The organism is Prevotella scopos JCM 17725, from assembly GCF_018127785.1.
Lineage (GTDB): Bacteria > Bacteroidota > Bacteroidia > Bacteroidales > Bacteroidaceae > Prevotella > Prevotella scopos.
In genome coordinates this window covers 865,072-922,742 of record NZ_CP072389.1, presented here as the reverse complement: position 1 = coordinate 922,742, position 57,671 = coordinate 865,072, and the positions used below count along the sequence as shown (strand labels likewise).

Sequence of the window (57,671 nt, the reverse complement as noted above, 5' to 3'; positions counted from 1 at the left end):
CCTTTACAGCAATTTGAATCGCGACCGCAGTTGGAGCGCGATTTGCAGATTGGCAAGATACAATGGATTGTCAATCAGGTTATGACAAAGCGCATTTATCATAGTCGATATGAGGAAGCTGTGGAGAATTATATGAAGAAGAATCCTAAGACCTCGTATGAGGAACTGCTTCGTATGGCAGACTTTTCTAAGTTTAAGGTTCTTGAGAATTAGTTTTTATAGCTTCAGATATTATAAGCACCATACACTCCCCTCTTGAAATCAGCGGGTATTTTCCGCAAGAATGGTTTTCAAGAGGGGTTTATTGTGTTTGTTAGGTTGTAGTGCCTAGTTCGGTGTTGAGTGTTAGGGGATAATGGTTACTTGTGGTGGGTGATAGGCGTCCAGTGATAATTTGAATCCTCCGCTCTTATTATATATTATCTCCCTTTGTATGTAGCAACCAGATATTTTGTACTAAAACTATATTGTAATGTGATAGGTCATCTATGGCAATGGTGCGGGGCATGAACACCAATGGTGCGGAGCGTTTGCACCAATGGTGCGGAGCGTCCGCACAACATGTGCGGGACATGAGCACGATGATTACTTATCAAAGCTTAGAAGTGTACATGGTCTTGACTTCGTTCAATTATGAGAAGAACAAATTCTATGACGTGAAATCCAACTTAAATGTTCGTTCTTATAGCGGCGACAGATATTTTATGTGGGATGCCAAGAAACAATATTGGACTGGTTGGGAATGGAAAAATAATCTCCCTGATGGTCAGCCTACAACATCAACCCAGGCAAATAGTCCAAATTATGCTAAATCCGCATCAGATAATCGCTGGTATAATGTAATCATAGGTAATTATGCTGTTAACAAAGCGAGTGTTACTTGCAAGGATATGCCCAATGTTAACGAGATGGTGTGGTACGCAGAAAAGGGCGATCCTCATTCAGATACACAGGAACTTTGGACAGTAATGGGCCATTTGTACAAGGGTGGTATGTGGATAAAGAAAAAAGCAAATATCTCGGGTTTTAATGCGAACAAGACACCGGATAATAAGGATTTGCGTAAGATACAGGAGAGCACGGATAGAGTTTATTCTAGTATCTTATCTACGCCTCTTTCTGCAGCAGAAGCCTCTCAGTATTTTTACTTACCTGCTATGGGTAACTATCTTGAGGGTCGATTGAATGGTATAGGTTATGTTGGGTCTTATTGGTCATCAAGTATTTATCCAGATACTGGAGAGCATAAGTTCTTTTCTTATATGTTCTGGTTTACCCCTAGTAGAATTAAAATAGTAGGAACAAGCCGTGGTTATGGCTTTTGGACACGTCCTTTCGAATAATAATACGTTTCTCCCCCTCTCCATTCGGTGCGGGGGAGATTTTTTTCTAGTTGTGCATGTTTGAAAGGTGGTTCGATGTAGCTGTTGACAATTAACTGCCCTATTTCACTAACAGAGAGCCCAAGAACGTCATAAAGAGCAGTAACCAATCTCTCTATCCACTTCAGTACACGATGCCATAGTGTAAGTGCCATGACGTCTTCTTCCATGTCGGCAAACAATTCACTCATGGTCTCATACGCTGAGTAGATGACCAAGACCCAATTTTGAGAAAAGTGAGAGAATATCGCTACTCATCTTTTTTTAAGCTCAAAAGCTTGGATATCTCGTTTAAATTATCTAAATTAGCATCCATAATCGTTACTCTTAAATTCTTTGATAATCAATGATGTATAGCACTACAAGGTTACCAATGATTATGGAGGAACTTTATTTGAGTCAACTTTTTGAGGGTGGGAGACTTAAGTTAAATAATAATTTATGGCAAAAGGGAAGAGTACTTGTAAGCTACTAAAGGATATTCGGCAGCAGATAGCGGATGCGAATGGTATCAGCTATCAGCCTAAAGAGTGTCATTACAAGGGGGATTGTGCAGGTACTTGTCCTGCTTGTGAGGAAGAAATACGCTATCTTGAACGTGAGTTAAAAGCACGTAAGGGTAATGGCTTCGGTATGAAGGTGGCTGGTATTGCTGCAGGTATCTGTGCTACGGTAATGCCGATGACTGCTGCTGCGCAAGGTGTTAAGCCCGATAGTACTTCTAATCTTCCTGTGCGTACAGCTAAGAAAGGCGATATAAAGGTAGTAGACCTTTCTGAAGGTTGTGCATCACCTGTAGTTGTACGTGGAATGGTAATAGGCGGTGATGATAAAGAACCTTTGATAGGTGCTTCTATTGTAATAGACGGAACAAAGAAGGGTGATGTAACAAATATTGATGGACAGTTTGCCTTGAAAGTACCATCAGACACTTCGTTGGTTATTTCATATATCGGGTACAAGACAAAGAAGGTTCATGTAAGTTCTCTTTTGCATTCTGATGATAATGTTATTGTGCTGGAAGCCTATGCCATAGTAGGAGAAGTTGTAATCGTTACGCCAAACTACGATGATGTGTATGGTCATAGGACTTATAAACCGAAATCGCATAAGGAGAAGAATAAAAAGAAGTGTAAGTAAGGATAAGGATTATGATAAAAGGAAAGAGTACTTGTAAGTTGCTGAAGGATATTCGGCAGCAGATAGCGGATGCGAATGGTATCAGCTATCAGCCTAAGGAGTGTCAACACAAGGGGGATTGTGCGGGTACTTGTCCTGCTTGTGAGGAGGAGATACGTTATCTTGAACGTGAGTTAAGAGCACGTAAGGGTAATGGCTTCGGTATGAAGGTGGCTGGTATTGCTGCTGGTATCTGTGCTACGGTAATGCCGATGACTGTTGCTGCGCAAGGTGTTAAGCCTGATAGTACGGCTAACCCTCCTGTACATACAGCTAAGAAAGGCGATGTAAAGGTAGTAGACCTTTCTGATGGTTGTGCATCACCTGTGGTTGTACGTGGAATGGTCATTGGTAGTGATGATAAAGAACCTGTAATAGGTGCTTCTGTTTTTATAGACGGAACAAACAAAGGTGATGTAACAAATATTGATGGACAGTTTGCCTTGCAAGTACCACCAGACACTTCTTTGGTTATTTCATATATCGGATACAAGACAAAGAAGGTTCATGTAAGCTCTCTTTTGCATTCTGATAATAATGTTATTGTGCTTGAAGAAGATAGAGATGTAATGTTAGATGGCATTGTAACAATAGCTACACGACCTACCTGTAAAGGTGAAAATAAAGGTAATAAAGATGACGTGAGTGGTCGTAGAGCTGATAAGCCGAAGTCGCATAAGGAGAAGAATAAAAAGAAGTGTAAGTAAGGATAAGGATTATGGCAAAAGGAAAGAGTACTTGTAAGTTGCTGAAGGATATTCGGCAGCAGATAGCGGATGCGAATGGTATCAGTTATCAGCCTAAGGAGTGTCATCACAGGGGGGATTGTGCAGGTACTTGCCCTGCTTGTGAGGAAGAAATACGTTATCTTGAACGTGAGTTAAGAACACGTAAGGGTAATGGCTTCGGAATGAAGGTAGCTGGTATTGCTGCTGGTATCTGCGCTACGGTAATTCCGATGACGGCTGCTGCGCAAGGTGTTAAGCCCGATAGTACTTCTAATCTTCCTGTGCGTACAGCTAAGAAAGGCGATGTAAAGGTAGTAGACCTTTCTGATGGTTGTGCATCACCTGTGGTTATACGTGGAATGGTCATAGACAGTGAAGATAAAGAACCTTTGATAGGTGCTTCTATCTTAATAGACGGAACAACCAAGGAAACGGTTACAAATGTAGATGGACAGTTTGCTCTGAAAGTACCGTCAGACACGTCGTTGGTTGTATCATCTATAGGATACAATAATAAGAAGGTTAGTGTAAGTTCTCTTTTACGTTCTGACAATAATGTTATTATGCTTAAAAAGCTGGTGTTGAAAGGTCTTTTTGCAGTAGTAACCGTTTCGCCAAACTACGATGATGTGTATGGGCATAGGACTTATAAACCGAAGTCGCATAAGGAGAAGAATAAAAAGAAGTGTAAGTAAAGATTAGTATTATGGTAAAAGGGAAGAGTACTTGTAAGTTGCTGAAGGATATTCGGCAGCAGATAGCGGATGCCAATGGTATCAGTTATCAGCCTAAAGAGTGTCATCACAAGGGGGATTGTGCAGGTACCTGCCCTGCTTGTGAAGAGGAGATACGTTATCTTGAACGTGAGTTAAAGGCACGTAAGGGTAATGGCTTCGGTATGAAGGTAGCTGGTATTGCTGCTGGTATCTGCGCTACGGTAATGCCGATGACTGCTACTGCGCAAACTGTTAAGTCTGATAGTACGGCTCATCGTCCTATACATACAGCTAAGAAAGGCGATGTAAAGGTAGTAGACCTTTCTGATGGTTGTGCATCACCTGTGGTTGTACGTGGAATGGTCATAGACGAAGAAAATAAAGAACCAGTGATAGGGGCAGCTGTTTTTATAGACGGAACAAACAAGGGCGTTGCAACAAATATTGATGGACTTTTTGCATTGAAGTTACCATCAGACACTTCGTTGGTTATTTCATATATAGGTTGTAAGGATAAGAAGGTTCGTGTAAGTTCTCTTTTGCATTCTGATGATAATGTTATTGTACTGGAAGTTTCTGAATTATCGAGTTTATCGTGCATAGCAGGAGGGCTTGTAACCGTTGTGAACTACGATGACGTGTATGGTCATAGGACTTATAAGCCGAAGACGCATAAGGAAAAGAATAAAAAGAAGTGTAAGTAAGGATTAGTATTATGACGAAAGGAAAGAGTACTTGTAAGCTATTAAAGGATATTCGACAGCAGATAGCAGATGCGAATGGTATCAGCTATCAGCCTAAGGAGTGTCATTACGAAGGGGATTGTGCAGGCACTTGCCCTGCTTGTGAAGCGGAGATACGCTATTTAGAGACGCAATTAAGAGAACGGAAACGCAAGGGATGGGGCATGAAAGTGGCTGGTTTGGCTGCTGGTCTTTGTGTTGCTACGGTTCCGCTTACATCATGTCAGAACACTCCCAAAGCTTGCAACGTTGAGAATAAAGCTCAGGATTCTACTGATATGCCAGTTATGGGTGATACAGTAGTGATACCAAAAGCACTCACTGCAGATTTGAAGAATGCTATTGTTATTATTGGACGAGTGCTCGACTCTTCTACTGGTAAGGCTGCTCCGGAAGTTAATGTTATGCTATTAGGAGGTAAGAAGAGGCTGTCTTTGGGCGAAGATGGAAGATTTGTATTGCAGGTTAATCGTAATGATACCCTCGTGTTTTCATCTTATGGATTTGAGGATAAGGTGATAGTAGTGAAGTCTATTCGTAATCCTGATGAGATGGTTGTCCGTTTAGAACCTTCTCTTGATGTAGTAGGGGAGATAGATAGGGAGTATTTAGAGAAAGAATTAGCCGACAGCACTGCACCTCAATCACATAAAGAGAAATGCAATCAGAAATAACTGCACCATTTATTGCCATTAATCGGCACAGACTCACCACGGATGGCGAAGGCGTAACAACATTGGTAGGCTTTCATGGTTGTCCGCTTCATTGCGAGTACTGCTTAAATGCTCAGTGCTTGCAGGCTGATGGTGTATGGTGCAGGCTGACCCCTGGTGAGTTGTATAGTGAGGTAGAGATAGACGACCTTTACTTTGTGGCAACGGGTGGCGGTATCTGCTTTGGCGGTGGTGAGCCCCTTTTACGTTCAGACTTCATCAAGGCCTTTGCCGAGATAATGAACCCCGAATGGAAGTTGACAATAGAGACATCGCTCAACGTTCCACTTGAGCATGTCAAAGCTATTGCCTCGTTGGTGCAGATGTGGTATGTAGATATTAAGGATATGAACCCTGATATCTATAAGGCTTATGGATGTAAAGAGAACAGACTGGTAGTCAGTAATCTTCAATGGTTAGCAGCGAACGGATATGCTGATAAGGTCATTATTCGCTTACCTTTGATACCTGAATATAATATAGATGAAGACCGCCAGCGGAGCCAACATCAGTTGGAAGAGATGGGCTTTACAAACTTTGATAAGTTTAATTATATTGTGCGGTAGTAGATTAATCCTATACAATATACATAGCTCATCTTTCGTTATTTCCTTGAAAAGCATTATCTTTGCAATTAACAAACGAAAGATTATGAAGAAGTTATTTATCATTTTATCAATCATATTTTTGTTGTTACCTATAACGATGACAGCACAGAGTTTTGACGCCTTATGGCAACAAGTAAATCAAGCTGAGCAAAAGGACTTGCCAAAGACACAAATCAGTTTATTAAAGAAGATTGAACAGAAGGGGCAGAAAGAGAAAGCCTATGGGCAAATCTTGGCTGCCAGTCTGTTAGCATCAAGGTTACAGACAGAGATTGCACCAGACTCTGCTGAGGTGGAGTTGAAGCGATTGAAGGCAAAGGCAAAGATGGTAGAAGGAAAGGATGAAGTATTGTCGGCTATCTACAACTGTATCTTGGGTGTGATAAGTCGGAATGATGATGATGGAAACGCTGACGATTACTTCAAGAAAGCATTGGCTAACCCTTCTCTGTTGGCAAGTCAGAAGGCAGCTGACTTTAAGCCTTTGATAGTTGTAGGTAAAGATGATAATATCTTCAAGGGTGACTTGCTGCATGTTATTGGTATGCAGGTAGGTAACTATGACAAACTATATAGCTATTATAAAAGCGTTGGAAACCGTGAAGCTGCTTGCTACACAGCCTTGATGGGGATAAAGAATGAGAAGGAGAGTATTCCAAAGCTTGACTCACTCATGCAAGAGTATAGTGACTTACCGATATGTGGAGAAGTTGCGTTGAAGCGTTATGCCTGTATGGGAGAAGATACTCCGGTTGAGGAGAAGATAGCATATATTGATAATGCACTTGTTCGTTGGGCATCATGGAATAGAATAGTAGCGTTACGTAATGCTCGTGAAGAATTGACAAGACCGATGTTTGACGTGAGTTTTGATAAGCGTAATGTTAGTTCGTCGGAGAAGAATAATTGGGTTAAGTTGAATACGCGCAATGTGTCAGATGTAGTCATAACGGTTACGCGTACGAAACTATCAGGAAATCATTCTCTCAGTCTTGGGGATAAAGACGACATGGTTAAGGTGATGGCAAGTCTGTTGCCTGCAACGAAGCAGACGATAAAGCGTACCTACACAGGTCATAAGGATTATGAAGAGGTGAAAGACTCTTTCTTAATGCCTACATTACCTTTGGGCGTTTACCTTATTAAGATAGAAAGCCCTGAAAAGAATATTACACCAGAATATGCTTTCTATTATGTTAGTGACCTCTATGTCATGAGTGAACTACAACCAAAGAAGAAAGCACGATATGTTGTTGTCAATGTTGTGGATGGACAACCAGTAGCAGATGTAAAGGTTCAAGCTACTTATCCAAATTATTATGATAAACCCTCTATCGTCAAGAAGCTTGTCACGAACACGAAGGGAGAGGTAGTGTTTGACTCTGAAAGAACTACTCCGTACATCTATGTCTCTACGAATAAGGACAAAGCTTTTAGAGAGACTAAACTGGAAGGTTCGTATGACTACGACAAGGAGAACTATGATAGAATGGTAACTCAGGTCTTCACGGATAGAGGTATCTATCGTCCTGGGCAGACGGTGCACGCATCTGTCATTGCTTATCAGAACACCAAGCAAGACTATAAGACTAAGGCTGCAGGCGGACAAACCTTCGATATGGTTTTGCAGGATGCTAATTATAAGGAGATAGGACGTAAGTCAGTAACCACCGACCGTTTCGGTACTGCTGCAGCAGACTTTAATCTTCCAACAAGTGGACTGACAGGTAGTTTCTCTATTTATGCTGATTTTGGAACAAAAGGATCTAAGCGTTTCCAAGTAGATGAGTACAAGCGTCCAACGTTTGATGTAAACTTTGACGAGTATAAGGAGAAGTATGCTGTCGGTGATTCTATCAAGTTGATTGGTCGTGCTAAGAGTTTTGCTGGTGTACCAGTACAAGGTGCAAAGGTGCATTATGTCGTTACACGTAATATAAGCTATTGGAGTCGCTTCTATGAAGATAGTGAGGAAGTGAACGAGCAAGATGTTGTCACAGACGACAAGGGAGAGTTTGTTGTTACCGTACCTTTTGTTCTGTCTGATAAAGCCAAGAAGGAACTGAAGTCTGGTAAGGGTTATCGTTCACTTTTCTATAACTTTAGAGTTGAGGCTTCGGTGACCGATGCCGCAGGTGAGACACATGACGGTTTTGCTTCATTACCATTAGGAACAAAGGAGGCAAGTCTTTCTTGCAATATTGCTGAGAAGAACCTGCGTGACAGTCTTAAAACGATTAAGTTTAATTATCTGAATGCTGCAGGCTCTCCTGTTGATGGTACTGTGAAGTATGTTATTGTACCACAGCAGAAGGATAAGAATAAATATGTTTATAGCAATTACAAGACGGTGAAGGCAAATGAGAATGTTGCTATAAAGGGTTTGTCTTCTGGTGCTTATCGCCTACATGCTATTTGCGGAACAGATACGATAGATGAGGATTTTGTCGTCTTCTCTTTTGATGATAAGCGTCCAGCTATTGAGACACATGACTGGTTCTATCTGAGTGGAAACCAATTCCCACGCGATGGTGGTCCTATCTATATGCAGGTGGGTTCAAGTGATGAGAATCAATATGTTGTTTATTCTATCTTCTCAGATAATAAAGTGATTGAAACAGGTTCTTTCAATCAAAGCAATAGTATACAGACACGCAAGTTTGTTTATAAGGAAGAATATGGTGATGAGATCTTTCTTAATTATGCTTGGGTAAAGAATGGTATTATGTATTCTCATTCAGAGAGGATTACGCGTCCGTTACCAGATAAGAGTTTGATAGTAAAATGGAAGACATTCCGTAATAAACTTATTCCAGGACAGCAAGAGGAATGGACAGTAACCATTAATCGTCCTGATGGCAAGGCTGCCAATGCTCAACTGATGGCAACACTTTATGATAAGAGTCTTGATCAGTTCTTGTCTAATTCATGGTACTTGGGCAACTTCTTCTCGCTTAACTATACATCTGTTAATTGGGAGAGTTCTGATTATTCAGGTTTGGGTCTTTCATGGGAAGCTAATATCAAACCTTTTGATGTAGAACTGTTGTCTTTTTCGAGATTTGATAGTCGCTTCTTAGAAGATTATGATACGCCAGATGCTTATATTTATTCAGCAAGAGAAGACCGAATGGTAAGCATGACACGTGTCGTTAAGTCAATGGCTTTGGCAAAGGAGTCTTCTATGAATGAGGTCGTTAAGGTTGGATTTGGACCTACTAAGGAAATGAAAGTGAAATTTACTGCTCCTGTTGTCAAGAAAGATGAGGAGATAAAACAAGAGAAGGACGAACCGAAGAATATAAAGCCTTCTATGCGTGAGAATCTCAATGAGACAGCCTTCTTTTATCCACAGTTGCAGACGGATGGAAAGGGTAATGTAAGTATTAAGTTTACGCTTCCAGAGAGCCTTACTACTTGGCGTTTCATGGGATTGGCACATGATGAGGATATGAACAATGGCTTCCTTTCCGATGATATCGTTGCTCAGAAGACATTGATGGTGCAGCCTAATATGCCTCGCTTTGTCCGTATGGGTGACGAAGCAATGGTTTCTGCTCGTTTGTTCAATCAGTCTGACAAGGCTATCAATGCAAAAGCAAAGATTGAAATCCTTGATCCAGCAACTGAGAAGGTGCTCTTTACAGACAGTAAAGCTGTTGTCTTGAAAGCGCAGGGGAGTGGTTCAGCAACTTATAGCTTAGCTTCATTGTTGGCGAAGAATGCCAATCAGCTTACAGCTGACCAGTCTTTACTCATTGTTCGCTTTACGGTTGAAGGCGATGGTTTCTCTGATGGTGAGCAACATTACCTGTCAGTACTTCAGAATAAGGAGTATGTAACAAACACCTATCCATTCACACAGAATGAAGCAGGGGTGAAGACGATTAATGTTGGTAAGCTTTTCCCAAAGAAGAGTACGGACCAAAAGCTGACAGTAGAATATACCAATAACCCTAATTGGCTGATGATTCAAGCCTTGCCTTATGTTGCAGATGCGAGTGAAAAGAATGCTATCAGTCTTGTTTCGGCTTATTATGCAAATCGTTTGGGTAAGCAGATTATGAGTACTTCCCCATCGATTAAGCAGACAATCGAGCAATGGAAGAAGGAGACAGGTAAGGAAACGTCAATGATGTCGGCTTTGGAGAAGAATCAAGAACTCAAAACCTTGACACTTGATGAGACTCCTTGGGTAATGGATGCTAAGAATGAAAGCGAACAAAAACAGCAACTCGTGCGCTTCCTCGATGAGAATCAATTGCAGAATAAATTGTCATCAACATTCTCAAGTCTAAAGAAACTGCAAAACTCTGATGGTTCGTTCTCTTGGTGGCCAGGAATGAAGGGAAGTCTTTATATGACTGTTGCGGTGACGAAGACACTTGCTCGTTTGCAAAATCTTACAAGTCCAAGCCCAGAGGTAACAAATATGATCAAAGCTTCTTTCCGATTTATGGATAGGATGGTGGCAAAGTGTGTGGCTGAAATGAAGCGTGATGAGAAGAAGTATAACACAACATTGTTCCCTTCTGACGCACTCTGTGATTATCTTTACACCAATGCTTTGTTCTATCATGACCGAGCTACAAATGACATAAAGTACCTCATCGACCGCTTGACCAAGAAGCCTACGGACTTAACTATCTACGGTAAAGCGAATACAGCTGTAATCCTTCAGCAGTATGGTAAGGTTGAGAAGGCGCGTGAATACCTGCAGAGTATCAAGGAATATACAGTTTATACGGAGGAAAAGGGACGTTACTTCGATTCTAAAAACGCTTATTACAGCTGGCGTGATTATAAGATTCCAACAGAGGTGGCTGCTATTGAGGCGATAAAGACAATTACTCCAACTGATGGTAAGACGCTTGTTGAGATGCAGCGTTGGCTCTTGCAGGAGAAGCGTACGCAGGCTTGGGATACACCATTGAACTCAGTGAATGCTATTTGGGCATTTATGAACAATGGCAATTGGTTGATGCAGAATGGAGAGCATGCTACGTTGATGCTTGATAACAAACCATTGCAGACAACACAGCCTACAGCAGGGTTGGGTTATGTGAAGGCTACACAGCCAGTTGATTTCCAATCGTCTGAAAGTCATGATTTGGTTATTAGCAAGGCAAGCACTGGCACAAGTTGGGGTGCTGTCTATGCACAGTTCTTCCAGACGTCAACAGATATCTCTGATGCTTCATCTGGCTTGAAGATTAAACGTGAGGTAATGGTTGATAGTGTGTTGTTGAAGAGAGGTAAGAACCTCAAAGTTGGTGACAAGGTGCGTATCCGTTTGACGATAATTGCTGACCGTGATTACGACTTCGTACAGGTTGTTGACAAGCGTGCTGCCTGCCTCGAGCCTGTTAGTCAGTTGAGTGGTTATCGTTGGGGATATTACATTGCTCCAAAGGATTACACGACTAATTACTACTTCGACCAGATGGCAAAGGGTAAGCATGTCGTTGAAACAGAATATTATATTGACCGAGCAGGTGTTTATCAGACAGGAACCTGCACTGCGCAATGTGCATACGCACCAGAGTATAGCGGACGTACAGGCGCAGAAGTTATTCAAGTTGACGAGTAAACAAGTTTACAAGTTTTATGAGTTGACAAGTGAATAAGTTATTAGATAGCGTTGTGAAGTAGGGGTGTTGTCTTAACTCTCCCTAACTTCTCAACTCTTTAACTCCAAAAAGAAGAAATGCTTCAGATAGAAATCGATAACGGTAGTGGCTTCTGCTTCGGTGTGACCACTGCCATTAAGAAAGCCGAAGAAGAATTGGCAAAGGGTACCAAACTCTATTGCTTAGGTGATATTGTACATAACAGTATGGAGGTGGAACGCCTCACAAAGAAAGGGCTCATCACGATTAATCATGAGCAGATGCGCGAGCTTCATAACGTGAAGGTTTTGCTGCGTGCACATGGCGAACCACCTGAGACTTACGAGCTTGCAAGACGTAATAACATTGAGATTATCGATGCTACTTGCCCTGTGGTTCTTGCCCTCCAACGTCGTATTAAGACACAGTATGAGAAAGGTCGTCAACCTTCTTATATGATATCTTCAAAGGGCGGAGCTACTGTTGATGAACCTTCAAGCCTTAAACCAGTAACGAATGAAGCGGTGGAAACCTCTACTTCTTCTGTTTCTCTTCCTCCTGCAGTAGGCGAGGGACAAGAGCTTAGTGCCTCCTCTTCCATTGTTATCTTTGGAAAGAATGGTCATGCCGAGGTGCTTGGACTTGTTGGTCAGACCCATAGTCAGGCGATTGTGATAGAGAAGTTTGAAGATGTTAAGGCGTTAGACTTTAATAATGACATCTATCTCTACTCACAGACGACAAAGAGTTTGGATGAGTTTCATAAGATTATCGAATACATTCAAAGTCATATCTCACCCAAAGCAAAGTTCCAAAGCTTCGATACAATCTGCCGACAGGTCGCTAATCGTATGCCAAACATTTCTACCTTTGCCGCTCGTCACGATTTGATTCTCTTTGTGGCAGGCCGTAAGAGTTCAAATGGTAAGGTCCTCTTTCACGAATGTTTGAGTGTAAACCCAAACTCCCATCAAGTTGAGAGTGCAGACGAAATTGACATGAGTTGGTTTGAAGGAGTTGAAACAGTAGGTATCTGTGGGGCTACGAGTACGCCAAAATGGCTGATGGAAGAATGCCGTGATGAGATACTCAGGCGTACGAAATAATAGCTTTATAATCCTCAAACAAAGAGATTAAACGCGAAAAAATATCAAGTTGTGATAGTTTTTCGCGTTTTTTTTATACCTTTGCATCGTCAATCAAGATTTAATGTGACTTTTATTGCAACACTTGGGTTAGGTTTTATCTTGAAATGGCAGAATACAGGATAAAATTTGTTGGGTCTTCCAACAGTTTAATATGATGGAGTATGTCAGTTGTTGATGATAGGTTTTAGGGATTTGTTCGTGGACATAACATTACTCTAATCAACAAAAGAAGATGTCATGTTGTCCCATATTATTTAAGTGAAGTATTCATCAATAGTGTTGCATAGTAGACTTATGAAAGAACAAAAGAGTTTCCTTGTCCCTATGGCATTCTTAGGGCTTATGTTTTTCACTTGTGGATTTTCCTTGGGTATAAATTCATTGTTGGTTCCAGTATTGAAGGTGTCGTTAAGCGTTTCTTCAATGGAAGCATATATGCTCATTGGTGCAACATTCTTGCCATTCCTTATCTTTGGCTATCCTGCGGGAATGTTAATCAGCAAGATAGGATATAAGCGTACGATGGCTATTGCGTTCGGAATGTTTGCCGTAGCTTTTGGAGTGTTTATTTTCTCGGCAGATGCAAAGAGTTTTCCTTTATTTTTGACAGCTTCCTTTTTCTGTGGAACAGCTAACACCTTCTTGCAGGCAGCTATAAATCCTTATGTTACGATATTAGGACCAACGGAGAGTGCTGCAAAGCGTATCTCTATTATGGGTATGATCAACAAGTTAGCTTGGCCAGTGTCACCCCTCTTTATTGCTCTTTTCGCAGGTGCTTCAGGTAGTGTTGCTATAGATGATTTAGGTAAACCTTTTGCTGTGATTATTTGTCTGTTCGTTGCTTTAGGTGTAGTGGCTCTTTTGTCGCCATTGCCAGAGGTGAAAGCAGCGGGTGAGGATAGCAGTGAGACTGATGAGGTTGACCAAGAAGTATCTGCTTATGCAAACAGTAAGAAGTCTGTTTTCCAGTTCCCACACTTGGTTCTGGGTGCTATTGCCATCTTCTTTTATGTTGGTGCAGAGACTATCGTGTTGGGAACGCTCATTGACTATGCGAATGAGTTAGGACTTGCTCATCCAGAAAACTATTCTTGGATAACTCCGATTAGTATTAGTATTGGATATATAGCAGGAATCATTCTGATTCCTAAGTATCTTTCTCAGACACGTGCTTTGCAGATTTGTTCATTCGTAGCCTTGTTGGGAACGACTCTTGTTGTTCTTCTTCCTGGAGTTTACAGTATATATAGTGTCGGTGTCATGGCTTTAGGATGTTCACTGATGTGGCCAGCGTTTTGGCCTTTGGCATTGATGGATTTGGGTAAGTTTACCAAGAAGGGTTCATCACTCTTGACGATGGGACTTATCGGTGGAGCAGCAATTACAGTGTTGTTTGGTCTTTTAAAGGATGTTTCAGATGCTCGATATGCCTATGGTCTTTGCTTTGTATGCTTTGGCTACATTATGTTCTATGCATTTAAGGGCTATAAGTTACGTTAATAGATTCATATCTAAAGACGTTATAAGTCTCTGTATAATAACCTTTTAGTTAGGTTGAAAGTAGTGGTCTTATTGCATAATTTTTTTAAAACTTATGGCTCTATAACGAATCGTGTGGGTAATTCGTCATAGAGCCTAAAATATTGTCAAAAAGTATAGCCTCCAACGAAACACAACTCCAAATTGACCTTCGTTTTAATACGCTTAACGCACATTAAATCCCTACCCTTCCATATACAGCGATGGTGTTAATCCTCCGCACATGTGGTGCATACCATCCGCAGCACCACTCGTGCGGAATATCAACACACAACCCACACGATTCGTTATAGAACCAAACTTATAAATAAAAAGCGGCACCCACTAAGGGATGCCGCATAATGTTTTTCTTCTCTCGTAGTGAGAGGGGAAGACCACGAAGGTCATAATATGTTAGCCTCTAAAGGCGAAGGATTTCCAACTTCTGTTCTCCCCCTGCAAATAAGTTATTATCATATCACTACATACCCTACATAATAGGGATATCGCAGTATTCACTCCCCTCCCTACGGGGGAGGGGCAAAGGGGAGGGGCCAGTCCGTTGTCGTTGTTGTTCTTCTCCTTTCTTAATCCAACTCCTTCAGCTGTTCAGCAACCTCGTTGTTGATACGCTCAGCGAAGGCTTCCATTGTCATAGTAGCCTGCTCGCCACCGCCCTGCTGACGCATTGACACCAGACCCTCGGCAGCCTCTTTCTCGCCAACGATAACCATGTAAGGAACACGCTTGAGCTCGTTGTCGCGAATCTTGCGACCAATCTTCTCGTTGCGGTCGTCCATGATTGAACGTACGTCGTGAGCATCGAAGTAAGCCTTCACCTTCTGAGCATAGTCGTTATACTTCTCAGAGATTGGGAGGATAGCAACCTGATCAGGTGTCAACCAGAGTGGGAAGTGACCTGCTGTGTGCTCGATAAGAACAGCTGTGAAACGCTCGAGTGAACCGAATGGTGCACGGTGAACCATCACTGGTGTCTTCTTAGAGTTGTCTTCTGCTGTATATTCGAGTTTGAAGCGGTTAGGGAGGTTATAGTCTACCTGAATAGTACCGAGCTGCCAACGACGACCGATAGCATCCTTCACCATGAAGTCGAGCTTAGGACCGTAGAACGCTGCCTCGCCCAACTCTACACGAGCGTTGAGACCCTTCTCTGCACATGCTTCCTTGATAGCTGCTTCGCTCTCTTCCCAAACCTCGTCAGAACCGATATACTTCTCCTTATCCTCTGGGTCGCGGAGAGAAATCTGTGCCTCATAGTTATCGAAACCGAAGGTCTTGAACACCTTGAGGATAATATCGATATTGTTCTCAAACTCTGCCTTTACCTGGTCAGGACGCACGAAGATATGTGCATCATCCTGAGTGAAGGTGCGAACACGTGTAAGTCCGTGAAGCTCACCACTCTTCTCGTAGCGGAACACGGTTCCGAACTCTGCGATACGCAGTGGGAGATCTTTGTAAGAACGTGGTTTGTAAGCGTAAATCTCACAGTGGTGAGGACAGTTCATTGGCTTGAGCATATACTCTTCGTCCTCCTCTGGTGTATGGATTGGCTGGAAAGCATCCTTGCCATAGTGTGCATAGTGACCAGAAGTTACGTAGAGATTCTTGCCACCGATACCTGGTGTGATAACTTCTTGATAGTTGTAAGGCTTGAGGAGACGACGCAGAAGGTCCTGCAAGCGCAGGCGCAACTGTGTTCCCTTTGGCAACCAGATAGGAAGACCCTTACCAACACGCTCAGAGAACATGAAAAGTTCCATTTCCTTGCCAATCTTACGGTGGTCGCGCTTCTTAGCCTCTTCGAGCATAACAAGGTATTCATCAAGCATCTTCTTCTTTGGGAAGGTGATACCATAGATACGTGTCATTTGCTCGCGCTTCGCATCTCCACGCCAGAAAGCTCCAGCAGCGCTAGTAATCTTTACAGCCTTGATAGCACCTGTTGAAACGAGGTGAGGGCCACGACAAAGGTCGGTGAAGTGTCCTTGAGTATATGTTGAGATGGTGCCATCTTCGAGGTCTTCAACGATGTGCTCCACCTTATATTCCTGACCATCAGCGGTGAATTCTTTCACAGCATCAGCCTTAGAGACATCACGACGAATAACGGGCTCATTCTTCTTTGCAAGTTCGAGCATCTTCTTCTCAATCTTTGGGAAGTCATTCTCAGAGATTGTTTGACCTTCTGCAGGCATCACGTCATAGAAGAAACCATTTTCAATTGCAGGACCAAAACCAAACTGAATGCCTGGGTAAAGCTCTTGCAATGCCTCAGCAAGGAGGTGGGCAGAGGTGTGCCAGAAGGTATGCTTACCTTCTTCGTCATCGAACCTGTAAAGTGCGATACTTGCGTCCTCATTGATAGGACGATTGAGTTCTGTTGTTACGCCATTTACACCGCAAGATACAACGTCACGGGCGAGAGCCGGCGAAATACTCTCGGCGATTTGATAACCAGTTACGCCCTGTTCGTATTCACGAACGGAACCATCTGGGAAAGTGATTTTAACCATACTACAAATTAGTTTTATAAATCAAATGTTGTGGCAAAGGTACAATTTTTAATTCATAATTTATAATTCATAATTCATAATTATGATTACTAATGTTAATTTAGTATTCATAATTTACGATTCATAATTATTCGAACGGAATTTTCATCAGTACGTCATAAATTTGATTACCGATATAGTTCAAGGTTAAACTCAATGTTCAAAGGGTCGAAAACTCAAAGGTTAAACGCTAATCATAAAGTTCAAAGTTCAAACTTCAAAGTTCAAACTTCAAAGTTCAAACTTCAAAGTTCAAAGTTCAAACTTCAATGAATGAAAAGGGGCTTATTCTTCATTGGGTTTGTCTTGTCTTCACCCTCTACTTTTAAGCTGGGAAGTTTATAGAATTGAGAACTGTTAGACTGCATGGGCTGTTGCTTTGGCTTCCTACCTGCTACGATGTCGGCACGCAGCTGGGTGGCAGCATCGAACGACTTCCAACGTTTGAGGATATAATCAAGTTGCTGAAGGGCTGCCTTGCTATCGCCCACTTGATAGAGACAATAAGCACGATTAAACCAATAGTCGCGATTGTCGGGCGTTATGTCAAGAGCTCGGGTAAAGGCAACGATAGCACTGTCGTAACGCTCCACACGGATGTTAGACATACCATAAAGTTCGTAGATATCAGCGATATAAGGTTGTAACGTCAAAGCACGACGACAATCATCGACAGCACCTTTATAATCCTCAAGATGATACTTTGACAATGCCATTGAATACCAAGCCTCGTATAGATTCGGTTTCAAAGCAACGATACGGGAGAAGATTTGCATGGAAGTGACGTAGTACCCCTGATCGAGCGTCCGCTTACCTTCTTCCATCATCTTCTTGATGTTGTATTGGGCAGCCGATGGTAATGCTAATAAGCACAGCAAGGATACTACGATTCCACGCAACATAGGCTTACGTACGTGGAGCCTTCACACGATAATGACAGCGCATCTTACCTTGTAAGAGGGCTTTGAGTTTGTTTTTAATCATCTGCTTGCGGAATGGCGAGAGTCGGTCAGTGAAAACACGACCTTCAAGATGATCGAACTCATGCTGGATGACACGTGCAAGATAACCATCAATCCACTCCTTGTGCTCAACAAGATTCTCGTCAAGCCATTTTACATAGATACGCTTTGCACGTGTCACATTTTCGTGCAGTCCCGGAAGTGAAAGACAGCCCTCTTCCATAGTCTCTGTCTCAGAATCGTCATACTCGAGGATGTGACCATTGATAAATGCATGACGATAGTCTTTGTACTCAGGGAATGTGTCAGATAGAACATCTAAATCAACTACAACCACACGAATAGACTTGCCAATCTGTGGTGCTGCTAATCCTACACCGTCACTGTTAGTGTTGGTCTCAAACATATTCTGAATCAGCTCTTTGAGGTCTGGATAATCGAGGGGAATGTCCTCTGCTACCTTACGTAATACTGGCTGACCGTATGTGTAAATGGGTAATACCATATTTCTTTTCTTTCTTTTAAAAACTAATAAAGTCTAAAGGCTTTTATCGAAAAATAAATCAAAGTCCCTTAGAACGCATGTAATCCTGAAGAATAATCGTTGCTGAAATCTCGTCAACAAGTCCTTTGTCTTCACGACGTGTCTTCTTTTTTACACCACCTGCAAGCATTGCTTGATGAGCGATGACCGACGTAAACCGCTCGTCATAATAATCGATAGGCAACTCAGGATGTGCCTTGCGCCAACGGTTGACAAATTGCTCAACACGAGCAAGGTTCTCACTCGGTTGACCATTAGGCTGCAAAGGCTTGCCAATGACAAGCTGGCTGACTGCTTCCTTAGAAATATATTCAGTCAGAAAATCGAAAAGTCCAGACGTAGCAACAGTCGCCAACCCATTGGCAATAATGCACAATGGGTCGGTGACTGCTAATCCTGTACGTTTCTTTCCGTAATCTATTGCTAAAATTCTACCCATTTAGCGAGAGTAGAGCAACCATGCATCAGCATAGGTAGCACGAAGCTGATTGCGGCTCTGAACAGCTGAAGCCTTGCTATCGTAAGTTGATGCAACAACGCGATACATATTATTACCAGCATTGAAAGCTACCTGAGCATCATAACCAGCATTCTTCAAACGCTGCTGCAAGCCCTCAGCATTAGACTTAACACCGAATGAACCCACAACAACACTGTAAGGCTTCAAACCAGAACCATTTACGACAGAAACTTTCTCTGTGCGTACAGGCTCATTATCGTAATTATCAACAACAGGAGCTTGCGTTACAGGCTGTGTCTCAACTGGTGCCACTACAGCATCTTGCTGAGTTGAATTGTCTTCATTATTTGTAGTATTCTGCTCCTGAGACTTTGCCTTCTCATATGCCTTTTTGTAAGCACTCTCACTTGACTTACAGCCTGTGAATGCCAATGCTACACACATAACTGCGCCCAAAACCATAAATTTCTTCATAATCCCTTAGTTTTTATTGATTATACTATTAATTTACTATGTAATTATCGTGCGAAGTTACAAAATAAGAAGCAGAAGTAAGAAAGCAGCGTCAATAAAGTTTGTTAAATAAACTATTTGTAAGATTTTTAACACAAAAATACTTCCTATCTATTGCTAATATGCGAAACTTTGACTATATTTGCCATTGATAAAGAAAGAACTATTTATTAACAATAAAAAATAAGAGATTATGAAGACATTAGGTTATGTTTGCGCATTCCTCTGTGGTAGCATCACAGGCGCAGCTCTCGGACTTCTTTTGGCTCCAGAGAAGGGTACAGACACACGTTCAAAGATTTCTGATGCTGTTGACGATTTCTGCAAGAAGCATGATATCAAGCTCAGCCGCAAGGAAGCTGAGGATTTCGTTGAGGATATCAAGGATGCAGCTTCAGACGCTATCTAAATCATAAAGGATGTTCTCAAACGATAAGAACGTAGAAACAATAGCACAACTCGTTGAGGTGCTAAAGCATTATATCGGGCTTCAGTCAGAGTACATGAAGCTCGATGTAATTGAAAAGGTCGTGCGATTACTGACCGTGATTACAATCATGGTTGTCTTCTGCACTATCTTATTAATTTCCCTAATTTATCTCTCCTTTGCTGCAGCCTTTGCATTGCAGACATTGGTGGGCTCACTTATTTGGGCTTTCCTCATTGTTGGTGGTGGCTATTTGCTACTGCTCATCTTCTTTATCTTACTGCGTCACAGACTTATTGAACGCCCATTGGTAAGATTCTTGGGAAGTCTCTTAATGTCAAAATAAGCTTATGACTGAACAGACCACTCACTTTGGAACCAATTATAGGTCTCTGAACGACATACGTTTGCGCAAGGCGCAGCTGCGTACAGACTTGACCAAGGATAGCAACAAGATTGCGGGGTTGTGGAATGAACTTATGCATAAGCCGAAAGACAAGAACACACCTACCCAGCGCTTCTCTGGCGCCTTCAATGTTGGTGCGAATGTATTGGATGGACTTATCCTTACGTGGAAGCTCTATCGTATGTTTGGCGGTAAGCATGCATCAGGACCCTTTAATAATAAGTTCAGCTTATTCAAAAAGAAAAAGAAATAAGCAAGGCGGCAGCTAAATAAGTTGTGGGAACTTCCTGCTGATAAGCATTATTTCTATCACTAATAAGCATTATCACTATTATTAAAATGAGAGAAAGCACGTCTTTCATCCTCTAAAATTACTTGCTTTCTGCAACTTTTACGAACGATAATAAGAGTCTCGTTCATACAAAAACAGAGACAATGATGACGTCTTTGTCCTGTTTTTTCATATCTTCGTTTTCAATCTACGCTCTTTTGCATATGAAAAGATGCTTTATAGCACTTCAAAAGGGCGTTAATTGAAGTCTTACTAACGCCCTTTAAGAGCCTTAGAAAGCACCTTTACGCACGCTATTTTACAACTACTTGATTATCTTTTAGTTACAAAGGCAGAAGAAAAGCCCCTTTTCTTAGTTTTTACTTACACAGACCTTGAATTTATGTAAACATTTTTCTGGACACGAATATACTCATTTCCCACGTAAGATTTAACCTCAAAGTCTAACCCAAGTTTAACAGGCAAAATTATTTTTCATAAATTTTCGGGATATTTTGTGTAGTATCAATTTGATAAATGGTTGATAATCAAGTATAGGGTATTGTAATGAGGAGTAAAATCCGATTTGTAGGACACAGTCATATCAAAATTATTTTACTTTGCACTCATGCACGCAAATATACAGACACGATTCACCCCAGCAACAGGCGACATGGCTCCTTATTATCGCATCAAGGAGTCATATCGTGACGTGCAGGGTCATGTACATTCGCTAATACTCGCATTCTTTTAGGCATCTGCTTATTCCAATATTAGAAGCTTCTATTTGATTCACTTTCTTTGTTGTCACGATACACATCCTTCAGTTTATTTCCTCCAAAACGATAACTGAACTTTAAGGACACATTACGTGCGTGAACATTATTCCTGCTATACTCGGAGTATGTAGAATAGACTTTTGTCATAGTTGTAATATTCTGCATGAATGGATCGTTAACAGACAACATAAGCTGAAATTTGCCATTTGCCGGTACATATCTTATATTGGCATTCAGCAATATAATGGATTTGTATTTGGCTAATTCCTCGTTGTAAGGAAACATGTGTGTGTAGCTCATGTTGAAAAGAATGGTTCGAGGCTTGTTAAATGCGATGTCAGCACTACCCTCCAGTTTACCGCTCCATCCCTCTACACTGGGCAAGGGCACACCCTCTAAGTTTGACTTAGACCGTGCATAAAAAAGTTCCGAGCCTGCTTTTATATTCAACCAAGACGTAAGATTTTTCTGATAGGAAACGTACAGTCCGTATTTACTATATTCGATATGGTTCTGGGGAATGGAGTATTGTGAGTTGTCGTCGTTGAAAAATGTTACATAGCCAATGCCGTTTCTTATCTGGTTGTTATATAGAACGGCATACAGCCCCTTGTAGCTGACGTTAAGTTCGGCATTGTGCGTTGTGCTTGCACTGAGGTACGCATTGCCAGAATTGTAATCAGTGGTTGTCGTATAGTATCTAAAAGGATTAAGGTCTAAAAACCTCGGTCGGTCAATTCCGATAGAGTAGGATGCGGAGATACCCAGACCATTGTTATTGTTGTAGTCAAGATTGAAAGTTGGAAATAGCTTGCCGTATGATTGTCGCATACGCTCATCTGTGTTAATTTGAAGTCCTTTGATTGCAGTATGTTCATAACGCACCCCTACCTTTGCAAACAGCTGAGGAAGTAAGTGCCTTGAAAGGGATATATATAGTGCGGAGGTTTTTTCTGAGTAGTTGAAATGATTACTCAGCCTGTCATCCACCAGCCAATCATCATTGGTCTGGTTGAATATATCCATAGCTGTAGTGTTCCTTATGGATGTATAAGCGGCACCAGCCTCGATGTCCATCCAAGAAAAAGGCAATGTCGCATCCAACTTCAAGGAGTGAATCTTATAGTCGTTGTTACCATCGCTTTTCAAATTATCATCAGAAACATTTGTAATCGTGCTTATTAAAGATGAAGTGACCGTATGTTTGTTAAAATAGTTATACGTCAAACTCAGCATCTTTCCATTGGGCGCAAGAGTCCAATCGCAGAATGCAGTTGCACTTGTAGCATGGTTGGGCTTTGACGGTGATGTTGAGAATGACTGATATTTGGTATTTCTATCGATGGTTTCATCTGTGATATAGGAGCGCAGATGTTCGGAATAGTAGTTGACAATTGTACCAAGTTCAACCGTTGATAATGGTCTGTATTTAAGCAGAGTGTTTACATTATACACATCATTATTGAATGTATTATGACGTTTCGAAGACTTTGTATGGTCAGAAAAGGTATATTCGCGATATAGGTCGTTGATGCCTTTGGTGCTGTAATAATTCAGATTGACGCTATAGTCCACCTTCTTTGCGGCTTGTCTTAACCCTACTCCCAAAGAACTATTGACGTGTTCTTTCAAGATTAGATTGGCATCTAAATTACCCCCAATTCCCAACGTCTTATCATTCTTCATCTTTATGCTGATGTAAGCTACATTTGCATCAGCAGGATATTTAGACGGCGGAACTGTGAGCAATTCTATTCTATCAATATCTTCTGCCCGTAGGTTTTTTAGATTGACCAGCGACTCGGCATCGGAGGCTTCCAACAATTTTCCATCTATGATATAACGCACACTGTTTTTCCCAGCCACATTAATGGCATCACCAATCTGAGAAACTCGTGGCACACGCTGTATGGCTTCCAAACCATTCAACCCTTTGGCGTATGGGTCGTTTTTAATAATATAGGTGATGCTACCTGGCTTATGGGTAATCACGACTTTAGATCCTACAACCACGACATCTTGTAGGTTCCACATCTTGTAATATTCAAGTGAATCAGCCTTTAGTGTATCCGGAAGAGACATATATATATTTGAAAGACCAATTGGTTGAGATAATGCAAATGCTACCGATGGAAAGAGAAAGATAAAAACAATTGAATATATGTGTTTTATTCCTACGATTTTATAGAAACGCGAAAACATCCTGAAGTTCACAAAAGTATACAGTAAGTTTCTTGTTGGTTTAACAAGAAACTGTACCACTATCCCCAAACGAGCAAAGAACGGCACGTTTACCCCAAGTGACAACACACCAATGAAACTATGTAATATTTTCATGACAGCAACTTGCATATTTTTTATGTTCATATAGTATTTCATTTTAGCGATGCATTACTAATATAGAGCGATAGAGCAGAGGCGATAACATAGTTATTGATAGTATGCTCAAATCTGTCTGTGTTAGCAATGAGTATAGTTATATATTTACAAAAATAGTTATTAATTGGTAGATTCAAGTACCAAGTGCGAATTTACTCAATCTTTTTGTTAAAAACAAATATTGGTGATTTAAAATTTAATTTTTCTCTTGGTCTACTATTAATTTTGTTCTGTATATCACTTCATATTTCGAAAGAACAAAAAAACTCCCTATAATTATGAGAATTATAGAGAGCTTTAAGTTTATAGAATTGAAGAATTCTATTATTTTAAATACTTCTTCAAACGCTTTTCAAGAAGCATATAATGTGCTTTCAAATCAGGAGAAGAAACACGTGGAATGGTTGTTTCCAACAAAGAAAGCAACTTCTGCGCATACTCTAATTGGAACTCTGAAGTACGATTGACAGTTGTTCCCCACAAAGGTTCTGGCTCACCATAGCCATTACCGAAATTAAGAAAATGAGTATCATCATCTAAACTTCGTTGTCTGTCTGCCAAATAACAACATTCCGTATGCTCTTTTTCAGCCTCGTTTCTTCGTAACATATTAGTGATAACACTATTTACAGAAGTCAAAGGCATCTGAAGATTATGAACATTAGGTGCTTGCTTCATATCAGAGACACCCTCTTGCAATAAGTCGACATAGAGTCGTTGCATAGATAGGTCAGCCACCGAAAGATTCTCTTTACCGGCAATCGTCTTGCCAAAGACATCTTGATAAACATCCTCCATATACTCAATTGGCGAATAAGAGGTTGAGTCAAGATAATAAGAAATAGCAAGTTTTGATGTTGCCATCATAGCAAGCGACTGCACATCACGAGCTAAAATCTTAAAAGGCTTGTTTGCTCCGAATGGTAGTTTCTTCTCAATCGTATCGTTACCCAACGTCGCAAACGTACGTGCTTGCTTCAAAAGCCATTGCACAGACTCTTTTTGCTTAGTCTTAGGCACAACCTTATAACGTGGTAAGCCCGACTTCTCGCTTGTTTGATAGAGGTAGATGCCAGGAACATTAACACTAACATTACGTACATAATGCATAGCTTGAGACAGTACCTCATTATATAACTCAGCCTTACGATTATCACCATCCTCGTCACCAATCCAATGATCAAGGTTCTTGAGAATCATTCGAAGATTGTCCATACCATAGGTAGACGACTTTACAGGGTCGTCACCGAGGTCTTCCTCAATAGCAGAAGGGTCATACTTCGTTCCCGTTTGCTGTAAGCCATAACGATAGAAAGGATCGCCCTCATGCTTATCAGCCAACAAACGCAGCTGTTTAGCATCATCCTCAAACCCTTTCGAACCAGGGAAAAGTTTGTAAGCCCACTCAATAGCATAGTAGTCATAGACACCAAGACGCGGTGGAGTAAGTTTAACGCCGTGGTCAGTAGGTTGTGCAACATAATTAAAACGTGCATAATCCATGATGGAAGCCGTTGTACCATACTTTTGCGTGAAGGCTGGTGAACGCAGCGAGTCGGTTGGAAGTGCTGCAGATGCTGCCATGTTGTGCATAAATCCAAGCGTATGACCAATCTCGTGCGCAATAATATACTCGAGTGTCTCCTCTATAATACTGTCAGGCATCTGCGCTCCACGTGCACGAGGGTCAATCTGTGCCGTCTGAACAAATCGCCAGTTGTTAATCGTGTTTACAACATCATTATAAACAAGAACGGTAGCATTGATTACTTCTCCTGTGCGAGGGTCGGTCCACGATGGTCCCATAGCATTCTCGACGTCAGTAGGTAAGTATCTGATACAAGAATACTTGAAGTTATCAGGATCAAAATTAGGGTCGTTCGCAGGGAAGTCTGCCACTTGCATGACATTCTTAAACCCAATACGTTCGAAAGCCTTATTCCACCATAGAACACCAGCTTTGATAGCTCGTTTCCAAAGTGGAGGGAATGTATTCTCTACATAATAGACGATTGGCTTTGTTGGTTCGCAGAGTTCGCCAGCAAAATAGGCAGCCGTATCCTTCGGTACAAGTCGCCAACGCTTAACGAATGTTGCTTTATCAATTGACCCATCTTTCTTAAGAACATCCTTATTCATAAGAAACATTCCCACACGTGTATCACTCAAACGAGGTGTCATCAAGTCGTTTGGCAACAAAGCTAACGTAAAGTTTACGCCAATCGTTACGGGATAGTTGGTGATAGGCGAACCCTTCTTACCAGAGAGACTAATAATGTAATGCCTATCCATACCGACACAGGCATTCTCATCGAAGACTTTTAGTTTCGTTACCCTTGTAAGATTATCTTTCAAAGATGAGTTTACTGTGTACGACCCTACATTCTTTGCAATGACTGGGAAGAAGCGATTCTCCTTTAGAATAAAGGACGAAGCATCGAACAGCACGGCTCCAGTGGAGTCGTTATGTGCTTTGATAGGGAATGAAAAGAAATCAAGATTATCATAATTCAGCCTTGCAGCAAGCGTAGCTGAGGGCTGATTCTTTGGTACAAACAAGTCGGTATTTACCACCTGCATCACCACAGAACTATCTTTCTCAATGAAGCGTACATGCACTAAGTTGGAATTCTTAAAGCCTAAGTCGCCCATCTTAGGATTTGACACTGACGAAATGGTTACGCCAATAATCATGTCGCGACCCAAAGACTGCTTCGGAAGCTCCATCAATATACGTCCGTCAGTCTTATGAAACGATACAAAGCTACCACGCACCGACTCCGTTAATTGCTCGGTGAGGGCACGCTCGTAAGCCGATTTCTTTTCTGTTTGTGTGCTCTGCGCCTTCTTCTTACGTTTTGAAAATGGGAAAGCCGCTCCCGATGTTGCGACCAGAGAGAAGAGAAGCAGAAGTAATAGTATGCGACGCATTAACTGATTAGCTATTAATGAATATTTCATTGACCATCCTCCAAAGCTTTGTTCACCTTAAAGAGCAACATAGAATAATGTGAGTGCGCATCAGGTGAGAGGTTTGCTTTGACACACTTCTCCAACATTGGCTTTAGCTTCAACAGTGAAGTGTAGAAGTAAATAGCCGAGCCGTCTAACAAAGCAGCATCAACTGTTGGTGCGAGTGAGGCTGTAGGGTTACCATAGGCAGTGCTACTCGTCTGACTGCCGTTAACCGATGTAGACTGAAGTGCTGCTGGACCATTACCACCCTGCTTGTTAGCCTTGTCGATAACCGCACGTGAATACGTTAGATAAGCACGTTGTAACACTCGTTCCTCCTGAGATGGAGCCTTACACAATTGTGCACTTTGGAAGAGTGAAGAGAAAAGGTCGTCGAAATATTCTTTCTGACTATAACTCTGTGATGACAGATGTGATGCTACTGCCAAGCGTGTACGAACACCAAAGAGGTCATAGCCAATAAACTCTAAGAGCTGGTCGTAATAGCTTATAGCCATAAATCCCTTACGCTCAAAGCTTGGGTTAGCATATTGCTTAAAATGCTTTGCCTGATTTAAGCACCATAACATCGCCTGACGCTGACGCGCTTTAGGTACCACCTCATAGCGAGGAACACCCGATGTTACTTTCATATCGTTTAAGAAGATACCACCAACATTGCTCAACACACGTTTGAAGAAAGCGTATCTCTGCTGAGAGATTGCCAGATATAACTTCTCTTTGATGCGACTGTCATCATCGTCTTTCACCCAGTTATAAAGGTTGTTTTCAACGATTTGCATATTACGCAATCCATATTCGCTTGCCTTAATCGCATCATTGCCCAATGCACCTTCTTGTACACGTGGGTCCCAAATCAATGAAGAAGTTCGGAAGAAACGATAACGAGGATTCTGTACACGCTTATCAACCATCTTCTCAAGTGCATCGGTTTCAGCACTTAAACTTGTCTTTGATGGGTCGAAATAACGATAAGCCCATTCGATAGCATGCTTGTCATACTGTCCAACATTCTCTGGCATATAAACAACACCCTTATCACTTGGCTGAGCAACATAATTAAAAGGTGTATTAGCCATTATTGATGCAGCAAGATTGTTGGTATGTGTGAATGTGCTATTACGAAGAGAGTCAACAGGATAGGAATACGAAGCTCCTATATTATCAAGCAAACCAAGGCTTCGCCCAACTTCGCATGCTACCATGTACTTCAATCCTTGATTGAACTTGTCTTGTGGAAGATGAGAAGTACGCATTGTGGCATCTGATGCTGCTGAACCTAAGAATAACCAACGGTAAATCTGATCACCGACATTGGCAGGAACAAACACAGAGGCATTGATGATTTCTCCTGTTTGTGGGTTCGCCAAAAAAGAAGATGTAACCTTTTCAGCTGTACTTGGCACGTATCGAATGCAAGAATAGGCAATATCATCTGCATCGAAGTTATGGTCATTCTTTGGGAAGTCTAAGGCTTCAATAGCCTTTTGATAACCCGCTTGTTCGAAAGCCTTATTCCAAAGTTCTACTCCTTGCTTTATCGCATTCTTCCATTCAACTGGGAAGGCATCATCAATATAAAAGCATATTGGCTTAACAGGCTTTGATAACTTACCTTGTTCGTAAGCCTTTAGATTCTGTGGAACGAGGTTCCAACGTTGTGCTATGAATGTTTGCTTGCTTTTTGCTATGTTACTATCGAAGGTGAGTTTAGATACAGATGCAATACCAACACGCGAATCAGTTACGCGTTGGCGCATCTTGCTATCTGGCAATAATGCTAAACTATAGGTAACACCTACGGTCGTTGGAATCTCACTCGCAACTGGTAAAGACATGAGTGAGGCAGTGAGTAGATAGTTGAAATCAACGTTTATCGTTATATTACGATCAAAACTCTTAATCGTTCTAACATAAGACATTTCGCTCTTAGGCGAAGCTGACAATGCTAAATCACCCGACTTCTTTGGAATAATGGGTAACATACTGTTAGGACGTGCCAAGAGATCTGTTGCATCTATCACGATAGCCGAACTATCATTGTTGTAAGCAGCAATCTTAAAGCCCATCAAGACTGGGTCACGATAGCTAATCTTCAAGGCATCTTGCATCTCAGCGCTTGCACTACCATCTGAATAAACCACACTGTTAGGTGTCTTCATCACCAAGCTGCTGTCTTGAACTTCGAAGAAGAAATGCAAAGGAGTGAAACTCTTTGTACCAATGGTCAGATAGGTTGGGTCTGTTGTTGAGGAGATACCACCACCCAACAACATCTCTTTATGCAAGTATTTAACAGGGACCTCCAAGTAAAGTTTCCCATCACTCTTATGTACAGTGATAAACTTACTACTTGCAGTTTCCTTCTTCTTGTCCTTAAATAGTTTATCGTATTTTGTTTCCTTCTTAGCTTTTTTGTCTTCGTCGCCTTTTTTATCATCGGCAAAAGCCCTAACATTAACGCACAATAGTAATAAGCCTATTCCTATTGTGCGCAGTGTTACCATTATATTGTTTGTTTTCATGTCGGAATTATGGTTTGAATGTGGCATGTAATCTCCTTACATGCCACGTTCATTATTGTCTGTATGTAATGCTCTTGATACGTCCAGTAATATTCTTTTTCGCCCAAAGCAATTTGTTTTCGTTCATATCAAAACAGTAAATGCTTCCCACAAGCTGACCTGAAGCCGCGTTTGTAGCTACATAAAGTTTATTGCTTCCTTCTAAGATGAGCATATCAGCGATAGTCTCACTGGCATCTCCAAAGGTTGTTAATGCGCTTTGTGGGAAATTACCACCAGACAATACGTTGTAAGCATACAGCTTATTACCAGCAGAATAGTAAACTAAGTTCTTCTCTGCAGATACGCGTACAACTGATTGTGTGGTCAAACCCGCAGTAGCTGGTACAACAGCTTCATCTTTTACAACTGCTGCCTCAACCTTAGTAGCTGTAGAAGGATAGAAGCCTGGGAAGATATAATAGCACTTAAACTTTGATGAAGTAGCATTCCATGTGAGTAAAACGATGTTACGCTCGTTGTCAACAGGTCCCATACCAACAAGTGTTTCACCCGTGAACTTCCCCTTTAATAACTCAACAGGCACCTTACCTGTAGCCTGTACCTTTTGTGCGATCAATCGTCCTTCAGCATTATCAAACATTACGTAGCCTTGTACATAACGTAAGTCTTGTTGCTTCCAAGGTGTAGCAGCATCAGCTAAAGATATGTCAGAACCTAAAGCATCCTTGATAGAATTACCTAAGTTGAAGGGTGTTGTCTCTGAGAGTGTCAATCGGTTTGGTACATGATTTACCATTGTCAGCATTGACTTAGGATATGTCAAGGCACTCTTTCTAAGATATGTAACATCACCTGTACTATTAGTAGTGAAGCGCATATTCATCAGATTACCATCAAACTCATAAATAGTACTTGGATTTCCTACAGCAACAAACAAGAGCGGAGTCTTGTTATCACGTGCTAACGCATAATCAATTCCCTTAGGTTCGCCTGTGAAATCAATGCTTGGGTTATTCTTTTGCAGAACATCTAAGTCGAAAGTCTTTGTACTTCCTTCCTCTGGCAGATAAGAAACGATTGTCTTTCCGCTATTGCTTGCTAATATGTAAAGACCATCAACATAAGAGTATTGTACATTGAGTCCAAACTCATAATATTGAATATTATCCCCATTGCTCACCTTTAATCGACAAGGGAAAGAACCAAAGTCCTTACAAACATATTTAAGAGAGGCATCGGTCGATACAACCTTACCATTTACTTCCCACTCATAGTCAACCTTCTTTTGCTCATTTGTCTGTACGACATTAGGCGAAACCTTCAATGTATCCCATCTATTAAGGGTATATTTCTCCTGTAGGTCCTGTGCCAATGACAACTTAGACGAATTGCCAGAAGGACCATAAGACTCGTCTTTTATACATGACTGAAATGACAATGCCACTAATGGGAGTGCCAAGAGAAGATATAAATATTTCTTTATCATCTTATTTCTTATTTATCTGTTTACCAATATTCATTCTATCATAAGGTATAATCATCGTTTTATCGTAAACTAAAGTCCCTTATAGAAACGATACTCAGTATATACTCGATTATACCTTAAGACAAGTAACAATATTTATCCTACCTTTTACAACTCATCTGGATGTGCTGCAAAATAAGCAATTACCTCCTGCACATGTTGATACAGATAACCCTGTGCAGTAGCATCAGTTCCCTCGAGGATATTTCTGATAGTTGTTTCATTGCTATCATAATAAGCAAGTAACTTGCGATACTTGTTTTTGGTAAAGGCTCCTAAACCCCAATAACTCTCCATCACTTCCCAGAAATCAGGCTTAGAGAGTACGTTGTTAAAGGTTATTTTTACCGTATTGCTCTTGGTAAATCTTGTACCCAACTTATCTTTCCCGACTAAATTCAATACCAATCGTATTGAATCATCCTTATCTTCTGACAAGTTAGCACGTATCAACGTCACTGGGACATAGGTACGATAAGCATTAGGAGCGAAACGTAAGGTGTCAGTATTAAGTGTGTAATGCTTCCCCGCAACAGCTGTTGTACCCTTACCTACTTCTACCGTAAAAGGCTGTTCGTTAGCAGAAAGATTACCTACAAGCTGCACAGGCAAATAAACCACGTGTGTAAGTGTATCAACAGGCTTTACTCCGAATGAGTAATTTACAATGGTATCACCTGGTTGTGCATAATAGAAACTAACTTGATTTGTTGGTTCAAACATGCCGTCAGAACTATGTTCACCATCAAAGTCGATGTTGCTGCATGATGCAAACATAGTTACACCAGTGCAAACAAATAGTATATTTCTTATTGTTTTTTTCATTTTCATAAAGTGTTTAATAACTTACTGTCCTCCAAACTCTTTCTCCTTTTCTGGCCAAGGCAAGACAAAGATGGAATTAGATGGCTGACGTGTGGTGATACCTCTAAAGTCAGTAAATGCTTTGTTGTAATGCTTCAACGCATAGAAGGTTTGTCCTTCTCCAGGCATCTCACGCATACGCTCACGCAACATTTCCTTATTGAAAGCCTCTTTTGTTGCTACCTTTGCACTATCAACATCCTCTAATCCACGGCTTTTTCTCACTTCATTGAGTAATCTAACAGCCTCTGCCTTATTACTATCATAGGTACATTCGCTTAAGATATAGTACATCTCTGGCAAACGGATAAGTGTCAAGCCTTGTAAAGGATTGCTATTCACCTGTGCATCACTTTCTAAGAATCTTACAAAAGAATAGGTCTTCAACCCATCTGGTGTAGTATTCTGTCTGTAATAACTTGTGTAGCGCAAGTCTGTACTTGTAGCCGAGAAAGCTGATGTCTCATACAGACTCTCAAGGTCTCTGCGGCCTTCAGTGAATGTACCGCGTGCTGTCTGTGATAAGAAAAGCGTAGAGATAGTGCTTGAAAGCGTATTGTTATACAAGCCAAAAATCAACTCTCCTGCTGCAGGGAAACGCTTAACATCGCTCAAAGAGCTATATTTCTTCAATGAGAAGTTATTTGTTGCGTCAATCACCTGCTTAGCATACTTAGCAGCATTTGTTACGTCACCCATAGCATAATAGACTCTTGCCTTTGTAGCAGCCACAGCATACTTATTAAAGAACACAGCACGTCCTTTCAGATAGTCATTAGTAGCTGTTGTCTCAACGTTTACGACATCATCGTTCTTCAAAAGTTCTTCAGCTTTATCCAAATCCGACAATATCGCCTCATACGTTTTATGCAAAGTCAATATCGTCTTATTGTTGAGGTCGAAAGTCGTTGCGTAGGGAATACCACGTGTTGACGCATTGCTTTGACCATAGTCTTCAGCAAAAAGACGAACGAGGTCAAAGTGCATAAAGGCACGTAAGCCATAGCACTCACCACGCATCAAAGACAGCTCCGCATGGTCAAACTTAGCCTTCTCTGTTTGGTCAATTATATTATTGACGTATGAGATTGCTTGATATTGCTTTGTCCAAATGGCGTCAACAATAGATCGCACATCACTTCGCATATAATCGTATTGACCTACGAAGTAGCTTGTCTCTGATGAGTTATCGTAACCAAAGATTTGTCCTAACTGGTCAACAAAGCCAAAGCTTAAGTTGCCACCATATAAGTCTGATGTTGCCATACTGCCATAAACACCATACATAGCATTACGGAAACCACGGATAGATGAGAACTGTTGTTCTTCATCCTCCTGCCCAGATGGTTGAACATTTATAAAGTCGTTACACGATACTACAGATAGCATCATGACAGCACCTACCAATAGTTTTGTATAATATGATATTCTCTTCATATTCATTTATTTCTTTCTTATTGTTACCTAAATAGTCTTTCACTGTTAACCATCATCGGCCTAAAAACCAAGTCTTACTGAAAACTCTACGCTTCGCTCATAAGGATAACTTAATCCGCGCTCACGTTTTACAGAGGAGAGATAGAAGAGGTCGTTAGCCAACATCTCCAAGTGTAAACGCTTCAAACCATATCGCTTGATAAACGTCAATGGCACTTCGTATGCCAACGAGAGACTGCTTAGTGTGATATAATTATTTGTCTCAACAAATCGTGATGTCTGCATAGGTACGCTGGAATCGCTAATACGCTTGTACTTTGCCTGCTGACCTACTTCCTTCCATCTGCTGCTAAATACGCGTTCGTCAGCATTATAGCGTGGGTCGGCACCCTCCACTTTACTTGCTAACGTCTGGTTATAGACAGCTCCGCCGAAAGAATAACGCATAGACATTCCCATTGAGAACTGCTTATAGGTAAGGTAAGAACCTAATGAGCCCATACCGAATGGTGTGGTATCGCCATATACGATCTTGTCATTAGGGTCGTAAACGAACGTAAGACTACCATCACGCTTAATGAAGACCTCATTACCCGTGATAGGGTCGATACCTGCAGAAGATACTACCTTCAATGCTGTCAACGACTGACCTTCCTCATAGATAGGCAATGGTGTCACACCGCCCTTTGCTTGGTTCTTCTCGTTTTGTTCGCGAAGAGCGTTACTAATCTTCTTAATCTTATTCTTGTTGTAAGCATAGTTAAGGCTCAACGACCACTCCCAATCCTTATTCTTGATTGGAATGACACGTGTCTGGAACTCGAACCCACGATTCTCTACCTCGCCGACATTCTCACGTGACGTGGTAATACCCAATGATGGAGCCTTCGTAATATCAAGCAGCAAGTTATCAGTATTCTTTACATAAACATCTGCCGAGAAGTCCCAACGTCCCTTGAACATTGTGAGGTCAAGACCGAGGTTGGCACTGAGTGTTCTCTCCCATTTAAGATTCTTGTTTCCAATACCCATTGGTACGGCACCAATACCTTTTATATAGTTAAGACCTGCCAAACTTGTGTACATTGTCAATGCCTGATAGGGTTCAAACGAGATGTTTCCGAGATAACCCAAACTTGCACGAAGCTTTAACAACTGGAAAGGTGAGCCCTTCAGGAACTTCTCATTATGAATATTCCATCCTGTACCGACACTCCAGAAAGGAGCGAAACGAGAGTTCTTACCAAACTTAGACGAACCCTCATAACGATAAATCACATCTAAGAAGTAACGGTTATCCCATATTGTGTTAAGGTTTACGAAGAAACCTGCACCATTGTACTTACTATCTACACCACCTGGTTTACCTGTTGGATAGTTTCCTGCCAACAATGGGTGGGCTACGTTGTCTGAATAATAGCCTACAGAACCATACCTACTACCGTCGACAGAGTTTGACTCGATAGTGGCACCTGCCATCGTCGTAAGGAACAGCTTACTGAATATATAGTTATTGTATGACACCATCAACTTACCCTGATAGGTTGTTGTACTGGTGAAAGTCTCTGTCAGTTGTCCTCTGCGTGACACATCGGCTACGTTCTTAATCTGATCTGCCGAGAATGGTGACACAAAGTTACGTCCCTCATATTTCGTCTTCTGTATTGAGAAGTCTCCATCAATTCTGAACTTCTCGCCCAACCACAACTGAAGGGTTGTTGTGTTTAATACGTCAAGCGTGTTTCCTCTGTTGAAACTACCTAACGATGCCTCATACAGAGGATTAGAGAGGTCATAGTTCAACTTTGGTTTCAGTGCTCCATACTCATCGTATGGATATTCATAAGGATTTTGCTTCACCCAATCAGAGAAGTCTCCATAGGGCGACTGAGTTGATTTTACAGATGAGATGGTAGCCGTATTGCTGATAAAGAACTTACCAGAAAGGTTATACGAGAGTTTGAAGTTTGTTGACAAACGCTCACGACTTGAACCCTTCATTACACCTTCTTCATCTCCATAACGCACACCTAAGTTGTATCGCGCGTGCTCATCGCCACCATCGATACTTACACTATGCTGTGAAGAAAGGGCATTACGCAAAGGCTTCTTAATCCAGTCGGTTGTTACGCCATCCTGAATCTGGTTGTAATAGTATGCGTACTTGTTTTGTAGCGCATATTGTTCCGCTAAATCGGTCGCTGTGTAAAGACCTGCCAAACGCTCGTACTCAAGCTTTTGTGATGCTGAAAGCAATTTATAATCACTCAAATCAGGAGTTGACAAACGTAATGTTCCGTTATAATTAAAACGCAACTTACCACCCTTGAGTGCCTTCGTTGTGATAACGATAACACCTGCAGAAGCCTTCGCACCATAGAGTGCCGATGCCGATGCATCTTTGAGTACGGTGATGGACTCGATATCGTTCATATCCATATCATTGACATAATCGACTTTTACCTGCGAACCGTCAACAACGAATACAGGCAAGTTTGCTTGACCTGAGAAAGTAGCACGTCCACGAATATTGATATCAGCAATCTTATTTGGGTCAGAACCGCCAAGGTTATCCTCTAACACGCTAAGACCCGGCACAAAGTTAGCCAAACTCGTAAGTACATTCTTTGTACCGACAGACAACAACTCGTCTTTCTTTATAGATACCTGCGAACCCGTAAAGCTGTTTCTATTCTTTGTAGCAAAACCTGTTACGACAACTTCTCCCAACTCACCAACGTCTTCCTGCATCGTGAAGTTGCCAGCCGTACCATTCTTTACCTTTTTCTCTAAAGGTTTATATCCGATATAATTAAAGGTAAGCGTAACCTCAGGCAGGTCGGTATTAATTTCATACTGACCGTCCAGGTTCGTAATATAACCGCCATTAAAGCCTTTCATTCGGATAGTTACACCAGGTAGAGGCAAACCGTCTTTATCGGTTACCTGTCCATATACTCCCTTCCGTTTCTCCTGTGTTGGTTTACGAACAAGTTTCACGCTGTTGCCATCAATACTATAGCTAAAACCTATCTTATTAAAGACTTGTCCTAACACGGCACGAACAGGCTGCGCTTGTGCGTCAATGTTAATTTTCTCCGCTTGAGATAGTAGCTCGGGAGTCACATCAAATTGTAATCCTGTTTGTTTTGACACCTCATCTAAAAAGGTCTTCAATTCTGTTTGCTTCATAGACAGCGTCACCACCATTTTATCAACATCTTGTGTTTGTGCTGATACGGTTGACACTATACTAAGCATTAACATCAGAGCTAGTACTGCCCAAATTCGTAATACAAGATTACTTTTCTGCATTTCTTTTCTCATTTCCCTCTGGTACTTTAATGTTTAGAATTATTCTCATGGATTAAAAGTATAATAACACTTTATTACGAGAATGATAAAAAATACGCCTTTTTATAGCGAATTTGCAAAAATACATAAAAATTAAAATAACAGCAAATATTTTTATTTAAATATTAATGCAGGAAGAGAATTGTAAGAGAAAAGTAAAAAAGATAATGGTCAAAGTTCCAATTCCAAACCTCAAACAGGGTCTATAACACATCGTGTGGGTTGTGTATTGATATTCCACCGGTTTGGTGCGGGTGCTTAGCACATGTGGTGCGGGTGCTTAGCACTAATGGTGCGGATGGTATGCACCACATGTGCGAAGGGTTAACACCATTGTTGTATATGGAGGGGGCGGGGTTTAATGTGCATTAAGCGTATTAAAACTAAGGTCAATCAGGAGTTGTGTTTAGTTCGAAGCTATACTTTTATACAATATTTTTATGCTCTATGACGAGTTACCTACACATGATTCATAATAGAGCCTTCAAACTTCCAAGTTCTGTTCTATTCGTTGACTGCTCCACAATGTGGGCATCTTCCTTTTCGGTGTAGGCGCATACCACAATTACCGCAATAGTAGGTCTCGCTGGTCTTACGCAGATAGACTCGGAAGGCATAATAGATATAAGCGATGAGAAGTGGATAACCTATATAATATAAGGTGAGCACCGAGAAAACGATATAATTCACTGCACATACCGCACCAAGACCACTAAGGTAGAGTAGGGTTTCACCCGACTTTAAGAGTCTTCTTACGTCGTCAATCGTAGCAATGGCGATGATGAGCATCGCCCATACAAGTACTAAGAAGATATTGAGCAATAGGGGTTGAGAGAAGGGGTTGAGTGACGGATGGAAGTAGAACTCTCGCCAAGTCTCTGGTGCAAAGAGTTGTATAGACGCATAGAAAGCAGCAGAGAGGGCTACAACGACTGCTAAGAGAGTGGGATAGATGGAACTTATATCGTTGAAATGTACGATATGCGCATTCTTCTTCAATATCTTGCGTGCCAAATATCCTACGCCCATGATTGAAATGACGATTAGGAAGATGAGCAGGTGAATGTTTGAGAAGGTAGAAATAAATTCAGAGATAGGATCAGCAGGATCAACCTGTTTCAACAGACGAGATTCGTGAATCCAGCCAAAGGCAAAGTCTTCTGTCGCTATTTGTACCCATACTGAATCCTGTTTATCATTCGGAAGGATTCTGATGTCAGCCACGGCAACTTCTTTTCCTTCCTTCACTGCAAAGGAGTCAGTCTTCATCTTGTTTACAGCCTCTTCTGGTTGTTGACGGAGAAGCATCAGTGAATCAGCCGTAACGATGAAATTAAAGCCTTGTGAATAATGATGTTTTACACGGAAAGCCAACGAATCTACTTTACTTCGTGAATCGCTCCACTCAATCTTATTTTTATCATCTTGCTTCATGATAGAGTCATCGCCAGACTCTAAACGACGAGTGATTTGCGCTTCCTGAATACTATCAGCAAGACTGAAAGAGGAAGGTGTCTTCTTATGATAACAGCCAGTAAGCAAGAAACTAAGCAGTAGGAGGAGAAGTCCGCCAACAATGCTACTTCGTTGTGTAAAGTAGTCGCCTGACTTCTTTGTTATTGAGGCTTTGGCAATTTCTTGTTGTTGCAGAGCTTGTGGATTTATGAGCATCATGATAAAGCTATAGATTATGTATTCATTTAAGTAACATTACACACGTTCATCTGACAATTCTTACAATCGAATTCTAAACGAAAACGACGTTTGTCAGGTAGCTCGAGGAAGAGAGGTTCACGCCAAGTAGGCTTTTTCCCACCACGCTTGACACAGTATCCGAGTGAATAACGAATGCAATGACGGCACTGCATCAATAGGTGAGAAACAGCTTCTTTGTCCCCCTTAATTGAGAATGACTTAGATGTTGCATCCGCACCATTGGCAACACCATTAGGATATTGAATCTCAAAGGCGGGGGCGGCCTTGGTTAGTCCTTGCTGTTCATAGAACTTGCGGGCTGCATCATTAGAGATATTATAAAGATAAGGTAATTGCTGGTACTGAGATGGATTTACCATGGAGAATTGCAGCTTAGGTTCTGAGGAATTCTTTTTCGACTTTCTATGAATGGTCATACGCTGCATACTCATTACTTCTTTGTCAAGATTTTCTATCACCAAACGACGAAGTTCTGCCAAAATGCTACTTGGAATGAAGTATTTATCCGCCCCATCAACAATCTCAACATCTGCACACTCATAAACGGTATTACCCAGTTTTGTCAGCTGACGAATGATATTATCATGTTGTGGTTTCTGTGCAAGTTGGAGGGTAAGGGCTATCTCCCCCAGTCCCTCCAAAGAAGAGGAGCATCTAACGGGATGCTCGTTGGAGGTCGTTTCGTGAGAAGTTGAATTTGAAACAGGATGCTGGTCAGATGTTTGTTCGTATGATATAAGTTTAGCCCCAATCACCTCAGCTCTTGCCCATATCAGCCCATGATCTTCCCCTCCTTCGGAGAGGGTGGGGGAGGTCTCAGGGTTAGCTCCAAACCACATCTTTATCTGAATCTTACGTTCAGCGGTCTTTCCACTCAACTCCTTGTCGAATGCTTGATCCTGGTTGCGGTATAGGCTCATACCAGCCTTTAAGCCTCGAGGCATCTTGAAAGGGTATAGACGATTACCAACAGCACGATTCACACGGAAACCCTCCAAGCGTGCAGACTGACTTTCTGGATCACGTGAAAGGAAACATAGTCCGTCACCATTGGCAAAGTTTGCTGTGCTGGACACGTTAAAACTATCACGTCTGATCTCCTTTATGCGACCCACAAACTCACCGAGAGCCTTTGGCGTATCGGGTGAGAAGATGTCGGCTTGTCTTCCTTTGAGAAAATAATTAGTATATCCACGATTGAAAGTCTTCTTCAAATCAGGTGTAAACGAATAGCGGACACGTCCTAATGAGGTACGACGGAACTCGCCAGGGTTCTTGCGGATAATCTCATCAATACGCTTACTATATGCTGAAACAACATTCTTCACATAGTTGATGTCTTTCAGTCGTCCTTCAATCTTAAAGGCACAAGCGCCAGAACGCATCAGCGTCTCAAGATTATCTATTTGACTCATATCCTTCAATGAGAGAAGATGACGCTGATGTTCGATAGTTTTCCCATCTGCGTCTTTTAAGTCGAATGCTAATCGACAAAACTGTGCACAGGCTCCACGATTGGCAGAACGACCGAAACTATATTGTGAGACATAGCAGACACCGCTATAACTCACACATAACGCTCCATGCACGAAAGCCTCTAACTCAAGGTCAGGTAACTTCCTGTGAATATCCTTAATCTCTTCAGCAGATAGTTCGCGAGCCAGTACAACGCGGTCAAAACCCTGCAGGCTCAGCCACTGTGCTTTCTCCCACGTACGTGTGTCACACTGCGTGCTGGCGTGGAGGGCTACCGTGTCGGGGACCATCTCCCTCACCTTACTCATCAATCCCATGTCTTGCAGGAGGAAAGCATCTACACCCACCTTCACCAGTTTGCGTACCAAAGCAAGTGTTTCCTCAAACTCGTCGTTATAGATAATCGTATTGATTGTCACGTGGACCGTTGCACCATAGCGATGAGCATATTCGCACAACTTACCAATATCCTCCATACTATTGCTTGCTGACTGACGAGCGCCAAAGCGTGAAGCACCGATGTAAACAGCGTCAGCACCATGGTCAATTGCAGCTATGCCACACTCTAGGTTCTTGGCTGGGGCGAGAAGCTCGATATTGTTGGGTGTTGGGTGTTGGGTGTTGGGTGTTGATGAATACATATTGTTGGGTGTTGGTTGTTGGGTGTTGGTTGTTGATGGTTACTATTGTTGGTTGTTGGGAAATAGTATTAAGTACGACTTACATTTCATTAATACCCATCACCCAATTCGTGAATAGCAGGTTGGCATGGGCACGCCAGGTGACTAGCGGGCCATTCTCAGGATTGTCTTCACGATAATAATACTTTGGGAGTTCAACGTCATCACGCTTGCCAAGGTCACGACGATACTCTGTGTCAAGGGTGTTGGGAGCATACTCCATGTGGCCCGTGATAAAGAAGTCTTGCCTACTTCGTGATCTGATGATTGACACGCCACTCTCTGCAGACTCAGCAATGACCTCGAGGTCGTCAATGCGGTCGATATCCTCGCGTCTTACCTCCGTATGACAACTCTGTGGCATACGGAAGACATCATCAAAACCACGGAAGAGAGGTAGATTTAGCTTTAGTGGGGTTGTTGGGAAGATACCAAACATCTTCTTTGGTAATGGATATTTCGGGATGCCATAGAAATGATAGAGTCCAGCCTGTGCCGCCCAACAGATGTAGAGCGTTGAACGCACATTCTCATGCGCCCAATTGAATATCTCTTGTAGTTCTCGCCAATAGTCCACCTCTTCGAAAGGGATATCTTCAACGGGTGCACCAGTGACGATAAGTCCATCAACTTGCTCCTTGTTTACTTCCTCAAGTGTATGATAGAAACGGTCCATGTGCTCCTGTGGTGTATGCTTTGATGTATGACTTTTCAATTTCAGAAAGCTAATGTCCATGGGAAGTGGACTATGAGACAGAAGGCGTATGAAATCCGTCTCAGTCGTTGCCTTGAACGGCATAAGATTGAGAATGACAATACGAATGGGTCGCTTGTCATCTTTCTTTACAAGCATTTCTTCGATGTCGATATTCTCACGCTTCAATATATCAATTGCGGGAAGTCCGTCAGGTAATCTTAATGGCATATCCTGTTTCCTTTATCTTTTGTGGGAGCATAAGCATACAGTCCCTCTATTTTCTCTAATTTAAATAAGCTACAAAGATAGTAATTAATCACAGATTTTACAAGTCTTACTTGCACAAAAGTATTGCTAAGAATAATATACTACTCAGTGAAACAACAAAAAAGACTCACCCTAGGCTTTGTTATCAGAAAAATATCTGATAGATTGCCTAGAGTGAGTCCTTTATTTTATAGATTTATCGGTGTGGCTAATACCAAATGATAGGAGTAATAGGAATGATAGGTATAAAAGGCTGAAAGTAAATTAACCATCAAGCCATCAATACCCAACATCCATCACCTACCAAAGCTTCAACCGCTGAGCTTCTGGGATGAACAGCTTATCACCTTCCTTCACACCAAACGCTTTATACCATGCGTTGATATGTGGTAAAGCACCATTCACGCGCCATTCGCCAAGAGAGTGAGGGTCACTCTTTACACGACTGCGAATCTCAGCTTCAGTGATGTTGTTTGCCCATACACCAGCATAAGCGATGAAGAAACGCTGTTCAGGTGTGAAGCCCATGATTGTCTTACCCTTCTTAGCCTCTGGTGTCTTCATGAAAGCATTGAAGGCAACCTCAAGACCACCATGGTCAGCGAGGTTCTCACCCAAGGTGAGCTTACCATTTGCATTGAGGTCAGGTAACACCTTAATAGCACTGAAGAAGTCGGCATACTTACCCGTACGTGCCTCAAAGTTCTTACCATCTTCTTCTGTCCACCAGTCTGTCATATTACCATCCTTGTCATAGTGACGACCTTGGTCATCAAATCCGTGTGTCATCTCATGACCGATAACCACACCAATAGCACCATAGTTAAAAGCGTCATCAGCCTTAGGGTCAAAGAAAGGATACTGCAGGATACCTGCTGGGAAGCAGATTTCGTTTGTCGTAGGGTTATAATAAGCATTTACCGTCTGTGGTGTCATCAGCCACTTGTCCTTATCGACAGGCTTACCAGCCTTCTCCTCAATAGCATCCTTTGCCCAGAACTTATGGCAGTTCTGCACATTCTCATAATATGACTTTGATGGATCAATCTTAAGTTCACCTAAGTCCTTCCACTTATTAGGATAGCCCACCTTAACATAGAAGGTTGAGAGCTTCTCAAGTGCTGCCTTCTTTGTAGCCTCGCTCATCCAGTCCTGTGCTTTGATACGTTCAGCAAGACTCACTTCGAGGTTCTTTATCAGTTCTTCCATACGCTTCTTACTTGACGCAGGGAAGTAACGCTCACAATAGATACGACCCAAAGCCTCACCCATCTGCTTCTCTACCTGTTGTGTGGCACGCTTCCAACGAGGGTAATCCTCCTTGGTACCACGCATCGTCTTACTGAAGAAGTTGAAGTATTCTGCACGAACATCATCGCTCAGATAATTAGCTGAAGCCAAGATAGCACTCCACTCCATACGAGCACGAAGTTCGTCAGCACTCTCTGTTGAAGCCAACTTGTCAACACCAGCAAGGAAAGATGGTTGACCTACTACCATCGTCTGAATATCCTTGCTATTAACACCTTCAGCATTCATCAATTGTTCAAGAGGAATGTTTGGATACTTCTCCTTAAACTCATTGAGTGTCATCTTGTTGTAGTTAGCCTCTACATCGCGCATCTCGGTACGACTTTTAGATATCAAGGCTAACATTGTTTCGTAACGCATAATGGCATCACTCTTAGCCTTGGCTTGTGTATCAGAGAAGCCATAGAGACGGAACATGTTTGCAATAAACTGGCGATAAGCATTACGAATGTCAGTCGTTGCCTTATCATTGTCCAGATAGTATTCCTTCTGTCCAAGACTCAACCCACCCTGATAGATAAGGAGGATATTCATCTTGGCATTCTTCTCGTCAGCCTCGAAGCTGTATTCCATTGGCACGCCATAACCAAAGCTAGCATACTTTAGCTGAAGTGCACGAAGGTCTGAGAGTGTCTTTGCGTCTTCCATCTCGCTGAGTAAAGGTTTAACCGGACTAATTCCCTCTTTGTTACGACGCACAGAGTCCATGGCGAGCTTATAGAAGTCGCTCAGCTTTCTCTCAACTGACCCTTCTTTACCAGGCTTCTTAAGCAAATCAGTAAGGATGGTGTTGATACGTTTGTTATTGTTCTCCTGTAGTTGGTCGAAAGAACCAAAACGCGAGAAAGCACCTGGTAGCGGATTTAGTTTCTGCCATCCACCAGTAGCAAATGTAAAGAAGTCGTCAGCCGGACGTACCGACTTGTCTAGGTTTTCAGCCTTGATACCTGCTTGGCCTTGCGCCATGCCAGTAATCGGGGCAGATGCTAAGAGCATCATTGGTAAAAGTGTTTTGATACGCATAGTAAATATGTTTTAGATAATTCAAAATCCAAAATTAATAATTATGAGAACTGCGATAAAAAAGTAAAAGAGTAAGACAGTAAAAACGTTAGCGCTCAAAGTCTAGACTTCAAAAGTCAAACTTCAAAAGTCAAACTTCAAACTTCAAAGTTCAAACTTCCAAAAATCAAAGTTCCAAGTTCAAAGTCTCCAGCTCTTCCGATAGTACCATCCATCTATCGTTCTCCTCATCAAGTTCACGTTGTAGGTTGGTATATTCTGTTACGAGTTCCATATTCGAGGCATTCTCAGGAGCCATGAGGAGTTCATCGAGTTCACTCTTACGTGCTTCCAACTTCGCTATTTTTGCTTCAGACTCATCAACAGCACGTTGTGCCTTACGAATTTTCTTCTGTTGTTCTTTGCGTTCAGCGTAAGATAAAGAAGAAGCCCCCTCCGACTCCCCCGAAAGGGGGAGAGTTGCATCTTTGCTATTATTTGATGAAAACTTACCATTATCCCCACCACTCAGCGAGAGATTCTCTGCACTCTCCCCCTTTCGGGGGAGCTGGAGGGGGCTTTTGAGCCAGTCGTAGATACCGCCCAGATGCTCTCTCACCTTACCGCCTCCGAACTCATACACCTTGCTGACCAATCCATCTAAGAACTCACGGTCGTGGCTCACGATGATAGCCGTCCCATCAAAGGCTTTAATTGCTTCTTTCAACACTTCTTTTGAAGCGATGTCAAGATGGTTCGTTGGCTCGTCGAGGATGAGGAGGTTGACAGGCTCAAGCAAGAGTTTAATCATAGCCAGGCGTGAACGCTCACCACCAGATAGTACCTTTACATACTTCTCAGAAGTCTCTCCGCCAAACATAAAGGCACCAAGCAGATCGTTGATTCTCAAACGCATATCGCCTGTAGCCACTCTGTCGATGGTATCATAAATCGTCAGATTCTCATCCAACAGTTGTGCTTGGTTCTGTGCAAAATAACCTATCTGCACATTATGCCCTATCTTCAGCGTACCATCAAATGGTATCTCACCCATGATACACTTCACAAAAGTAGATTTTCCCTCACCATTCTTACCAACAAAGGCTACCTTTTCACCTCGTTTGATGATTAGATTGACAGCCTCAAATACCGTCTGACCAGGTCCATCGCTATGCAAGCGACTTGGATAAGTTTTGCCCAAATCCTCTGCAATAATCGGGTAATCGCCACTTCGTAAGCAGGGAGGGAACTTTAGGCGCATAGCAGAATTATCCACCTCGTCAACTTCTATAGGCACAATCTTCTCCAATTGGCGGATGCGCTGCTGTACCTGTACGGCTTTAGTAGCCTGATAACGGAAACGCTCAATGAAAGCCTTAGTATCCGCAATCTCTTTCTGTTGATTCTCATAGGCACGAAGTTGTTGCTCACGACGTTCTTTCCGAAGAACAAGATACTCATCATACTTCACACGATAATCTTCCACGTGTCCGCAAGTAATCTCTAACGTACGATTCGTCACGTTATTGACAAAAGCACGGTCGTGACTTACGAGCACAACAGCCTTAGCACTCTGAGCGAGAAACTGCTCCAACCATTGTATAGACTCGATATCAAGGTGGTTCGTCGGCTCATCAAGGAGGAGCACATCAGGACGACGAAGGAGAATCTTTGCTAACTCAATACGCATACGCCATCCACCGGAGAACTCACGTGTAGGACGTTCAAAGTCTTCTCTAGTAAAACCAAGACCAGTCAACGTTCGTTCTATCTCAGCCTCATAGTTTTCACCTCCCATCATCATATAACGCTCGTGTTCCGTTGTGAAGCGTTCTACTAACTCAGCATATCCATCACTCTCATAATCGGTACGCTCAGCCATCTCTTGCTCCATCTTCTTGAGCTTCTCTTCCATCTTCGTTTTGTCAGCGAAAGCCTTGCGCGTCTCTTCCTTCACGGTAGTATCGTCAGATAGCTTCATTACCTGTGGAAGATAGCCTATCGTTGTGTCATTTGGTACAGACACTGAACCGCTCGTTGGCTTCTGCATCCCACAGAGAATCTTCAGCATCGTTGACTTTCCTGCTCCGTTCTTGCCCACTAAGGCTATCCTATCTCGTTCGTTGATGACGAATGAAACATCCTTAAACAATGGCTTTACGCCAAATTCCACCGTCAGTCCGTCTATTGATATCATTTCTTTTCTCTTTCCTAAATATTCTTTGCAAAGATAATATTTTCTTTTCGAATTGTAAAGTCCTCGTATAGTCTAACTTCGTTGAATCAAGAACTATTGGGAACCCTTTAGGTAAAACTAATCATAGGATTTTTACCTAATCTGTCTCTACATTATATGTAATGGGCAAAGTTAGTAAAAATAACGAAAAGAAGCAATGATTTTATGAACTTTGAGTTTTGGACTTTGAATTTTGAACTTGGAGCATTGAGTTCTATTCGTTTTCTCACATAAATCTGTGAGCGTTTGATGGGGACTTTGAACATTAACCTTGGAAGTTTAATTTTCAACCTTTGAGATGTTTAGTCGATGGAATTAACAGATAGGATAAGAACCAAGTTATCTATTCCTAGTCGCAGCTAATTAGGATGGCGTAAGTTGAGATCTGTCAATGAGTTAGCATGGATTATAATCTTAACTTATACAATATCTACCCACGTTTACCAACATCGGTTGTTTTATTGATACTTAGTATGTTTGGTGCGGGTGCCTAGCACGGATGGTGCGGAGGCTTAGCACGGATGGTGCGGATGGCTAGCACCACATGTGCGGAGCGATAATTGCACAATGAAACAGGATTGAATAAGGATGTGATGTACGTAAAGCGTTGCAAAGCGATGGTTGACTATGGGGTGTTTCACCGTTAAATGAGTAAGGGACAATGACTTTCGACCATGATATTTTCTCTCGGTCAATTGAAATTATTTAGTCATACGATTCGTTATTACGCCACGTGGTTTGATGATGAATGCAAAGTGTGACGGATAAATAATGTGTAGAAATAATCAACTAATGTAACTTTTTCTAAACAGCTGATAATAAACATTCGTCGTTCATAATTTTCTCATCTCGATTTTTTTTTGTAAGTTTGCGGAATAAAGGAGAAAAGGGTGATTATTCACATTCTGAATATTTACCAGCAATAAATACTTATTTGGAAATCTTTAAACCTAACCTATTAATACACATTTTTCAACATAAGAAATAAATAAAAGAATATGAAACAGAATCTTAAACATGTTGTGCTTGCTGCAGGACTTGTCTGTACAGCACTCACGGGTCAGGCTCAAAACGCAAGACCAAAGACTACACAAATGGTAAGTAACGCACTTATGAAACCAAGTACATTACCTTTCAATGCCCCTGATTTTAGTCGTATCAAGGGGGACGACTACCTCCCTGCCATCAAAGCGGGTATCGCTCAGCAGAGAGCGGAGATTAAGAAGATTACTGACAATAAGCAGAAGCCTACTTTTGCTAACACTGTTTTGGCTTACGAGCGAAGCGGAAAGATGCTTGAGCGTGTGTCAAACATCTTCTACGCCTTGGTGTCAGCTGATAAGACACCAGAGATTGAGAAGGCACAAACAAGTATCGTTCCTTTACTGACAGAATTTGAGAATGAAATTAAATTCAATCAGAAATTCTTCCAGCGTATCAAGTATGTTTACGATCACGAATACAAGACACTCAAGGGTGAAGATAAGAAACTCTTAGAAGTTATCTATAAGGATTTCACTCATGCTGGTGCCCTCCTCGCAAAAGATAAGATGGCTCGGATGCAGGAAATCAACAAGGAACTGGCTAAGCTCCAGCAGGAGTTTGGAGATATGCTTCCTAAAGCAGGCAACGAAGCTACGGTATGGGTCAGTGACGTTAAGGAATTGGCAGGCCTCAGTGAGGGAGATATTGCACAGTGCAAGAAGGATGCTGAAAGCCGTGGCGGTAAGGCACCTTATTGTATCGTGATTACGAACACTACACAGCAACCAATCCTCGCAAGTCTTGACAATCGTGCCCTACGTGAGAAGGTTTACAATGCTTCAATTCATCGTACGGATGGTACAGGTGCTTACAACACCTTCCCAATCATCGTGAAGATTGCACGTCTGCGTGCAGAGAAGGCACAGCTCATGGGATATAAGAACTATGCTTCTTACTCACTTTCACAGACAATGGCTAAGAACACAGACAATGTCTATGCCTTCCTACACCAGATGGTTGAGGCTTACAAACCAAAGTCTGAGGCGCAGACAAAGGCTATTGAGGAGTATGCGCAGAAGACTGAGGGTGCTGACTTCCGTCTCCAACCTTACGATCGCTTCTATTACTCAGCAAAGATGAAGAAGGCGCAGTTTAACTTTTCAGACGATGATGTGAAGCCTTATTTCAACCTCGATTCAGTACTTGTGAATGGTATCTTCTATGCTGCTCATCGTGTCTATGGACTTAACTTCCGTGAGCGTAAGGATATCCCAACCTATCATAAGGATATGAAAGTGTTTGACGTACTTGATGGCGATGGTAAGCAGTTGGCTCTCTTCTATTGTGATTACTTCCGTCGTCCAACAAAGCGTGGTGGAGCATGGATGAGTGCCTTCCTTAAGCAGAGTAGTGACCGCAATCAGAAACCATTGATTTACAATGTTTGTAACTATGCGAAAGCACCTGAAGGCCAACCAACACTGCTCACATGGGATGAGACCGAGACAATGTTCCATGAGTTTGGACACGCCCTGCATGGTATGCTCTCAAACTGTAAGTATAACACATTGAGTGGTACAGCCGTATCACGTGACTTCGTGGAGATGCCATCACAGTTTAATGAGTCGTTTGCAAGTATCCCTGAGGTGTTCAACCACTATGCACGTCATTACAAGACTAACGAACCAATGCCAGATGCACTTCGTGAGAAGATGCTGGGTTCGCTGAACTACCTTTCAGCTTATTCATTGGGTGAGAATCTTGCGGCAACAAGTGTTGATATGGCATGGCATTGCCTTTCTCCTTCAGAGATTCCAACAGCTGAAGCGGCTCCAGCTTTCGAGAAGAAAGTGCTGGCGGATATGAGCTTGTTGAATAATCAGATACCTCCTCGTTACTCTACATCTTACTTCAACCACATCTGGGGTGGTGGATATGCAGCTGGTTATTACAGCTATCTGTGGAGTGAGGTGTTGGCAGTGAACATTGCCGACTATTTTGCAACGCATGGTGCCTTGACACGTAAGGTAGGTGATGACTTCCGCCAGAAGGTTCTTTCTCGTGGTAACACACGTGATCTCATGACCATCTTCTCTGATTTCACAGGTCTTAAGGCTCCTGATACCAAGGCGTTGCTGAAGGCAAGGGGAATGTAAAAAAAGCCCTCTCCAACTGAACCAACCAACTGGCCCCTCCCCCTTACCCCTCCCCCATAGGGAGGGGAGTGATTACCGTCATTTGCCAAAAATTAAAAATACAGCAATGAAAAGTAAAACACAATCAAAAAGACATATCACTCCCCTCTACGGGGGAGGGATAAGGGGGAGAGGTCGGTTATTCTTTTTCTTTCTTCTCTCTCTTCTAATCCTCAACTTTAGCATAAAGGGCTATTGGAAAATAAAATCCTATTCATTCCAAAGCCATTTCAAAGATGTATGGGAAATCTGTCACGAAAGGGGATATAATGAAGACTATTGCATCCTCGTAGACTTCTCACGCCCATCGGGTGAGGACCGAATGGCTATCATCGACCTGAATACATTGACCGTGCTCGACACTGGTCCCTGCGCACACGGCAAAGGAGAGGGTAATAGTGCGTGGAAACCTATTTTCTCAAATAGGGAGGGAAGCAGATGTTCAAGTCTCGGAGCCTTCAAGATTGCAGAGAAAGGCTATTCCACTACTGTCGGACTGCGTTTTGCACTTGATGGTCTTGATGCTTCGAACTGCAATGCACGCCGAAGAAACATCCTCATCCATAGTTCTCGATACGTAGGCATTATGCACCATCTCACCTCCTATCTCCCACTCACCGATGCTTCGTGGGGGTGCTTCACGACAAGCCCCGCTATGCTAAGGAAAATCGAAGCCCTTTGTGACAAGAGCAGAAAACCCATCCTGCTTTATGCATATAAATAATCTTGATGAACAAAAAGATTCTTATGAAACTGAGCTTGAAAAGAGTCCTGACCTGTATAATCCTGACTGTACTCGCCAGTCTCACCACACGTGCCCAGACCTTATGCGTCATTGATGGCATTCCTCTACCCGACTCCCTCCTGCACGTTACCATTGACGAGATGCGGTCGGATTCGGCTAAACAGATTGTATCACATAGGCTGGGACTTATTCCGCCTTATGCCATCGAATCCATACAAATTTTCTCGGCAGAAGAACAGATAAAACAAGGGAAGAACATCACATTCTGTAAATTACCCGCAGATATCATCCTCATACGAACCAACTCCCTTGCAGAACTCCAATGGATTCTGAACGGCAAGATGATAAACCCACGAAAAAGACTGACCATCATTGATTACAAACTTTCACCCCAACGTATAACGGAGGCTTTGCCAAGGCGTATTAAGCCCACGGACATCCTCTCTGCCGACATCATTACTTATATAAACGATCCACGACAAGAAAAACATCCAACCATCGTGATTAAGACAAAACCTACTGATTCTTCCAAAAACAAAGGGCACTGACCGAAGAGAACAATGGAAGGGAAGTCGTTATATTCCACAAAAGATAAGAAATAAACCAGTATCTGAAAATGATTAGACAAACACCATACAGCAAGGAAAACGAACACAAGAATAATAGCAAACACTCCGCAAATCAGGCTCTCCCTCTTGCGGGGGAGGCAGAGGGGGCTTCCTTTATCTCTCACTCTCTTTCCCTTCCTCTCCAAAGCGTTTCGGCAGTTCTCACCTTACTCGATGAAGGCTGCACGATTCCTTTTATAGCACGCTATCGTAAGGAGCGGACAGGGAACCTTGATGAGGTACAGATAACCAATATTAGTGAACTAAACGAGCGCTTAAAAGAACTTAGCAAACGTAAGGAAACCATCCTTAAGACAATCCGTGAGCAAGAGAAACTAACGTCTGAACTGGAAAGGAAAATTCTTGCTTGTATGGATTCCACAGAATTGGAAGACATCTATCTACCTTATAAACTCAAACGGCGCACACGTGCGCAGATAGCTCGTGAAAAGGGATTGGAGCCATTGGCATTGGCGATAATGAGAGAAGCCTCCCCCAACCCCTCCGAAAGGAGGGGAGTGCCTATCCCCCCACATCTCAGCAAAGAACTTGCAAGCTTGTCTCTCCCCCTTTCGGGGGAGTCGGAGGGGGCTTTAGACATCATCGCCGAGATTGTTTCTGAGAACCAGCAGGCACGCAATACTGTTCGCACTGCTTATAAGCGTGAGGCCATCATATCTTCGAAAGTTATTAAGAAGATGCAGGATACGGATGAGGCACAAAAGTTTGCTGATTACTTCGACTTCTCTGAACCGCTCCGTCGTTGTAATAGTCATCGTTTGCTTGCTATGCGTCGGGGTGAGGCGCAGGGCATCCTGCGTGTGAGTATCATGATTGATGGCGAGGAGTGCATCTCACGCATCACTCGTCAGTTTGTGCGAGGGAACGGAACATGTCAGACTCTTGTCTGCAAGGCCATTGACGACTCCTTTAAACGACTAATCAATCTGAGTATTGAAAACGAATTCGCCGCTTTGAGTAAGGAGCATGCTGACGATGAGGCTATTAAGGTTTTTACAGATAATCTTCGTCAGTTGCTTCTCTCTCCACCACTTGGACAGAAACGTATCTTAGCACTCGACCCAGGCTTTGCCAATGGATGTAAAATTGCTTGTCTTGACGAACAAGGTAATCTCCTGCATCATGAGATTATCTATCCACATCCACCTCGTAATCAACAGGCACAAGCGGCACAAGCCTTGAAAAGGATGATTTCCACTTATGAGGTTGAGGCAATAGCCATCGGCAATGGTACGGCGAGTCGTGAGTCAGAAGCCTTCGTTAATAAGGTTCTTCATGAACCTAATCAGAACTTTGGCGACATCTTAAAATATGTGGTCAGCGAGGACGGAGCTTCTATCTATTCTGCGTCACCTGTGGCACGTGAGGAGTTTCCTGATGAGGATGTGACGACACGTGGAGCCATCTCTATTGGTCGGCGACTGATGGACCCACTCGCTGAGCTTGTAAAGATTGACCCGAAGAGTATCGGAGTCGGACAATATCAGCATGATGTTGACCAAATAAAATTAAGACACTCACTCGACCAAACAGTCATGAGTTGTGTCAATCAGGTTGGTGTCAACCTCAATACAGCTTCTCGACATCTGCTCACTTACGTTAGCGGACTCGGTCCTGCACTTGCTCAAAACATCATTGATTATCGTCGTGAACATGGTGCCTTTACCTCACGTACCCAACTTAAAAAGGTGAAGCGTCTGGGTGATACAGCCTTCCAGCAATGTGCTGGTTTCTTACGTATTCCTAATGCCAAGAACCCGCTCGACAACTCTGCTGTTCATCCTGAAAGCTATCACATCGTTGAGCAAATGGCAAAAGACCAAGGTTGTACGATAAAGGATTTGATTGGCAATAAGGGTCTCTTGTCGAAGATTGATATTCAACGCTATCTCACTTCCCACTCATCCCGCCCTTCAGAAGCCTTGGGCGAGGTTTCACTTCGTGACATCCTCTCTGAACTTGAGAAGCCTGGTCGTGACCCACGTGGGGCGGTTGAAGTCTTTGAGTTCGATAAGAATGTCCACAAGCTAGACGACCTCATCGTTGGGATGGAACTTCCTGGTATTGTGACGAATATTACCAACTTTGGTGCCTTTGTCGATATTGGTGTTCATCAAGACGGACTTGTACACATCTCTCAGCTCTCCGACCGCTTTGTCACTGATCCAACGCAGATTGTCCGCCTACATCAACACGTTCGTGTTCGTGTCGTTGAGGTTGATATCCGTCGTAAGAGGATTGCGTTGAGTATGAAGTTAGGTGTTAGGTGACTTCGCAACGAGGTAAGCCGTTGTTAGATCTTCATAATAAGACAAATAAAAGGTACTGATTAAACAAGAGGAGGGTAAAATCTGTCTCAATATAATGCCCTAATGATAAGAAGCAAGAACCATTTGATAAATTAACTTAAGAATTACTTGCATACTACATGAAAAGACTATAACTTTGCAGGCACACAAGTTGTGTGTTATACAAGATGTATTTTATATTGTAAAGCGATGATAAATATGAAAATTTCAGAGAAGGATTCTCGAATAAAGTTTCCATAAAGAGATGTATCTACGTGGATGTTTTCAAAGATTTGGGATAAACAGAGGAAACAGGGATAGTAGATAGGATAACAACATAAAGTTAAGATGTGCAAAAACACCTTTTGACTTTTCACTTTGATTTTTACAAACAAAAAAGACTAATTTATGAAGAAATTATTTCAACTGTCTTGTCTTGCAGTCATATTTCTTTTATGCGCTTGTCATTCAAAGAAAGAAACAGAAGTAAAATCAGTTTACACGGCAACGACTCCATTGGTAGAAACCATCTCTCTGCCACGTTCCTATGTTGCCAACATCGCTTCACAACAAAACATTGAAATCCATTCGCAACAAACAGGTATCTTACAAAATGTTTATGTTAGTGAGGGACAATATGTAAGAGCGGGACAACCACTTTTCCGTATTGCAATTGTTGGTGCTGAAGAAGAGATTGCGAAGGCTAAAGCTGCAGCAGAACAAGCGAGTATCGATTTGCAGAATGTTACGAACCTTACCGATAATAAGGTGCTATCAAATAATGCCAAACGCATGGCAGTGGCTAAATTGAAAGGGGCAGAAGCCGATTATAAGTTAGCTGTATTGCACAAACGTCTTTCTCTCATTCGAGCTCCTTTCTCGGGTATTTTAGGTCGCATCCCTAACAAAAGAGGGAGTTTGGTAGATCCCAGCGACTTACTTACCAGTTTGTCAGACAATAAGAAGGTACTTGTTTATTTTAATGTTTCTGAAACAGACTATTTAGATTTTCGTCTGCATCCGGAGCGTTTCTCAAACAACCCCTTACAGCTTGTATTGGCAAATGGTGACGTCTTTCCTGCAAGGGGAAAGATGTTAGATATTGGTGGACAGTTTGATAGTTCAACTGGAACAATTGCCATTCGCGCTATCTTTGACAACCCCAACAACCTTTTACGCAATGGCGAAACAGGTACGGTGAAACTCTTTGTATCTAAAAAGGATGCTCTCTTGATTCCTCAAGAAGCAGTTTATGAGTTACAAGATCAAAAATATGTTTTCGTAGTAGATAAACATAACGTTGTACATCAACGTGCGATAAAGATAGATAGTGAAATCACAGGAGCTTATGTTGTCTCCTCAGGTTTGCAAGCTACCGACCGATATCTTGTCGATGGAATACAAAAAGTTAATGATGGCGACAAGGTAAGCATCTCAATGGTATCTCCGCAAGCCGCAATGAAGTTGGATAAACTAAACGCTGATTAGTTATGTTTAAGATCTTTATTCGTAGGCCAGTGCTCTCAATTGTAGTATCACTGGTCATTGCCTTTATTGGCATACTATCACTTTCCAATCTACCTATCACGCAGTTTCCATCCATCTCTCCTCCAAAGGTCAATGTGATTGCTAACTATCCTGGTGCCAATAATGAGTTGCTGGTAAAGTCGGTCATCATTCCGTTGGAGCAAGCCTTGAATGGTATTCCTGGTATGAAATACATAGAAAGCGATGCTGGTAACGATGGCGAGGCAGAGCTAAACGTCGTGTTTAAGTTGGGTACTGACCCCAATGTCGATGCGGTAAATGTTCAGAACCGTGTGTCTTCTGCTACAAATAAATTGCCACCTGAAGTCATTCGAGAAGGTGTAAAGATATCACGTGAAGAGCCAAACATACTTATGTATATCAATCTTTACAGTGATGATCCTGAGGTTGATCAGAGCTTTCTGTACAACTACTTTGATATCAACATATCTCCAGAGTTGTTACGTGTAGATGGTGTTGGCGATTTGGATATTCTTGGTACGCGTAACTATGCTATGCGTGTGTGGTTACATCCAGACAAGATGGTAGCTTATGGATTGTCAACTGATGACGTCAGTGATGCACTTGAAGATCAGAATATAGAGGTGTCACCAGGAAAGTTAGGTGAGAGCGGAGGTATAAGACCACAGGTTAAAGAGTATGTTTTGAAATATCCAGGGCGTTATACCAGTGAAGAGGAATATAAGAATATCATCGTTAAAAGCGATAATAATGGAAATATCGTACGCTTAAAAGATATTGCCGACGTACATTTAGGAAGTGAAGTATATGATATCTACTCCACCTTCAATGGTCGTCCTTCAGCTGCTGTTACGTTGAAACAAGCGTATGGTAGTAATGCACGTAATGTCATCAGCAAGGTTAAGGATGCGATGTCGCATCTACAAAAAGACATGCCAAAGGGAATGCACTATGAAATCAGCTACGATGTGAGCAGATTCTTGGATGCAAGTATTGAGAAAGTAATACACACCCTGTTTGAAGCCTTCATCTTAGTGGCTATTGTGGTATTCATCTTCTTAGGCGATTGGCGTGCCTCAATTATTCCGATTATGGCTGTCCCGATATCATTATTGGGCAGTTTTATTGCGATGATGTTATTCAACATAACGCTCAACATGATTTCCCTCTTTGCCTTGGTTATGGCCATTGGTATTGTGGTGGATGATGCTATTGTCGTGATTGAAGCTGTAAATGTAGAAATCTCACGCAATAATCTTACGCCTATCGAAGCCACAGAAAAAGCCATGAAGGAAATCAGTGGTGCCATTATCGCCATCTCCTTGGTAATGGCGTCGGTCTTTATCCCTGTTGCGTTCATGGGTGGTCCAGAAGGTATGTTCTATCGTCAGTTCTCCATCACAATGGCATCAAGCATCCTTTTCTCTGGCTTTGTTGCACTGACTTTAACTCCAGCTTTGTGTGCGCTTATTCTGACAAAGGAACAAGAAAACAATGTGAAGTTGGGTATTGTAGGACGTGTTCTTAAGCGATTTAATGCGAAGTTTGATACTGGTCGTAGCAGATACGAACACATCATTGAACATACAGTAAAGAAGAAGGCGTTTACCATCATTCTGATTTTGGCATTCTGTGGTTTAGCTTATTGGATAAACCTTGGACTTCCATCTGGTTTCATTCCACAAGAAGACCAAGGAATGATTTATGCAGTGATAGAGACGCCTCCTAGTGCTACGATTGAACGCACGAATGCTGTGGCACAAAAGCTCCTTAAGATTGCCGAAAAAGAACAGGATGTAGAAAGTGTTTCGTCGTTAGCAGGCTTCGAAATCCTTTCTGAGGGTACGAGTGCTAACTCTGGAAGTTGCTTGATAAACCTCAAAGACTGGAAACATCGGAAACGAACAGCGAAAGAGATTATCAGCGACTTAGAACAGAAATGTAAGAGCATCACGCAAGCAAACATAGATTTCTTTGAGCCACCATCAATACCAGGTTATGGAGCCGCTAGTGGATTCGAACTTCGTTTGTTGGATAAAACGGGTAAAAACGATTATCACGAGATGGAACATGTGAGCAAAGCGTTTGTTGCAGAATTAAACAAACGTCCTGAAATAGGGAATGCCTTCACATTTTACTCAGCAAGCTTCCCACAATATATGCTTCATGTTGATGACAGCAAAGCTTTACAAAAAGGTGTCAAGCCGGGTAAAGCATTAAACAACCTATCCGTGTTGGTAGGTTCGGATTATCAGACAGGGTTTATTCGCTTTGGTAAACCTTACAAGGTGATTGTGCAGGCTGCTCCTCAATATCGTGACTTCCCCAACCATTTGTTGGCGTTATATAGTAAGAATGAGAGTGGAGAGATGGTGCCTTATTCTGACTTTATGTCGCTTTCAAAGACCTACGGTATGAGTGAGATTACTCGTCATAATCTTTATAACTCATCCGAGGTGACAGGTGCACAAGCTCCTGGATATTCAAGTGGACAAGCTTTGCAGGCCATTCAAGAGGTTGCGCAAAGCTCACTGCCGAAAGGGTATGATTATGATTGGGCGGGTATATCAAAAGATGAAGCAGAGCAAGGTAACACGGCGATTATCATATTCATCGTCTGTCTTGTCTTTGTCTATCTTATTCTGGCTGCACAATATGAGAATTTCCTCCTCCCATTGCCTGTAATCGTATTCCTCCCGGTGGGTATCTTTGGCGCCTTCCTCTTTTTGAAGGCTTGTAGCTTAGAGAACAATATCTATGCACAAATAGCGCTGGTGATGCTTATTGGTTTGTTAGGAAAGAATGCCGTCTTGATGGTGGAATATGCAGTTCAGCGTAAGAATGCCGGAGAAAGCATAGACCAAGCAGCTATTTCGGCTGCTGCTGCACGTTTCCGTCCTATCCTCATGACGAGTATTGCCTTCATTGCTGGTTTGATTCCATTGGTGTTTGCCTCTGGTGCTGGTGCTATTGGTAACCGAACAATTGGAACTGCTGCTGTCGGTGGTATGATTATCGGTACCTTAGGCGGATTGTTGCTAATCCCTGGTCTTTACTACATCTTTGCTGGAATGACTGACAAACTGGTACATTACCAGAAAGATAAGCCCTTGAGTGAAGAAAAAGATAAACGTTACACAAAGAAGAAAATAAACGAAAGAAAACATGATGATGAAGAATAAGGTAGGTTATATATTCACAATCTTAGTAACACTCTTATCCATCGTAGCCTGCAAGACACCGCAGGCTACGATACCAAAGGACACGCTTAAAGTTTCATTACCAGCGCTGTCTAAGGACAGTAGTGTTACGATATCTCCTGCATGGCGAGATTTCTTTCAGGACCCAATACTCCAAACGCTGATTGACACAGCCCTGCAGAATAATCAGAATCTCAAGATAACAGTGCAGGAACTGGCTATAGCAAGGAGTGCAATGACGGCTAAACAGGGTGCACTTCTTCCTTCTGTAACGGCAAATATCGGTGCGGGAGTCTCTAAGGTGGGGCGTTACACAGCTGAAGGTGCAGGTAATGTAGATACGGAGATAACTCCAGGACATAAAGTTCCAACAGTCATTCCAGACTTA

General features: G+C 42.1%; 40 protein-coding genes (2 of these 40 only partly in view). 22 read left to right on the top strand and 18 right to left on the bottom strand.

Features of this window, described 5'->3' with window-relative positions; genetic code table 11:
* Window positions 1–213 carry the 3' portion of a gliding motility protein GldB-related protein gene (locus J4856_RS03490; protein WP_025836666.1) on the top strand. Its footprint begins 600 nt before the window's first position, so the window shows 213 of its 813 coding nt (coding positions 601–813); the start codon falls outside the window, past its left edge; it ends in the stop codon at window positions 211–213.
* Between the two features lie 275 nt (window positions 214–488).
* Window positions 489–1,343 (top strand): hypothetical protein, encoded by an 855-nt coding sequence (locus J4856_RS03485; RefSeq protein ID WP_143150334.1) that lies wholly within the window; start codon window positions 489–491, stop codon window positions 1,341–1,343.
* Here J4856_RS03485 and J4856_RS03480 read toward each other — a convergent pair.
* A complete protein-coding gene (locus tag J4856_RS03480; RefSeq protein ID WP_025836664.1) occupies window positions 1,313–1,573 on the bottom strand; it encodes a hypothetical protein in 261 nt (86 codons plus the stop codon). The genes J4856_RS03485 and J4856_RS03480 overlap by 31 nt on opposite strands.
* A gap of 250 nt (window positions 1,574–1,823) precedes the next feature.
* Here J4856_RS03480 and J4856_RS03475 point away from each other — a divergent pair, with 250 nt between their 5' ends.
* The 9 genes from J4856_RS03475 to J4856_RS03435 all read left to right on the top strand — a co-directional run bounded on the left by J4856_RS03475 (window position 1,824) and on the right by J4856_RS03435 (window position 14,329).
* A complete protein-coding gene (locus J4856_RS03475) occupies window positions 1,824–2,522 on the top strand; it encodes a carboxypeptidase-like regulatory domain-containing protein (protein ID WP_025836663.1) in 699 nt (232 codons plus the stop codon).
* An 11-nt stretch (window positions 2,523–2,533) separates the two neighbouring features.
* Window positions 2,534–3,268, top strand: a complete 735-nt coding sequence (locus tag J4856_RS03470) for a carboxypeptidase-like regulatory domain-containing protein (RefSeq protein ID WP_025836660.1) — start codon at window positions 2,534–2,536, stop codon at window positions 3,266–3,268.
* A gap of 11 nt (window positions 3,269–3,279) precedes the next feature.
* Window positions 3,280–3,984, top strand: a complete 705-nt coding sequence (locus tag J4856_RS03465; RefSeq protein ID WP_025836659.1) for a carboxypeptidase-like regulatory domain-containing protein — start codon at window positions 3,280–3,282, stop codon at window positions 3,982–3,984.
* Between the two features lie 11 nt (window positions 3,985–3,995).
* On the top strand, window positions 3,996–4,709 hold the full coding sequence (locus J4856_RS03460) for a carboxypeptidase-like regulatory domain-containing protein (protein WP_065367908.1): 714 nt from the start codon (window positions 3,996–3,998) through the stop codon (window positions 4,707–4,709).
* An 11-nt stretch (window positions 4,710–4,720) separates the two neighbouring features.
* A complete protein-coding gene (locus tag J4856_RS03455) occupies window positions 4,721–5,422 on the top strand; it encodes a carboxypeptidase-like regulatory domain-containing protein (protein WP_025836658.1) in 702 nt (233 codons plus the stop codon).
* Complete coding sequence (locus J4856_RS03450; protein WP_065367907.1) at window positions 5,407–6,027, top strand: radical SAM protein; 621 nt, start codon at window positions 5,407–5,409, stop codon at window positions 6,025–6,027. The genes J4856_RS03455 and J4856_RS03450 overlap by 16 nt, the downstream gene beginning before the upstream one ends.
* A gap of 85 nt (window positions 6,028–6,112) precedes the next feature.
* Complete coding sequence (locus tag J4856_RS03445; protein ID WP_065367906.1) at window positions 6,113–11,659, top strand: alpha-2-macroglobulin family protein; 5,547 nt, start codon at window positions 6,113–6,115, stop codon at window positions 11,657–11,659.
* A gap of 117 nt (window positions 11,660–11,776) precedes the next feature.
* On the top strand, window positions 11,777–12,784 hold the full coding sequence (locus tag J4856_RS03440; protein WP_025836657.1) for a 4-hydroxy-3-methylbut-2-enyl diphosphate reductase: 1,008 nt from the start codon (window positions 11,777–11,779) through the stop codon (window positions 12,782–12,784).
* A 336-nt stretch (window positions 12,785–13,120) separates the two neighbouring features.
* The gene (locus J4856_RS03435; RefSeq protein ID WP_025836656.1) at window positions 13,121–14,329 is read left to right on the top strand and encodes an MFS transporter; all 1,209 of its coding nucleotides are present in this window, start codon (window positions 13,121–13,123) and stop codon (window positions 14,327–14,329) included.
* 605 nt (window positions 14,330–14,934) lie between these two features.
* On the opposite strand, the gene thrS is transcribed toward J4856_RS03435, so the two are convergent.
* From thrS to J4856_RS03410, 5 genes are all read right to left on the bottom strand, one after another.
* A complete protein-coding gene (gene thrS / locus J4856_RS03430) occupies window positions 14,935–16,884 on the bottom strand; it encodes a threonine--tRNA ligase (RefSeq protein WP_065367905.1) in 1,950 nt (649 codons plus the stop codon).
* Between the two features lie 305 nt (window positions 16,885–17,189).
* A complete protein-coding gene (locus J4856_RS03425) occupies window positions 17,190–17,825 on the bottom strand; it encodes a tetratricopeptide repeat protein (RefSeq protein WP_025836655.1) in 636 nt (211 codons plus the stop codon).
* A gap of 4 nt (window positions 17,826–17,829) precedes the next feature.
* Window positions 17,830–18,390, bottom strand: coding sequence for a peptide deformylase (def, locus tag J4856_RS03420; RefSeq protein ID WP_025836654.1), 561 nt, complete (start codon window positions 18,388–18,390; stop codon window positions 17,830–17,832).
* Between the two features lie 58 nt (window positions 18,391–18,448).
* On the bottom strand, window positions 18,449–18,868 hold the full coding sequence (ruvX, locus tag J4856_RS03415; protein WP_025836652.1) for a Holliday junction resolvase RuvX: 420 nt from the start codon (window positions 18,866–18,868) through the stop codon (window positions 18,449–18,451).
* Window positions 18,869–19,363 (bottom strand): SPOR domain-containing protein, encoded by a 495-nt coding sequence (locus tag J4856_RS03410; protein ID WP_025836650.1) that lies wholly within the window; start codon window positions 19,361–19,363, stop codon window positions 18,869–18,871. It abuts the gene before it with no gap.
* Window positions 19,364–19,595: 232 nt separating this feature from the next.
* On the opposite strand from J4856_RS03410, the gene J4856_RS03405 reads away from it, so the two are divergent.
* From J4856_RS03405 to J4856_RS13325, 4 genes are all read left to right on the top strand, one after another.
* Entirely contained in the window at window positions 19,596–19,811 is a 216-nt protein-coding gene (locus tag J4856_RS03405) for a YtxH domain-containing protein (RefSeq protein ID WP_004360299.1), read from the top strand.
* Between the two features lie 10 nt (window positions 19,812–19,821).
* Complete coding sequence (locus tag J4856_RS03400; protein ID WP_025836645.1) at window positions 19,822–20,175, top strand: phage holin family protein; 354 nt, start codon at window positions 19,822–19,824, stop codon at window positions 20,173–20,175.
* A gap of 4 nt (window positions 20,176–20,179) precedes the next feature.
* Entirely contained in the window at window positions 20,180–20,488 is a 309-nt protein-coding gene (locus tag J4856_RS03395; RefSeq protein WP_025836644.1) for a hypothetical protein, read from the top strand.
* A 646-nt stretch (window positions 20,489–21,134) separates the two neighbouring features.
* Complete coding sequence (locus J4856_RS13325; RefSeq protein ID WP_262502718.1) at window positions 21,135–21,260, top strand: hypothetical protein; 126 nt, start codon at window positions 21,135–21,137, stop codon at window positions 21,258–21,260.
* 19 nt (window positions 21,261–21,279) lie between these two features.
* On the opposite strand, the gene J4856_RS03390 is transcribed toward J4856_RS13325, so the two are convergent.
* From J4856_RS03390 to J4856_RS03335, 12 genes are all read right to left on the bottom strand, one after another.
* Complete coding sequence (locus J4856_RS03390) at window positions 21,280–23,319, bottom strand: outer membrane beta-barrel family protein (protein ID WP_159430556.1); 2,040 nt, start codon at window positions 23,317–23,319, stop codon at window positions 21,280–21,282.
* Between the two features lie 669 nt (window positions 23,320–23,988).
* Window positions 23,989–26,625: a zinc-dependent metalloprotease gene (locus tag J4856_RS03385; RefSeq protein WP_025836641.1), complete on the bottom strand. Its 2,637-nt coding sequence runs from the start codon at window positions 26,623–26,625 to the stop codon at window positions 23,989–23,991.
* Window positions 26,622–29,165, bottom strand: a complete 2,544-nt coding sequence (locus tag J4856_RS03380; RefSeq protein ID WP_025836639.1) for a zinc-dependent metalloprotease — start codon at window positions 29,163–29,165, stop codon at window positions 26,622–26,624. The genes J4856_RS03385 and J4856_RS03380 overlap by 4 nt, the downstream gene beginning before the upstream one ends.
* A 52-nt stretch (window positions 29,166–29,217) precedes the next feature.
* On the bottom strand, window positions 29,218–30,654 hold the full coding sequence (locus tag J4856_RS03375) for a PKD-like domain-containing protein (RefSeq protein ID WP_025836638.1): 1,437 nt from the start codon (window positions 30,652–30,654) through the stop codon (window positions 29,218–29,220).
* A 147-nt stretch (window positions 30,655–30,801) separates the two neighbouring features.
* Complete coding sequence (locus tag J4856_RS03370) at window positions 30,802–31,518, bottom strand: DUF4843 domain-containing protein (RefSeq protein ID WP_234967148.1); 717 nt, start codon at window positions 31,516–31,518, stop codon at window positions 30,802–30,804.
* 21 nt (window positions 31,519–31,539) lie between these two features.
* Window positions 31,540–32,994: a RagB/SusD family nutrient uptake outer membrane protein gene (locus J4856_RS03365; RefSeq protein WP_025836634.1), complete on the bottom strand. Its 1,455-nt coding sequence runs from the start codon at window positions 32,992–32,994 to the stop codon at window positions 31,540–31,542.
* Window positions 32,995–33,054: 60 nt separating this feature from the next.
* Entirely contained in the window at window positions 33,055–36,321 is a 3,267-nt protein-coding gene (locus tag J4856_RS03360; RefSeq protein ID WP_065367903.1) for a SusC/RagA family TonB-linked outer membrane protein, read from the bottom strand.
* A gap of 531 nt (window positions 36,322–36,852) precedes the next feature.
* Window positions 36,853–38,022 carry a hypothetical protein gene (locus tag J4856_RS03355; RefSeq protein ID WP_025836631.1) on the bottom strand — a complete coding sequence of 390 codons (1,170 nt, stop codon included), beginning with the start codon at window positions 38,020–38,022 and terminating at the stop codon, window positions 36,853–36,855.
* Between the two features lie 26 nt (window positions 38,023–38,048).
* On the bottom strand, window positions 38,049–40,181 hold the full coding sequence (locus J4856_RS03350; RefSeq protein WP_065367902.1) for a peptidase U32 family protein: 2,133 nt from the start codon (window positions 40,179–40,181) through the stop codon (window positions 38,049–38,051).
* A 79-nt stretch (window positions 40,182–40,260) separates the two neighbouring features.
* On the bottom strand, window positions 40,261–41,145 hold the full coding sequence (locus J4856_RS03345; RefSeq protein ID WP_025836630.1) for a homoserine O-succinyltransferase: 885 nt from the start codon (window positions 41,143–41,145) through the stop codon (window positions 40,261–40,263).
* 339 nt (window positions 41,146–41,484) lie between these two features.
* Window positions 41,485–43,518 carry a M13 family metallopeptidase gene (locus J4856_RS03340; protein ID WP_065367901.1) on the bottom strand — a complete coding sequence of 678 codons (2,034 nt, stop codon included), beginning with the start codon at window positions 43,516–43,518 and terminating at the stop codon, window positions 41,485–41,487.
* Between the two features lie 166 nt (window positions 43,519–43,684).
* Window positions 43,685–45,694 (bottom strand): ABC-F family ATP-binding cassette domain-containing protein, encoded by a 2,010-nt coding sequence (locus J4856_RS03335; RefSeq protein WP_025836628.1) that lies wholly within the window; start codon window positions 45,692–45,694, stop codon window positions 43,685–43,687.
* A gap of 1,037 nt (window positions 45,695–46,731) precedes the next feature.
* On the opposite strand from J4856_RS03335, the gene J4856_RS03330 reads away from it, so the two are divergent.
* From J4856_RS03330 to J4856_RS03300, 7 genes are all read left to right on the top strand, one after another.
* Window positions 46,732–48,873, top strand: coding sequence for a M3 family metallopeptidase (locus J4856_RS03330; RefSeq protein WP_025836625.1), 2,142 nt, complete (start codon window positions 46,732–46,734; stop codon window positions 48,871–48,873).
* A gap of 106 nt (window positions 48,874–48,979) precedes the next feature.
* The gene (locus tag J4856_RS03325) at window positions 48,980–49,636 is read left to right on the top strand and encodes a murein L,D-transpeptidase catalytic domain-containing protein (RefSeq protein ID WP_025836623.1); all 657 of its coding nucleotides are present in this window, start codon (window positions 48,980–48,982) and stop codon (window positions 49,634–49,636) included.
* Window positions 49,637–49,641: 5 nt separating this feature from the next.
* Window positions 49,642–50,205, top strand: a complete 564-nt coding sequence (locus J4856_RS03320; RefSeq protein WP_234967150.1) for a 50S ribosomal protein L19 — start codon at window positions 49,642–49,644, stop codon at window positions 50,203–50,205.
* Between the two features lie 68 nt (window positions 50,206–50,273).
* Window positions 50,274–52,556 (top strand): Tex family protein, encoded by a 2,283-nt coding sequence (locus tag J4856_RS03315; protein WP_083130794.1) that lies wholly within the window; start codon window positions 50,274–50,276, stop codon window positions 52,554–52,556.
* 426 nt (window positions 52,557–52,982) lie between these two features.
* On the top strand, window positions 52,983–54,062 hold the full coding sequence (locus J4856_RS03310) for an efflux RND transporter periplasmic adaptor subunit (protein WP_025836621.1): 1,080 nt from the start codon (window positions 52,983–52,985) through the stop codon (window positions 54,060–54,062).
* A gap of 2 nt (window positions 54,063–54,064) precedes the next feature.
* Window positions 54,065–57,265, top strand: coding sequence for an efflux RND transporter permease subunit (locus J4856_RS03305; protein ID WP_025836619.1), 3,201 nt, complete (start codon window positions 54,065–54,067; stop codon window positions 57,263–57,265).
* A protein-coding gene (locus J4856_RS03300; RefSeq protein ID WP_025836617.1) for a TolC family protein crosses the window boundary here: on the top strand, window positions 57,249–57,671 show its start. Its footprint extends 999 nt past the window's final position; the window shows 423 of its 1,422 coding nt (coding positions 1–423); its start codon is at window positions 57,249–57,251; its stop codon lies beyond the right edge, outside the window. Before J4856_RS03305 ends, J4856_RS03300 begins: the two co-directional genes overlap by 17 nt.

Bases quoted from the DNA above. Each gene is read 5' to 3' on its own strand.
- J4856_RS03485 (WP_143150334.1), top strand. From the start codon at position 489: ATGGCAATGGTGCGGGGCATGAACACCAATGGTGCGGAGCGTTTGCAC.
- J4856_RS03480 (WP_025836664.1), bottom strand. From the start codon at position 1,573: ATGAGTGAATTGTTTGCCGACATGGAAGAAGACGTCATGGCACTTACA.
- J4856_RS03475 (WP_025836663.1), top strand. From the start codon at position 1,824: ATGGCAAAAGGGAAGAGTACTTGTAAGCTACTAAAGGATATTCGGCAG.
- J4856_RS03470 (WP_025836660.1), top strand. From the start codon at position 2,534: ATGATAAAAGGAAAGAGTACTTGTAAGTTGCTGAAGGATATTCGGCAG.
- J4856_RS03465 (WP_025836659.1), top strand. From the start codon at position 3,280: ATGGCAAAAGGAAAGAGTACTTGTAAGTTGCTGAAGGATATTCGGCAG.
- J4856_RS03460 (WP_065367908.1), top strand. From the start codon at position 3,996: ATGGTAAAAGGGAAGAGTACTTGTAAGTTGCTGAAGGATATTCGGCAG.
- J4856_RS03455 (WP_025836658.1), top strand. From the start codon at position 4,721: ATGACGAAAGGAAAGAGTACTTGTAAGCTATTAAAGGATATTCGACAG.
- J4856_RS03450 (WP_065367907.1), top strand. From the start codon at position 5,407: ATGCAATCAGAAATAACTGCACCATTTATTGCCATTAATCGGCACAGA.
- J4856_RS03445 (WP_065367906.1), top strand. From the start codon at position 6,113: ATGAAGAAGTTATTTATCATTTTATCAATCATATTTTTGTTGTTACCT.
- J4856_RS03440 (WP_025836657.1), top strand. From the start codon at position 11,777: ATGCTTCAGATAGAAATCGATAACGGTAGTGGCTTCTGCTTCGGTGTG.
- J4856_RS03435 (WP_025836656.1), top strand. From the start codon at position 13,121: ATGAAAGAACAAAAGAGTTTCCTTGTCCCTATGGCATTCTTAGGGCTT.
- thrS (WP_065367905.1), bottom strand. From the start codon at position 16,884: ATGGTTAAAATCACTTTCCCAGATGGTTCCGTTCGTGAATACGAACAG.
- J4856_RS03425 (WP_025836655.1), bottom strand. From the start codon at position 17,825: ATGTTGCGTGGAATCGTAGTATCCTTGCTGTGCTTATTAGCATTACCA.
- def (WP_025836654.1), bottom strand. From the start codon at position 18,390: ATGGTATTACCCATTTACACATACGGTCAGCCAGTATTACGTAAGGTA.
- ruvX (WP_025836652.1), bottom strand. From the start codon at position 18,868: ATGGGTAGAATTTTAGCAATAGATTACGGAAAGAAACGTACAGGATTA.
- J4856_RS03410 (WP_025836650.1), bottom strand. From the start codon at position 19,363: ATGAAGAAATTTATGGTTTTGGGCGCAGTTATGTGTGTAGCATTGGCA.
- J4856_RS03405 (WP_004360299.1), top strand. From the start codon at position 19,596: ATGAAGACATTAGGTTATGTTTGCGCATTCCTCTGTGGTAGCATCACA.
- J4856_RS03400 (WP_025836645.1), top strand. From the start codon at position 19,822: ATGTTCTCAAACGATAAGAACGTAGAAACAATAGCACAACTCGTTGAG.
- J4856_RS03395 (WP_025836644.1), top strand. From the start codon at position 20,180: ATGACTGAACAGACCACTCACTTTGGAACCAATTATAGGTCTCTGAAC.
- J4856_RS13325 (WP_262502718.1), top strand. From the start codon at position 21,135: ATGCACGCAAATATACAGACACGATTCACCCCAGCAACAGGCGACATG.
- J4856_RS03390 (WP_159430556.1), bottom strand. From the start codon at position 23,319: ATGTGGAACCTACAAGATGTCGTGGTTGTAGGATCTAAAGTCGTGATT.
- J4856_RS03385 (WP_025836641.1), bottom strand. From the start codon at position 26,625: ATGAAATATTCATTAATAGCTAATCAGTTAATGCGTCGCATACTATTA.
- J4856_RS03380 (WP_025836639.1), bottom strand. From the start codon at position 29,165: ATGAAAACAAACAATATAATGGTAACACTGCGCACAATAGGAATAGGC.
- J4856_RS03375 (WP_025836638.1), bottom strand. From the start codon at position 30,654: ATGATAAAGAAATATTTATATCTTCTCTTGGCACTCCCATTAGTGGCA.
- J4856_RS03370 (WP_234967148.1), bottom strand. From the start codon at position 31,518: ATGAAAAAAACAATAAGAAATATACTATTTGTTTGCACTGGTGTAACT.
- J4856_RS03365 (WP_025836634.1), bottom strand. From the start codon at position 32,994: ATGAAGAGAATATCATATTATACAAAACTATTGGTAGGTGCTGTCATG.
- J4856_RS03360 (WP_065367903.1), bottom strand. From the start codon at position 36,321: ATGAGAAAAGAAATGCAGAAAAGTAATCTTGTATTACGAATTTGGGCA.
- J4856_RS03355 (WP_025836631.1), bottom strand. From the start codon at position 38,022: ATGATGCTCATAAATCCACAAGCTCTGCAACAACAAGAAATTGCCAAA.
- J4856_RS03350 (WP_065367902.1), bottom strand. From the start codon at position 40,181: ATGTATTCATCAACACCCAACACCCAACACCCAACACCCAACAATATC.
- J4856_RS03345 (WP_025836630.1), bottom strand. From the start codon at position 41,145: ATGCCATTAAGATTACCTGACGGACTTCCCGCAATTGATATATTGAAG.
- J4856_RS03340 (WP_065367901.1), bottom strand. From the start codon at position 43,518: ATGCGTATCAAAACACTTTTACCAATGATGCTCTTAGCATCTGCCCCG.
- J4856_RS03335 (WP_025836628.1), bottom strand. From the start codon at position 45,694: ATGATATCAATAGACGGACTGACGGTGGAATTTGGCGTAAAGCCATTG.
- J4856_RS03330 (WP_025836625.1), top strand. From the start codon at position 46,732: ATGAAACAGAATCTTAAACATGTTGTGCTTGCTGCAGGACTTGTCTGT.
- J4856_RS03325 (WP_025836623.1), top strand. From the start codon at position 48,980: ATGAAAAGTAAAACACAATCAAAAAGACATATCACTCCCCTCTACGGG.
- J4856_RS03320 (WP_234967150.1), top strand. From the start codon at position 49,642: ATGAACAAAAAGATTCTTATGAAACTGAGCTTGAAAAGAGTCCTGACC.
- J4856_RS03315 (WP_083130794.1), top strand. From the start codon at position 50,274: ATGATTAGACAAACACCATACAGCAAGGAAAACGAACACAAGAATAAT.
- J4856_RS03310 (WP_025836621.1), top strand. From the start codon at position 52,983: ATGAAGAAATTATTTCAACTGTCTTGTCTTGCAGTCATATTTCTTTTA.
- J4856_RS03305 (WP_025836619.1), top strand. From the start codon at position 54,065: ATGTTTAAGATCTTTATTCGTAGGCCAGTGCTCTCAATTGTAGTATCA.